Origin of the sequence: Microcoleus sp. S13_B4, assembly GCF_036700885.1 — a bacterium.
Lineage (GTDB): Bacteria > Cyanobacteriota > Cyanobacteriia > Cyanobacteriales > Microcoleaceae > Microcoleus.
In genome coordinates this window covers 1-45,173 of record NZ_JAUBPU010000050.1, presented here as the reverse complement: position 1 = coordinate 45,173, position 45,173 = coordinate 1, and the positions used below count along the sequence as shown (strand labels likewise).

Below are 45,173 nucleotides of genomic sequence, written 5' to 3'. Positions count from 1 at the left end.
TTTTTTGGCTAAAATCAAGTTCTTTCCACTCAGCACAAAGGCTGGTTTTTTTCCCTTGACATTTTTCTCGTTGTTTGCGATATTGAGTATTAGCTCTCGCCTTGACTCTCTATCTTAATTTTTTGACGAGGTTAATAGTGCTTTAAGCTTTCAAACTATTCTTTTTTCTAGGTTCAGTTTTTTGCCTTTAGTTCGCGGTTGTTTGAACCGCTTCTCTTCTGGCGCTTTATTAATGTATCAACTCTCCCCAGGGTTGTCAAGCGTTTTGCGAAAATTTTTTTGACTTTTTTTTGAACCTATACACACCAAGGCTTTTGGCTCTTTGTTTCCCATCCTGCCTCCGCTGGCTGACTCCTCTTTTAACTATGGGGTCTTTTTTTTTTGCAAGATGGGACTTTTGGGGGGAGTATCTACCGCGCATGGGTAGAAGAACTCCGTGGTTCAACATGATGGGGGTTACTTCGAGTATGGGTAAGGCACAGTTAGAATGTAAGGTGTAAGGTGTAAGGCTGCATCATGGGTTAGGATGGCAGAATCAGGCTAGTGCATGAGTCATATATATTAAGTGGTATCTGCATTTCTTGGACTTTACTGAGGGAAGTTCGGGTCTCAGATTGAGCCGATCGCCCTTAACAATTCCTCTGAGTCAAAATCCAGAAGTTGACACGACACGGTACTCTAACCCTGATTCAAACTCCCAGGAATCGATGCCAACAAATACAGTCTCCTGAATTACAGCAACCCCAAAATACCTTCAGTTACGCCAGTTATGACCCTTTGATGATCGAGCGCGAGTTGGTCTCCTCAACATCTACATCTAAAAAGTGCAAGTGACTCTCTTCCTCAGTATTGACAGCAATCACCAAACCTCTATTCCCCCAAGGAGCGATCGCCCGCGGTGAGGCGGGGCTGCTAAAACTGCCTACTTGAATCCCTTGACTGTTTAACACTTCTATCTGCCCCCCAACATCTGCCAACACCCATCCCCAATTAGCCACACAAGCAGACACGGGCAAACTTTCAAGGGGAATTCGCGCTACCTTGAGGGGCCACAATTTCATCAACAGCACCGCCGCTTTACCACCTTGGGGAATTCCCAGCAAAGTATAAGGCTCAGGTGTCAACAGCATCTGTCCGACGCTGGCAGACAACCGCACAGAACCCACCGGCGTGCCGCGGCGAGTGTAAACTCTAAAAATAGTTTGGGGATTTTTTGGTTCGTTGTCCGGCCAAACTGCTAAGACGTGTCGCCGATCCAAAAACATTAATTCTGGTAAATAGTGTTCTGGTAACGGCACAGTAGCGATCAGCTTCAGCGCTTTTTTCTGATCGCCCGCAGTGCTGTTCCCAGCTAAAGAATAAAAACGCAGTTCGCCGGGAACCGCTACTGTCAACCAGTTGGCGTGAGAGTCTACAGCAGCTTTAAAAGCATCTGGGCCTTGCCTCAAACCCATATCCAGCAAACATTGAGGCTCCCAAGAGCGCTCATTGAGCCAGTAAAGTGTTTGCGGAGTGAGAACGCAGCAGCCGTGGGAACTCGGTAAAATGCCACGCACAATTTCCGCCATTAATGAAATAGAAGTAGACATTTCTCCTGTAACTAGCTGTTTTCCCGGCTGAGACCAAACCTTGACCTCTGTACCTACAGCAGCATATAGATACGTTTCAGTGGCAATTAAAGCGGTCAACGGTGCAGGAAGTATCAGTGGCTTTGGCTGCGAAAGCGAATAGCGCACAGTCCCAAGTAAATTAATAGCCGACTGTGAAGCTTTTTCCTCTTCAACTTCCAGCAAAGAGTCAGTTTCCGACTCCAGACTTTTATCACCACTGGTTGTGGGGCTTTCCCACGGAATAATGCAGTCGCCCAATTGCCTAACAGCGGGGTCGTACATGATCAGTCGCAGAGCTTGAGCCATTTGGGAAGCACTGGCAAAACGCCGGGCTGGCAGCTTTTCTAAAGATTTTTTAACTATTGCTTGCAAAGGTTCGGGGATGGCGTCGGGAAATTGCAAACGTTGATTCAGGTGCGCCCACCTCAAGTCTCCGGGGGTTCCCCCGAAAGGGCGGTAGCCCATGAGCAATTCAAACAGCAGAATTCCTACTGCATATATATCTGACATCGGGGAAAAAAGACCGTAAAACCGCTCAGGGGCCATGTAAGCGGGGGAACCTACGGTAGCGTCGGGAGAAAGTTCTTGGTGGAGGCGAGTGGTACCAATTTCTGGCAGCCGACGCGCGATGCCAAAGTCAGACAGTCGGGGCGACCAACCTTTTGCCCCTAAAGTGAGGAGGATATTTTCGGGTTTGATGTCGCAGTGAACTACGCCTCGCCGGTGGGCGTAGTCTAAGCCGGCTAAAACTTCCATGACTAGCTGCAAACCTTCAAGCAGACGCAAGGGGCGGTCTTGTTTGAGCAGGTTGCGGAGGGTTCCTCCCTCGCAGTAGTCCATAACCAAGTACCTGCCTGTAGCTGTGTGTTCTAGAGCTCGGCAGGTAACAATATTCGGGTGCTGCAAGGTGATCAGAAACCACAGCTCTCGCAAGAATTCGCTAGTTGGGGCTTTTTGATGACTAAGTTCTTTGAGAGCAACCAGTTGGCTGGTGAGGCGGGAGTCCTGGGCGGGAGCTTCTCGAACGCTGGCACAAAAGACTCGACCAAATTGTCCTTGTCCGACTAGCCCTAAAATGCGGTACTTAGAATGTTGCATCGGTCTAATTATAGAAAAAGCTTGAGCTAGTATTAAAATATGTAAATAATTCTGACAATAATTCAAATTTTTGAATCGCTCGCCAGGTACAGCCTATGTTATCTCAGGTTCATTCTCCGCCTCCTTGAGAGCGATCGCACACTCGCACCTACTAAAATCCTTGAAATTAGGAATCACTATCAATCTTGCCGAATGCCGGTACCCGCTCGGGAACTACCCGTGGCTGCTATTTTAGTCGATCGCGACTATTACAGTTTTTTCAATGCCATCCAGAAAGTATCTAAGGTTTTAGCTTTTCAAGGCTAAGCTGGGGAATCGGGGCGAGCGAACAGCGATATGACCAAAACAGAAGTGTGGTTATGCCATAGGGGTTAGAGAGCCAGAAGCCCATGCTGTCGTCAAGGCATCTTAACCTTTTTGAGTGTTAGCCAAATTTTTTTGCGCTTTGAATAAGTTGATCGTAACTTGCTAAATAGTGAACTTGACAGGAGCAAACATCAATATGGTTAAAATTATTAAACTCGATCCAATTGCGGAGGAAATAGCAGTTGAAACCCGATCAAATATCCTGTCGGCCTTACTTTCCAAAGACTTAGACGTTCTCAAGGAATGCGGGGGGCGGGGAATGTGCGCTACCTGCCATGTTTACATTAAAGAAGGCATGGAAGGCTTGTCCCACATGAACCGCCGCGAGAAAAGGACGTTGGAAGTCATTACTACGGCTAAAGCCAATTCGCGACTTGCTTGTCAGGCTCAAATTATGGGCGAGGGTGTGGTTGTACAGTTGCCTGCGGGGATGTACATTAATGCTATTGAAAATGTCGAAGCTCTGATCGGCCGCCGGGCCCAGCAAGATTTATTACACCCCATTACGGGTCAAGTAGTTGTAGAATCAGGAAAGTTAATTACTCGTTCTATTGTTACACAGCTTAATGAAACCCGCTTTCAAGTAGGACAATATTTAGTTCGGACTAAAGAAGCTTAAAACTGATATGTTTGTATTTTAGTAGTAGAGAAAAATCTATGTTGAGCCAACTTGCGCGTTTGAGCACGGAAGCAGACGGACGCTACGCCAGTGCAGAAGAACTCCAATTTTTGAAAGACTACTTTCAGTCTTTGAATCACCGGATGAGTGCTTATAAAAAACTTCAAGCCTCTGAAACAGAAATTATGCGGCAAGTGGAAGCACAAATGCAGTCTCTAGATCCTAGTTTATTTCGGCGGGGGGCTAACGATGTGACTGAAAAGTGCCGTGGAGATATTGTGCGGGTGTTGAGGCATTCGGCGGCAGCACTATTGATTAATGATACGGAACGATTGCGCGATCGGCTACTACTTTGGTTGCAAACTATTTTAGGCGCTGTTCAAGTTAGAAATAGTGCAACTGTGACCTACGATGTGATGAAAAAGGTTCTCAAACAATATCTCACGGTGGAAGAAAGGAACCTATTTTTTCCGATTCTGGACATCAACCGCACTTTACTAGGCAAATAATCAAGGGGGTTGACAAGTTAACGCCGATAAACTGTGCCGTTAGGAAGAGTGGCTCCAATTAACTTGGCTCCCGTCAAATCTGCCTCAGTGAGAATGGCTCCCCGGAGGTTGGCTCCTGTCAAGTCAGCTTTCTGCAAGTTGGCTTTACTCAGGTTAGCTTTGCTCAAGTTAATTTCATGCAGGCAAGAATTAGAAAGGTCGGCATTGAGCAGGTAGGCTAGACTCAAGTTGGCTTTGCTGAGGTTGGCCCCGCTCAAGTTAGCTTCCATCAGATAAGCACCGCTCAAGTTGGCTTCGTTCAACAATGCCTCTGCCATATTAATTCCAGTTAAAAGTTTGCGGCTCAAGTCTACACCGCTGAGGTCTGCCCCGCTGAGGTTAATACCGCTTAAGTGGCTGCCATTCAAAGTAATGTTTCTCAGATAGGTTTTGCTGAGGTCTGCTTTGCACAAATTGGCTCTATCCAAGCAAGCTTCGCTAAGGTCTGATCCAATCAAGCACGCGCCGTTTAAATAGGCTTGAGTGAGGTTAGCTCGCCTGAGATTAGCTTTCAACAGGTTGGCTTTGCTGAGGTTAGCACGGGTTAAGTTGGCTCCGGCTAGGTTGGCTTTGGATAATTCGGCTCCGGTAAGCTGTGCTTCGGTCAAGTCTGCCTCTTTCAGACTCGCTAGACTTAAGTAAGCATCTTTGAAGTTTGCCCCGTTGAGATTGGCTTTAATCAGATAGGCTTTACTGAGATTGGCCTCGGTGAGAACGGCTTTGGTCAGATTAGCGGCGCTCATATCTGCACCTATGAGATTAGCATGGGGAAGATTTGCTCCGGTCAGGTTTGCCCAATTCAGATGAGAGCCTGCTAGGTTGGCGCCGGTGAGATTAGCACCGATGAGATTGGCGCCGCTCAGACTGGCTGCCATGAGGTTGGCGCCGGTGAGATTGGCTCCGCTGAGGTCAGCTTTACTGAGATTGGCTCGGCTCAGATGGGCTTTGGTGAGGTCGGCCCCGCTGAGGTTGGCACCGATTAAATAGGGTCGTTGCTGGTGTTGGTTGAGATTTGCCAAAATTAGAGTTGGGGCATCGCTGGAACGGTATAAATCGATCGGACTCAACACAATGCCGCGCAGATTGGCCAGTCTAAAATCTCTTTCGCCGGCTGCATATCGAGTTAGAAGTTCATTGGCGTCCATTAAGTTCTAGCAAAATGTTTTAGGTTTTGATTGCTTTTAAATTTTATGAGTTTCTAGAGTAAGTTATGAAGTTTATAGCTGCTAGTTATAATCTGGTTTTATGTGAATTGCTAAAACCAGATTTTTTAACTCAGGAGCTTTTTTATAATTTAACTCACAGTTTTGATGATACGGTCGATAATATGGGTGCGAAACAATCGATTTGACAGCTCTTAGCAACAAAGTAATAGCTGTCAAATCAGTCACTTTTGTTGAAAAAGTTGGCTGAGAATAGCTTCATGGTCTTTTCCTTCTTCGACCATAGAATCCCCCGGTTGTAGGCGATCGCGCAGCCCTAAAATAAATCGGTTGCAGTCCGAACCCAATGATTCGCAGGATGTTTGCAGACAGTGAAGTTCTCGACCCGTAAGCTGACTAAAGAACGCACTTAAAATACCTGCTTCTAAAAAACAGGCGGGTCGCTTAGACTTGGGTGCGGTTTTAGCAAAAAGAGAGTTAGCAATTTTTACTATTAAAAATCCATGTTCGGAATAGCTGGGGTCGAACTCAAATGTTCCCCATCCATGAGTTTTCCAACACTGCTGCAAGGACTGAAGAAATTCTACCATTTCCATTTCAGAAACTGGCTGACCGTAGTATTCGCTGACTTCTTCGCAAAAACGCACGTAGAAGTTTTTACCCCACCAGCGACCGCAGTTGAAAAGCACGAGGCGGGAGGCTTGGCCTGTTTCTTGTTCTAAGCCGATATAAATGGCTTGAATCAGTGTTTCTGGGAGTGCTAAGAGCCGATCGCCCCGGCGGTTTTCCAGGAGGCCGAGTTCGAGGTCGCCTCGGACGTAGGCATCGCTGGCAAAGTAGTTTCCAGGGAGTCGGGGCTGTTTGAGTAAGTCGGCAATATTAATCATCGGAAATTGGGAATGGGGAATCGGGAATTGGAAATTGGGAGGAAAGCTGATTATTTCTTACTTTGGTCAATAATAATTGACTGTGCTTGGTCGAAAAATGGTTGCAATATAGCCCGGGCTTGCTCGGAAAGCAATTCTTTTAAACGAGTTTGCAGCAGATTGCAAACAGTTGCTTCGATATTGTGAGTTTGGTGGGCTTCGACTATGCCGGAAAGCCAGTCTACAAGGCGCTGTTCGAGAAAATTTTGATCGTTCAGCAGCATAGCCATAGCGCAGTACCGCAAGACTAACACCCAGTGTTTGAGCGATCGTTCTAAGGTTTCTTGTTTTTCGTCGGGGAATGTTTCTTGTAGTTTGTTGGCTACTGGTTGGAAGATACTTGCTTCCTTCTCTCGCAAAAATTCGTAAATTTTTAAGCGCTGGACAAGGGTTACAGCTTGACGCTTAAAAGCTAGGAGTTCTTCGCCTTTTAAAAAGCGGTTTTCTGCCTGATCCAGCAGCGCCTCAATCTCTGGGTGCATGATTTTAATTAAGTGGTAATCGGTAATTGATAAAAGGAAGGAAGTTCGGGAACGAGCAATGTACGGGATTTAACAGATTTAACTAATGGATTTTGAAGGATGAGGAAAGAGGGGTGAGGGAAGATGGATGAGGGATTGCCCTATTTTTTATTTTCCATTCCCTACACAGATTAAAACAGGTCGAATAGGTCATCTATGGTGACTTCTGCTTGTTCAGAAATAGAAATTACTGGCAAGGGTGGGGGTAAGGGTAGGGCACCTACTTCCGGAATTCCTTCCCAAGAAATAGCTTGAAAAAAGTCTGCTACTGGCTGGGTTAAACTCAGAAGTTGACCGGGGGTCGAGCCATTTGGGGTTTCTAAAGATTTTCCCAGCCAATTATAGTGACCAAAGAATTCTTGGACAGATTGGTCCAACCATGAAGTTTGACTTTTCATCTTTCTTCCTGCCTGGAGAAATCCACCATCGCACTTTCGATCGCGAAATTGGTGGGAGGAAAGGCAGGGCAGGGGATGTGCCTTTCCAGGTTGTTTACCGCAATATTTCACCGTGTTGCAGTCGATTTTGAATATCGCGGGCGTTGGCACCTTCGTTGAGCCAGAATGCTGCTGCATCAATTTTATCTGGGTTGCCAAGCAGGAACTTGCAATAGGTTTCTCCCATTGAGTAACATTGGAGTTCTATGCAGCTCAGAGGCTTTTTGACTAAAGAGCCGAAGAAACCGGCGAACAAACCAGCGTATAGGTGACAAACGGGTTTGCCTACGTCCCCCAATGTGCGAGCAACTGCTGAGTCAAAGAGGTTGATGAAGATGCAGCCGTGTTTGCGATCGCTCATGTCCACTTCCCAGCGACCCCAACCTTGAGCCGTGAAAGGCCACCACCAAGTTTCTAGCAGAAACATGAGATTTGACTGGCGAATGTTCTGGCTGTATTCGGCACTAAACCATTTTTGAAAAAATTCGGAATCTTGGAGTCCCCACTGGCAACCAATAGTATACATGATGACAGAGGACGCGGGGCCGACTTCTTCTTCGAGCCCCTCCACCAAACCGATAATGAAGTCTTCGCTGGTAAAAATGTTGCGCGACTCATTCCAGTCGTCAATTGTACCCATCTGGCGATCGAAGGCAAAAAAATCCTGAAACCTATAGTGGCTGTGAGTTGTAGGATGCTTTTGCTTCAGTAGCGATTCGCTGTGAGGGGAGATTTCTTTTTTGGCGGTAGAGACCATTGGCGGGTTATTCCTTTTTGGTGTAGTTTGGTGAAAATGAGAGTCAAATAGACTGGCCTGTGTATCCAATTTAACTTTATTTTTCTAAAGGCAGGTACAGGGTATAATTTTTTACTGCAATATAAAAATTAAAAATTCTAGGATGCTAAATTTGGGGGCTTGTTGGGAGTTCTGCCTTCGGACAACTGCTCTCTGAGTGCTAGCAAAAGTGGGTATAACCTTAAACGGCTATGTGTTATCGTTTTGTGCAAGCTGTCCAGTATATATATAGGGCATATGGGGATGAAAAATCACGCTTGTATTGCAATAGGCATCAATCAATATCAGTTACTCCAGCCTTTGAGTTATGCCCAAGAGGATGCAGAGGCCCTGTACGGTTTTTTGACTGAGGAGGCGGGTTTTGCGCCGGATGGATGTCTGCTGATGACCGATAACTCGCCGTCGCTGTGGGGTCAATCTACATATCCAAATCGGGAAAATATTCTGAGATTGACCCAAAGCCTCTGTGCGGAACATGTGCAACAGGGAGATTTACTCTGGTGTTTTTTTAGTGGCTACGGTGTCAGCTATGAAGGTAAGGATTATTTGATGCCGGTTGACGGCAATCCGGCTGACATTCAGGGTACGGGGATTCCAGTAGAGTTGCTGTTGAATACTCTGAAAAACGCTCCTACGGAAACGGTATTGGTGCTGGTTGATATGAACCGCAGCCAGATTGTGAAAGCGGGGGAAACGATCGGCTCTCAAACGGTCGAGCTGGCGCGGGAACTGGAAATCCCGACGGTGCTTTCTTCCCGGCCGAATCAAGTTTCGCGGGAAACTTCGGCTTTGCGTCAGGGGTTTTTTACGACGGCGCTTTTGGAGGGGCTACGATCGGGACAGTGCATGACAATTAAGGGTTTAGACCGTTTTTTGAGCGATCGACTGCCGGAGCTGTGTGACCACCATTTGCGTCCGAAACAAGAACCTTTGATGGTGGTGAATCCTCCGGGAAAGGCTAATTTGGTGATTTTGCCGGATGCTTCAGGGGTACCAACTGCTGCGTTGGCCGGACGCAACGGCAATATGACGGTTGGTACGGGTGATGGTTTTGATCGCCCGCAAATGGCGACGGCTACGGGTCGAATGGATCTGCCTCCGGCAGTTCGCAACGCTCAGGATTCGTCGGTTGAGGTGGCACCTGTGTCGCAGCCAAATGCTGTGGCCCCTGCTGATCGGGGGGGCGATCAGCCGAACTTGCAAAAGCCGGAGGATGAGCATAACGGGGGCTCGGATAAGTCATTTTTGCAGCAGCTAGTTTTGTGGAGTTCAGCTACGGCTTTGGTGCTGCTGTTGGGTGTTTTTGTGACCAACAAATCAATTTTTATTGGTCAGCAGGAGGGAGATCCTCGATCGCCTGCGAAAAATGCCCAAAACTCTGGATCTCAAAAATTTACTGGTACTGGGGGGTCGCAGAACCAACCGCGGGCGGTGCAAGCAGGGGCTGGAACCAAGCAGCCACCATCCAGCCAGCAGGTGTGGGCTGAGGCGAAAACTTTCCTCAAGGATGGTTCGGCTTCTAGTTTTAATAAAGCAGTGGTTAAGGCTCGAACGATTCCGGCTAGCGATCCGCTCTACCCGCAGGCTCAGCAGGATATTGAGCGCTGGAGTTTGACAATTTTGGATATAGCTAACGGGCGGGCGGCTCGGGGCGATTTCCAGGGGGCGATCGGGGCGGCTAAATTGATGCCTGATGTCAATCAGCCTGTTTACAATCAGTCGAAACAGGCGATCGCTCAGTGGCAGGAGCTATCCAAAGACCAGGATGTAAATGCTGCTTTGCTATCGGCTGCTAAGGGTCAAATTAAGCGGGGGGTTGCCTCTTCTTACAGTAAAGGCATCCAGCAAGCTAATAAAATAGAAGCCGGTCAGCCTAAGTATGAAGAAGCTCAACAGTTAATGGGAGAGTGGAGCGAAAGTATTCTCAAAATTGCTCAGTTGCGCGGCTCTCAAGGAAAGCTGAAAGAGGCAGTTGAAGCTGCTTCGCTGGTGCCGTCGGGTACTAAGAGTTATCAGCGGGCTCAGAAGGAGATCGCCAATTGGAAAACTAAGCTGCAACGCCCGAAAAAAGGTTGATTTAGTTGATAATTTCTCGGTTTCCCACCGGGAAATTATCTTAGTGACTGACCAACAGGGGTCGTTCGCTCGATCGATACCTCTTGATACTGCAAAAAAAGACCTACATACCGATAATTTAAAACCAATAATTTTTTTTATTTACCATTTCCCCTCCCCAGCTTCTGCGCGAGGGGATTTTATATGCTCCTTGGTCGGTTTGTTTTTGTAGAGTGAAAGATATCGTATGAGCTGTTAATTCTGGTTGCATAATAGTGGCATAATTTGGATGTTCTTTTGTGGATGGAATCATGAGACCGAAGGCGTGTATTTTAGAATGCCTAACCCTACTCACCACAATAATTCTCACATTGTGCAACGCCTATCAATTAATATCTTTAATTAACGTCCAGAGTTCCCTTAACTACCGGGTCTACCGTCAAATATGAGTTTTTTTGACCATAAAAATGGCTGTAAATATATATATTTTAAATTATAAATAAGTTCTAACTAAGTTAATTATAAGGCAACTTAAAACAGTTAACTTTTCTATTTCATCACGTAGGCTTATCAGCTTAATCTAGAGTTGATTTTAACTGGAGTGACCAGCCAATAGGGATATATAGAATTGCTATCTAAGGCAAATGGCTAAGGCAAAATCGCCTTAAAAAATCGGGTAGGCAGAGTTAATTCTTTTTATCCCTCTTTGTGAGCTATTAGGGGCGCTCGACGGATGGAAGACTGTTTAAACTGGTTCGGTTTTAAAATTATTAGCAGTGACCGATCTGTTATGAATTATACAAAATAAGCCGTTACTGGGTATTCTCGCGTCGGAGCGATCGCCCCCAATGAATTCAGGAAACAGATTTACCCCCACACAGCACAAAATATCTGGATTCGCAAGCTACAAGTCTTCGTTGGCAAGGATCTCGCAAAGCTGCCTTAATTAACACAAATAAGGGGTTTGTAAGAAAATCCAAAAAATATTTCCTTGACAAACAAGAATAAAAACTTGCTCGCTTATTGTAGCCCCGGTAACAACACGTATGCCTGAAGTTATAGTCCACAGCCAAGTCTACGGGAGGATCTAAATCAATAGGGTGATGTGGCAGTGTCTGGGTGTTAAGAGGGGCGATCGAAGAGGAATGTTCCAGCGATCGCTTTCCAATCGGGGAGTCTAAAACCTAGGAAGGGAAGGAGTTGGAGACAATGCTGAACTTTTTGAGTTCAGGAAAGTAGCGTTAGCACTAAACTCTGCCGTATTGTGGAAATCGAGCCAAATTTGTAACAGTTCTTAACTATAAATAATTCTGCCAAAACTGCTAGCATAGTGACACTTTTGCTAGCAAAAACAGATAAAGTAAATAAAGTTGGCTAGCTCTAGAGGCCCCGATCCCCATCCTGGGGAAGTTGAATCAATTTGATTCATACCAAGTGGTTTTAGAGTTACAATCGGAACCAAAGCATCGCTATTTAACTGAGTTCTTTACTTACTTTTACTTTCAGCTATGAACGTGGATTTTATCAAAGCCCAAGTCAGGTTGCTACAGGGTGCAAGTTCATCGGAGCGAGAAACCCTTATTAAAAACATCGGCGTCTGTGCTGGCGTGATCCGACCCGGAGAGTACGTGACTCCGCAACGGAAGCACGCCATCACTCTTTGGCTCCAAACAAATGCGGTTCGCCTCAGGCTTCCCCAACTTCCTCTGGACTTATCCGGCCAAAAGCCTTAACAGGGAAGTAATCAAGAGGTAGCGACAGAATCAAAGAAATTAGTCAATCTTACCTAAAAGTGCTTTTTTATTGAGCTGTACAGGATCAATGAAACACGATTAAGATTGAAAAAATGTTTGTAGGGAAAGTTGGGCTCGAAAACACGCCTGTGGACAAGAAGCGGCCGACCGCCTTGGTAGAAGCAGGAAGTGAGCGTCAAACCTGCTCTAAAAGTAGATTTGACTAAGTTTCACAGAACGGATTATTGTGCACAACTATAACCTGGGTTATTTGCTTTTAGATTTGAGATTCACGATTTAGCTCGTATTGGATAAATAGGCTATTTGTGGATCGCCTGAAAAATTATCCTATTCAATAGGTATAACTAATTACAGGGGCAGTCATTGAGCTGCCCTTACTTTTGAACCCGAGGGAAAACGCTGCAAGTTACAATAAACGCATCTACTTAGAGATAGAGTTTAGGTAAACTCTCATGTAAGCTGCAGCGCCTCTATATTATCTGTTATGTTCGACACGGGGAGAGGGGGAGAGGATTTGACGAGCTTTAAAAGGGAACTAATATCATCAAACAGAACGAGTTATTACAATTAACTTGCTTTCTAATATATTTTTCCACAAAAATACCGTGAGCAAAAAACAAAAATTTCCTTATTTAGTGGGTTCCCGATGGACTTCACACCAAAAAACTTGGGGGTGGCGACACTTTCAAGTGGTAAACCGAAAAAACGAAGGTAAATGGGTATTTGCAGAAATGGTGGCGGCTTGCGATCCAAATGTTCGTTTTTGGCTCAACGCCGCACAACTCAAAGACCGATCGCTCTGGCAAGCTGGATGGCAGTCTACGCAAGAATTAGAGGAATTAGAAACAGCAGACTAAAAGACAGCGCTATGGGGTAGAGTGAGGTAGACAGGGGTAATGACTAATGGCAACAGGGTAAAATAATGAAAAAAAAGTTGTGTTATTGGTGTGTTTGCTAGTTAGTGCTGCATTGGGCGGTGGATTTTCCGAAGTGTCATCGCAACCAAGGCGATCGATCGCAGCAAAACTCTGTCTGCCGATATTCCAACTCCTGCAGCGGACTTGTCCGGCCTAGCCCTTACCTTACAAGACTTGCCCGCAGGTTTTACAGAGATGCCACCTGCCACAATCAAAAACATAGTCAGCCGTACCCCAAACTTTACACCACCAAGCGTGTTTGGTTATTAGAAGAACGATGAGCAGCAGTTTCAAGTAGTCACAGCATTTACAGCGCAACTGCCCAACCGGAGCGATCGAGCTAAATTTGATGCTGAAATCCGTGAAGGGAGTTTTGCACAACAGTTCTCCCAAGGTTTAAACAGTAGTAGTAACAAGGAATTTCAGTTTGCTAATCTTACCGCCTTAACCTTAGAAGACAAGATTGGCGAGGTATCGGCCGGGTGGACAACTCAAGGAAAAATACAAGGTGTAACCATGAATGTCGAACTCGCGCTGTTTCGGCGGGGAAAAATAGGAAGTTTTATGGCGATTATGTATCTCGACGGCAGCAAACCGAGTGTAACGATTAGCTCAGCCGCGCGCCAACTTGACAGCCGCATCATGGAATTGAAACCCGACTTAACTCAACCGCAATAAGTCGGGGCTGCAAGCTGTAAAAAAAATCAGTTTTCTACCTGCAGAAGAGACTTAGATTAGTTCAACTAAAAAAACTCGTGCACAAATAGCAGATAAACCAGGTTTTTATGGTATTAGTACCGATGAATATCACCAGCAATTTTAGTCGATAGAACCCGGCTTCTGCGTCCAGAAATGATATCATGTCTGTTGAATTGCTCGTTATAAAATTTGGTAGCCCGGTTGGGGCGGGTTTATAAATATTGTGGATGTGAATTACAGATTGTTGGTGAAACTCGCCCCAAGAAGTATTGTGGTTAATTAACCGGACATGATATGACTGAGAAGAAAGAGCTTTGTTGCCAGTAAATTATACCGAAATACCTATGTATGCCTCTGTTTCTCTGTAAAAAGCCTGCAAGATTTACAACAAAGTACCCGTTGTCAATGACCATTCGTTCACGATTGAAGCCGGAGAAATGTTCGGTTTCCTATGTCCCAACGGTGCAGGAAAATCGACACAATTCGGATGCTGACTACCCTGACTAAGCCCAGCAGCGGTTAAATCCAGGTAGCTGGATATGACGTGATGTGGCAAAGCTTGCAAGTGAAACAGTGCATTAGGGTCTTGCTCCAACAAATCAGTGTTGATAATTAGCTTTTAGTATGGGAAAATATTGAGTTTCACGGGTCGATGCACCACATTCCACACTAGATACGGCAACAGTTAATTAAACAGGGGTTGGAATATGTAGAATTAGCAGAAAAGCGAGATGATTTAGTAAAAAAAGTGGGGAGGGGGGAATGAACCAGAGGTTGCAAATTACCAGAGGACTTTTGCACGAGCCGCAAATCTTATTTTTGGAGGAAGCGACGTTACTGTTAGACGCGCAAAGGCGGTGATTGTGGGAAATTATTCGAGATTTGAACAAGCAGGGAATGAAAATGCTGTTGACAACGCATTATATGGATGAAGTGGAGTATTTGTGCGATCGCATCGGCATTATAGACGGCGGCAAGTTAATTCAACTGGGAACGTTGGCACAACTGCGACAGCAACACGGTCAAGGGTTAGTGATGAAAAAAATAGGCGTTCGCTGGAAATATAAGTTTTTTCCTACTCTGGAAGAAGCTAATTTATATCTGGATTGCAAAATGATAAAAATGGAATGAGCGTTCTTCCTTCTAATTGAGAGGATGTTTTTGTATAATAGCTGACTGGCAGACAGTTAGATTGATAAATAGCTAATGGCTAAGTTCGATACTTTAACGTGGAAAATTGGCGATTAACACTGCTATTTATTTAGCCAAAATATCGGAAGCCCGGGAAGCAAAAAAAGTTTAACGCTCTACTTCTAGGGGCTAGGTGCACTATTACGCACCCTATATATAAATTTTATGCGTTCCGGACTGAGAGAAAAAAAATAAAAATGAAAGAGTTAGGTTTTGTCCCTCAACCTAACCTACACTATTAATCATTTGTGTAAGGGGAAGGTTTATTACCAATTCTAATTATTCACGACACGCAAGTTAGTGAGATACGGAGAGCTGTTGTTTTCCTGATTACTTCTTCTTTCTTGCTTCCTCCTTCTTCTTTCAACGTCCCAATTTCTAATTACTAATTCCCAAATGACTCGCTTAGCCACAACAATAGAAGCCATACTTTACCTAAAAGGTCAGCCAGTGTCGATCGCAGAAATTGCCGAGATTGCCAAGTGCGATCGAGCGGAAGCCGAAGACGCCATCATCGAACTCATGTCTGACTCATCCCGCCGCGACAGTGCTTTAGAAGTCGTAGAAACCCCCACGGGATACAGCCTGCAACTCAGAGAAGAGTTTGCCAGTTTAATGCAAACTTTAATACCTCCAGAATTAGGTGTTGGAGCTTTGCGGACGCTGGCTGCGATCGCCCTCAAAGGCGGCATCGCTCAGCCAGATTTAGTTAACTTGCGAGGTTCAGGAGCTTACCAACAAGTGCAGGAACTTGTAGAGATGGGTTTCGTCCGCAAAAGGCGACCGAGTGAAGGGCGATCGTATTGGTTACAAGTTACCGATAAATTTCATCGGTACTTTCAAGTAGACCAACTGCCAAAACAATTGCAAATAGACTTTCAGGCAAATTTGTACCCAAGCAATGACGAGTAGTTTGAAGTAGAATGTAACCAGCCAGAAATTAAGAATCGCCAAATGGTTTTTCACCCTGACTTTGACAGTTCCAATGCCCAACAAACCGCAGTCAATCCACTGCTGAAGTACCTCCAACACCAATCCCCGGAGGTTCTAGCCCGCGTCGCCAAGTCCGTCAGCCCAGAAATCAGAGAAATTATCTCTCATAACGTTCAAGGACTTGTCGGCGTCTTGCCTTCAGAAAATTTTAACGTCGAAATTACCACGGACCGCGAAAACTTAGCAGGTTTGCTAGCTTCAGCGATGATGACAGGCTATTTTCTGCGACAAATGGAGCAGAGGATGCACCTAGAAGAAAATTTAGCAAGCACCAGCTCGATTCCACCAAACTCGCCCAAAGACAAGTAAAAAGATCAACGGGTTGGGGAAGTCAGAAAGATGAAAGTTGTTCAGAAAAATCCATAATCCTGAATCATGGAGGCACAGGGAATTAAGAAACCGGGCTGTTAACCGGATATCCCTGGCGCTACACCGACGATTTTGGTGAAAAAATCCGGTTACTGCTTTCAGGACAGGACTATAAAGCATCACATTTATCTTTCATCCTCCACCGTTTGCAAATACATACCAGTTTCACAAAAGAATGCAACTGTAAGCAAGCTCCAAATCCTTATCGAGTGAGTCATTCCCTATTCTTTAATCGAACCTCGAAAATTGTATTACCCGCCGGCCGGGCTACCCGATAGGGGAAAAGCACCCGGACGTACTTTAATTTTCTGAACTTGACCCAAACGGTTAATTTCCACTTCTAGTTCTTTGCCCACCACAGTGCTTTCCACCCGTTCTTGCACATCCCCGGGAGTGTTCACCGCAATTCCGTCAATTTTTTGAATGACATCTCCGGCGCGCAAGTCCGCTTTTTGAGCGGGGGAATTTTCCACGACTCGCGTCACGGCTACGCCTTGATCGAGGGTAATTTTATTATTATCGAGCTGTTTGTTGAGTTCTGCCTTGGTGGCAGCAGTTAAGCTGACCATTTGAATGCCGAGATAGGCGTGTTCGGCTTTACCATTGGCGAATAACTGATCGGAAACTCGTTTGGCGGTTTCGATCGGAATTGCAAATCCCAAGCCCTGAGCGTCGGCGCGAATGGCGGTATTGATGCCAATTACTTCGCCTTGGTCATTGAGTAGCGGCCCGCCAGAATTGCCGGGGTTGATGGCGGCGTCGGTTTGGATGAAGCGGACTCGCTTGTCGGGGATGCCGACTTGGGAACTCGATCGACCCGTAGCGCTGATAATGCCCACAGTCACGGTATTGTCTAGACCTAAAGGATTGCCGATCGCGATCGCCCACTGTCCCGGTACAATATTGTCCGATCGACCCAAAGCCACCTGCGGCAGTTCCTTAGCATTAATCTTAACAACAGCGACATCCGTCAGCGGATCGACTCCCTGCACCTTACCCTCAAACTCGCGGCCGTCTTTGAGTGTCACCTTGACAGTATCCGTCCCGGAGACAACGTGAGCATTAGTAACGATGCGACCGTCAGAAGTGAGAATAAACCCGGAACCAGTACCCCGCTTGATGCGTTCTTCAGGCTGCGGTAAATTGTCTCCAAAAAACCGACGAAACAAAGGATTTTTGAAAGCTTCCGGCACTTGATTCGCCACCTTGCTTGATGCGTCAATCCGCACTACAGCCGGGCCGACTTTTTCGGCTGCTTCAGCAATAAAATTGGGATTGCTGCGATCGATCGCCCGATTTTCCAGAACTGGAGGAGACGCATAGGGGGGAATTTGCTGGCGCACTACTGGCAAAACCAATCCGGTTTCCAGATTGTTTGAGCCTTGTAGATAGCGATTTCCCAACCATCCCATACCTCCGCCGATTGACAGCAAAGTCACATAAAGGGTCGTTTGCTTAAAAGATAAACTCATTTAATAACTCCTGCTAAATACCTCATCCCCGCAGACACGTTCCGAATCCACCATTTTTGTCTTGGCGACGGGAAGGAAGCGGGGCGGGGCGTACCGCTTCCTCAAGAACATAGCTGTTAACAGGCAGGCGCTGATAGGCATCACAGGCAAAAATTGCCGGATTTTCCATCAGCGATTAAAACTAATAATTCTCATCCTAACTTGGCTTAGCCTGGGATTTACAGTCTGGGGGGTGGCTAGAGTGTTCAAATATGCCGTTTCACTCGACTAGACAATTGTCAATTGTCCGAAATAAATACTTTTTTCTCTACATTATGAGGTTTAAACGCTTATTGCTGTTGATTTCTGCACTACTTTGGTCGATCGCACCCGTTGGGAAAACGGTGGCAAATACCCAGATCCCGCCTGCAAATCTTCCTTCAGGTACACCTGTAGAAAACCCTGACCCCGCCCGCGATTGCCCGAGTCCGGCTATGTCTCGGTTACGCCGCCACACTGTGGCCCAGGGCGAAACAATAGAAAGCATCGCGCGGCAATACAATGTGATTCCTGGGGCGCTGATCGGCATAAATCCGACGTTGCGGGGCGGTCGAGTATCTGCTGGAAGTGCGATCGTCATTCCTCCGTACAGTGGCATCGAGGTAGAAGTGCCTGCGGGCTGGAATTGGCAAAAACTGGCAGAAGCTTACAAAGTGCGCGCAGATTTGCTATTTGAGGCGAATGGGTGCAGGCCTTTGGGGAAAACGGTGTTTGTGCCAGCGGTGAATAGGTCGATCGGGCCTTCTATCAATCCCGATACAACGCCATCGGTGCAAGGATTTCCGCTGCCCGCCCCAGCAGTGGAAGCTTTGCGTTACGGGCGGCAATTGCATCCGGCGCGGCGCGAATTTTTTTTCCACAGTGGCGTAGATTTTTTGGCGTCGGAGGGTACGCAGGTTTTAGCAACGGGCGAGGGAACTGTCGCCTTTGCCGGGCCGCAGGGAGATTACGGGAATTTAGTTGTGCTGAACCATCAAGCAGGGAAGCAAACGCGCTACGCTCATTTGAAAGATATTGCCGTAAAAGTCGGTCAAAAAGTACAGTCGGGAGAAGTTTTGGGAACTGTCGGGATGACGGGAAAACGGGACATTCCGCAAGCTCATTTGCATTTTGAAGTTCGGTACAATTCGGGTTTGGGTTGGGTTGCTGAAGACCCGCTGCTTTATTTGCAAGCGACTATTAAAAAATAGGATAAAAAATAGGATTGGCGGTTGAAGAAGCAATTCAACCGCCCAGATTCTTTTGTGTTGCATGATTTAGTAAAAGCCCGTGGCGAGATTTGAACTCGCGACTTCCTCCTTACCAAGGAGGTACTCTACCCCTGAGTTACACGGGCATAAAAGATTAAAAATCCTCAATTAAAATTTCAACTTTTAATTTTTAACTTTTAACTTTTATGTAAGTTGTGGTGGGCCGGGCTGGATTTGAACCAGCGTAGGCGTAGCCAGCGGATTTACAGTCCGCCCCCATTAACCGCTCGGGCACCGACCCATTTGTACCCACAGTTAAACATCCTAGCAGCTTCTTCTTTTTTTGCAACAATACATCAGAAACTCTAATCCAAAGTAGTGAAAATATAAGTTAAATCTGAGAATGGCATCGGGAAGAGGGCATGGGGAATGGGGAATTGGTAATTGGTAACTCATGACCACAGTCAACACTCAACACTCAACAGACAAGTGACTAATTCACTAATTCCCCGGTTTCTTGCAGGGAGTGCAGGCGGCGGTAAATACCTTGTTGGCTTAAAAGTTCTTCATGGCTGCCAACTTCGACGATTCTACCGCCGTCGAGTACGACGATCGCATCGGCTTCGCGAATTGTACTCAGTCTGTGGGCAATAATTATGGTGGTGCGCGTACCGAGGATATTCTGCATGGCTAGCTGGATCGATCGCTCGCTTTCATAATCCAAACTAGAAGTAGCCTCATCAAAAATTAACACATCCGGCTCCACCAACAGCGCCCTCGCAATCCCCAACCGCTGCCGCTGACCGCCGGACAACCGCATTCCTCGCTCCCCGACCACGGTATAGTAACCTTGGGGCAACAGTCGCACAAAATCGTCTACCTTGGCGATGCGACAAGCATCCTCAACTTGCTCGAAAGTTGCATTTCTGTTTCCGTAAGTCAAATTTTCCAGCAAAGTACCGTTAAAAACGTCTACTTCTTGGTGGACAATCGCTAAACGCTGCCGGTAGCGAGTCACGTCTAAGTTGCAAATGTCTTCGCCGTCGATCAGAATGCGGCCGGAGTTCGGTTCAAAGTAGCGAAACAGGAGTTTAACTAAAGTTGATTTCCCGGAACCCGATCGCCCGACTAATGCTACAGTCTGACGGGGATGAATCAATAGATTCACATCCTGCAAAACGGGTTTTTGACTGTCGTACCCGAAGGTCAAACCGCTGAGCTCAACTTTGCCGGTAAATTTATAAGGCGACGCCGATCGAGCATTTTCTGCTAAATTAACCGCATCAACACCGTCTGGCGTTTGCATAAACTCGTGGAACCGGATCATAGAAGAATAACGCCGCGCCAATAATTCGGCGATAATGCTAATCGGACGCAGTTGGGAATATGCCATGCTTGCCAGGGTGTAGACGGTAACAAAATATCCGAGGGAAATTTTGCCTGCAACCGTGGCGGCTAGGCTAAAACCAAGAACAGAAAACAAACACAACTGGACGATCGTCTGCTGGTATGTCCCCAGGGTGACGTATCCTTTGTGAATGCGGTTGATCACGACTTTTAATTCGCGATCGAGTCTGGTGGTTTGCCTTTTGAGTTCATCGCTTTCTGTCGCAAAAGCTTTGACTGTTTTGATGTTGGTGATAATTTCCGAGTTGCGGCTTTCGGTATCTTCGATGTATTCATCCAGAATTTCTTCCCGCGCAGTCACCTGTTGCAGGCCTTTGAGGGTGAAACTGAGGATAAATAGGAATGAAACCAAAATTAATAAGCCAATCCGCCACTCAATTAACCAGATAACGGCAAAAATGCCGATTAAGCGGACGACTTCGGGGATGAATTCGCCGGCAATTTCTGGGTAAGTCCAAGTATGGTTGGCAATGCCTTTGGCGATGCGGCTGGCAATCCGTCCAGCGTTGTTTTCGTCGTAGAATTCTAGGGGTAAGGTGAGGATTTTCCCGATCGCACTTCTCATTTGATCGCGCCTTGCCCTCAATGGTATCGCCCAGTGGAACCAATTTCCCACCCAAGGCTGTACCGGTGCCTTGGCGACTGTTACCAGAAAAATTATGCCCAGCAAGACGGATAGCGATAATATTTGGTTGGGTGAGTGCTGGGTAACAGAGGCGATCGCTGTTATGAGTTTTTGGGTTACGGTATCTGTAGGTTGACCCGACAATACGTTTAATATTTGACCGATCGCGTAGGGAACAAGCAAATCGGCTAGTGCCAAAACGCTGGATGCGCCTATGCTGTAAACTGCTATTTTCCAGTAGCGACTGTAGTATTGGAAAATGTCCTGAAAGCTTGCCATAAATTCTTGTTGAGATACAACCCTTGCAAATACTTGCATCTAAAATTGCGCTGTCGGCGCGCTTTGTTTACAAGTGTACTACAAAAGTAGTTGATCGGGGAGTCATCTCGGCTCATGCTAGCGACTGGCCCGATCGGGTGATTTATGGCAATCCTTCGATGATCAGCAATCGATCTGCATTCCTGGGCAATAAACTCAAGACTAAGGGTAAAAAAATGCAAAAGACAGAATTTTTCTTAAATTCTGCCTTCTGACCAAGCTTTCTAATTTTTACGTTTGAGTAGCCTGTTAGCTGAAGGTGTAGGCTGATTGCAGCGCCCACCAGATCAAGAAGCCGATTCCGCCGGCAATGACAATCGCCGACATGGCGATCGCAATTGGGCTGTCAGCTCCCTTGAACTTCATGATTCCGCGATTTAAATCTGACATGACAGTGTTCTCCCACAATTCCAGCTTGATTGTAGCTTTGCCGTCGGCGGATGGCTGTGACTCTTCACGGCAATTACTGATTTGGTTAATAATCTGGCTGCTGAAATTTCAGGTGGGGACTGGCTTTGGGGGTTTTTACGGGGTTTGTGAAAAAAACTTACTAAAAAGACTTGACAAATTCCGAGAATTGAGACAATATTGTTAATACCGCAGGAAATGCGGGTGTAGCTCAGTGGTAGAGCGTCACCTTGCCAAGGTGAATGTCGCGCGTTCGAATCGCGTCACCCGCTTTAGAAAATAAAAAAAGTAACAAAACCGGAAAGTAGATCAAGAAAGTTTTCGGTCTACTCCTAAGGATGGTTGAAAATACCTAAGTTAGTGGTAAGATTGAATGCAGAACTTGCAAGTCAAAATTGCCGATCGGACGATATCTCGGAATAGGCAGTTGAAAGCCTTGTGATGGCGGAATTGACAAGTTTGATAAAGTGGATAGGTTAACGATTATTTTTGTAAAAACGCTTTTTTTATCCGATCGCTAGTGCCATCTCAAAAAGCTCCAAAGATTGACTTAAACGATGAGTACCCCTGTCCTTGCCGACGCCGGGGTCGTCTAGTGCCTATAACGTTGACAGAAGCCTTTGGATGCAACCGCTGTCAACAAATATTTGTATTGGACGAAAGTGGATACGTGATTGAGCAACTATCAACGAACTATCCTTACAAGCAGGCTTGGCGGTGGACGGGCAACCAGTGGAACAGAGCGCATCCGGGTTTGAAGGCCCATTACTTGCCACTGGCTTTGGGTATGATATTGGTGCCGCTAGTGATTTGGTTGCCCTTGGCGCTGCACTCGCCGGGCCCGAATATTATTCTGTGGGCAATGGTCGCCGTGCTGCTAGCAATGTTGCCGGCGCTGATGGTATGGCTGGCTTATAGGCGTTAGCTAGATGATAATAGAGGATTTTACCCATTCGTCAGATGCCGCAAATGTGGCGCGTCGCGCTTACCAAGCTTCTTTGGAGTTGGCTACGACAAAGAGTGCTGATCGCGCTGCAGGTTTGCAGGCGATGGCGGGCGCGCTGAAACGGCGGCAAAATGACATTTTAGAAGCAAATACTCTGGATCTAGAAGCGAGTCGGGACATGGCGATTCCCGAGTTGATTGTGGAGTGGCTGAAGCTGACGCCGGAACGGATCAAGACAACTGTGCAAATTCTGGAACGGTTGGGGGAAATGCCAGATCCGATCGGCAGGGTGATCAATGCTTCTTATCAGGTCGATCGCTGTCAGGTTTACTGTCAGTCGCTACCACTGGGGGCGATCGCTCTTATTTACGAAGCGTTTCCCGAATTGGGGGCGATTGCAGCCGGTTTGTCTCTCAAAAGTGCTAACAGTTTGATTCTTAAAGGTGGCAGCGAAAGCTGGCAAACTAATACTGTAATTGGAGAAGCTTTGGTGTCGGCGATCGATGAGGTCGGTTTGCCCTCAGGATGTTTGCAGGTACTGCCGCCGGATCGGGGCGCTTCGATCCGAGAATTGGTCACTCAAGACCAGTATCTCAATTTAATTATTCCCTACGGCAGGCCAAGTTTGGTGCAGCAAGTAGTAAGGTTATGCACAGCACCAGTTTTGAGGTCGGCAATGGGAAATTGTTACCTTTATTGGTCACCTACTGGCAGTTTGGAGATGGCTAGGTGGATGATTTTGGACAGCCATCAAAGCGTTCCCGATCCTGTTAATGCGATCGAGAAAGTGCTGATTGATCGCAACCAAAAGCCTTCTTCCTTAGTCAGGCTGTGGAACAGTTTAAAAGAAAAAGGCTTTCAAATTAGCGCTGATGCGGATCTCGTCGCCGATTTCCCAGACTTGAAGCTGGCGGAACCATACGAGTGGACTCAACCGTATTTAAACAAAACCATCGCGTTTAAAGTTGTCGATAGTTTAGAGATTGCGATCGGCTGGATCAACCGCTACAGCAGCGGCCACGCTGACTGCATTGCCACTGAATCTTACTTAGAAAGTCGCCAATTTGCTCTGGATGTTAACAGCGCCTCAACTTTTATTAATGCCTCACCTCGGTTTTGGCGCTATCAAAATCGGGGAGATGCGATATTTTTGGGAATGTCCAACCAAAAAGGTTATCGTCGAGGATTGATCGGGTTAGATACGCTGACGACAATCAAAGAAATTGTTCAAGGAAACGGACTTTTTTAATTTTACAGGTTATTTAGGATTGGTTATTGAGATTAAACCCAATTGAAAAGTGGGAGAGTGTTATCGATAAGTAAGCCTTTAAGAGGTGTTCCCAAATTATTTTTATAGGATACAATAATATCTTGGTACAAAAATTAGGCAGCCTTGATCTAAAGCAATTTGATCACAAGCTCCCGGATAGCCACAGTGGAGACAGATAAAATATCCGCAGCCTGACAATAAGCCGCCGGATTTATGTGTGGGTTCCATCTAAAAGTGGGTAGGGGATCTAATTAAATTTAGAAACTTATTAAGTCAGATGAAAATACTCTTAGCTATAACATGAAATCCGAAAAATTACTCCATACTCTAGAGAAGACGGCAACGCCTACTTTAGCCGCAGAAACGCTAATTCATCACTCGGTATATACAAAAAAATTGCGTCCGCTGCTTCCCTCAGATGCCTTTGAACCCGATACCAGCAAGTTAGCAATACTATTCATCAACGCTGCTATTTTATTGCTGGGGTGGGGAATTGCTGCTAATCTCGATCGCTGGCCTGTCTATCTTTTATGGCTTTACTTACCTTTAGCCGCGATTATGGGCAATAGTATCATAGTTTTGCTATTTAGCTCCCACGATTTGATGCACGGTAGCGTTCAGAAAAAGTCGCGCCTCACTTATCCGATCGCCTTTTTGGGGCTAAATATGCTGTTCATGCCGCCTACTCAGTGGAAAAATCTGCACAACCTCGTACATCACAATAACACGAATTCTTTGGCAGACCCCGATCGCAACTATCTGTACCAGCAACCAGATACTTGGGGAAAATGGATTCAAAATTTGTTTGTACCGTCAGTTGAAGTCAATCCGCTGTGGTTAATTGTAGGGATGGCCGGTTCGTGGTTAGTGCATAATTTCCGCAATCTTACCTCGGTACTGTTATTTAATGATAAATCAGTGGATTATGTACCGGCTGCTTTTACAGTTAGTGCTAAAGATAGAGGGGCGATTGCCTTTGAATGTGTGGGAATTTTAGCCATTCATGCGAGCATTTTGTTCTACTTAGACTTTCATCCGCTAAAAATTGCTCTCAGCTACATTTTGCCGATCGCAATTGGTCATGCAGGAGCAATGTTTTACATCTATACCAATCATATGGGTTGTCGGATGACCGACATTAATGACCCGCTGATTAACAGTATGTCAGTGCGGGTTCCTAAAATATTTGACCTGCTGCATTTAAATTTTTCTTACCACACAGAGCATCATATTTTCCCCAGCATCAACTCAGATTATTATCCGATGGTGCAAGAGTTGTTGCAAATTCACTATCCCAATCGCATGAATTTAATCGATGCTGGTAAAGCTTGGCGGTTGCTGATGCAAACACCGCGACATTATCAAGATGAGGTCACCTTCACAGATTCGTCTGGTACAATGTGCGTGAATTGCTCGATCGCTGAAGACTACAAAAGCTGAGAATGGGCAAAGGAATTTTATTTTGGGGTGGGTGTCTCGCCCACTCCAAAAATACACTCCTACATACTGATGCTATTGAGTACCAACGAAGGCTTGAGAGCAATGTAAGGAATTACTCGTTTTTGATTGTTGGCATCAATCTTTTGTTCTGCCATATTCAAATTTTGCTGGAACTGTCTCACTAGCAGTTCGATGGGCGTTCCCGCAAAAACTTCGTCGAAACTCATCCCGTAGAGTTCTCGGAAAGATTTATCGTAATAACCCAAACGGTCATATCGATAAGCTGACAAAATAAACATAATTTGCAGTTGGTCAGCCGCTCGTTTGTACGGAGGAAGCAACCGTAAAATGTCCTTTTCCGTAATCAGTTCTAGATTACCCGAATCGGTAATTCTAGGAATGTCCCGGTAGGCGGCCAAGGGCATATTGGCAGCAAAACTCATGTATTCATACTGGGGAAAATTGACTGCTGAATGCTGCGGGCCGCAGGTAAAAATTATAGTTGTGACAATTTTAATTAATTCTTCAACTGTGTTGATTTTGGTTGGCATTCCTTTGACTTTACCGCCCTTAGCCGAAGCTAATTCTTTGGCCCAAGCTTGCAATTCCACATCTTGGGCGATCGCGCTCTCCGTCGGGTAAAAGAAGTTGAGATAGCCCGATACAAAGGTTTCAATCGCATTCCACAGCAGCAATCCATCATCTCGGTAAGGGTAGTGAGGCAGTTGATTTGTGTCATCCATTCCCCGATTTTTCAGTTCTGCGGGCAAGGCAAATTGATCGAGACTCCACGTACTGCACGCCTCTCTACTTATTTCTATTGTCTCTGCCAAGGTGCCGGCTAGCAATTCATCGACGGGCCCGCCGGGAGCGATTAAGTGAGAACGCGCCAGATCGTTATTGGTCAACATAAAGCGAAAGTGCGGTTTCAGCAGCAGACTAAGCGGGTGATTTTTACCCAACTGTCGGGCGGTGACGATCGCGATTGGTTCCATGACAAGATGAGTTCGACCTAAATGGGAACTCATTTCATGGTGATTAGCATCTGCCACTTGTACACAGAGTTTCGCATACAGCCAATCGATAGGAGGATCGAATGGGGTAGAGACATGGCTACCCGGCGTCGGATCTAGTTGAATGGCAATAGGTGTCATTTCGCCGCGATCGCGGATTCCCGTCCACCGCCAAGCGAAAAAAGCCCGGGGTTTTGGCAAGTATTTTCTGCCTTTTTCATAGGTTCCGCCTCCTATTTTCGCAGGTGCGCGATAGTGTTCGTCAGTACCCGTGTAATCGGCAATGTAAATGTTTTTTTGCTGCAACTCTTGGCCCAGATCGAATAATGGGTGCAAACTGGAAAGACCGGCCAGTGCTTGTGCCCGAGGATCGCTCGCATCTAAGAGGCGAAGCACCATCGGATTTGCTCCAGACAGGCGCTGTTCTGCAAAAGAGCGATCGGTTTGGTAAATGTTGGCAACTCCAGGTAGCGGCAGCAGAGTAAAGAAATCTTCATAGTCTTGGAGTTCGTCGAGAGGATCGAGAAAAGTTCTCGCATCGGCGGCCAGCATATTTGCGGGAAGTTCCGATGTTGCTAATATCCGTTCTGCAATATACTTACTCGAAAAATTCTCGACTGGTGGCACATCTTTCAATAATGCCAAAGGTGATAAACTGTCATAGTCAAACTGATAAGCTTTTTGCTGACGATTCAAGGAAGCGTGGCGCTGTTCTTGGTTCGGGTCGTCTTGAGGAAGAGAAGGTTTCATATTGTCTACCATTGTATAAATCTACTCTCTTTTTGTAGTAAAATATCGGACATCATCACTATTGATCGAGGATGGAATTTAAAAAGAATTGTCCACTCTCACGCTTAATATAGGTCTTATTCACCGAGCAATAATCTTATTCCGGATTTTTTTAAACTCAGAAAAATTCCTCAAAAGAAGGCAACACTTCTCGATCTCTCTAAATCCACATAGAGCGGTTTGATTCTCCCGATAAGTAGCTCGCACTCAAGAACCCCGACTGCTCAAAGAAGTCGGGGCTCGTGGTGTTAGGTTTTTTGAGCTGGGTCTACTGATTAGCGATTAGGTATGAGTCAGTAAATATTGACCGTTGCCGTTATATTCGCCGTCGCAACTGGCGAAATTAGTCCCCAACCAAATTAAGTAAAACCGCCAGATGCGGCGAAATTTGGCATAGTCGATGTCGATGCCGTAGTTTAAATCTTTGACTATTGCCTGAGAATCGTCAAAGTTTTTCAGCCAGTTAGCAAATGTTTTGGAGTAATTAGAGCCGTTGATATACCATCTTTTAATGGTCTTGAGGTCTTTATTGTAGCTGGGAACTGCATCGTATTTCCAGTAACGGCCGTGGGGGAAAATGTATTTGTGGGTGAAAACGCTGGATATATTGTTGGGAGTGCGAACTGTGATGATGTGAATGAAAACTTTGCCGTTATCCTTCAGGAAAGAGGCCAGCTTTTGGAAAGCTTTCGTTAAATTACCCACATGACAAAAAACTCCAATGGAGAGAATTTTGTCAAATTTTGTCTCCAATTGGGCGTCGTTCAAATCGCCTTCATATAGGGTAAATCGACCGGAACTAAGGTAGCTTTCGGGGTCTTGCATCTTCTGACGCATATACTCGCATTGGTGGTGGCTCAAGTTAATCCCGGTAAAGGTGACATTGGGGAATTTGGAAAGAATGTAATTGGGAACACAACCCCAACCGCAACCAAAGTCTAAAATATTGTCGCCATCTTGAATCTCTAGCTTTTCAATCACATCATCAATCATCTGAATTTGCGATTGTTCAAGGTTTGCGGCTCCTTTTTCCCACAATCCCATGCTGTATTTAGGATAAATGAGTTTCCCCTCGCCTAGCATCGGATTCAGCATGGCTTGAGGCAAGTCGTACTGAATTTTCATTAAATCCCGCGGCCCTTCGGCTGTATGGTCTGTTTCTGTTAGTACCCATTCGTAGGGTGCAAGCAGGGACGGGAAATGCTTAAAAAAGACGGGCATCCAGGTATCAAAAAGCGATCGCAATACTGAATCTGGGACTTCTAATCCGTTGATGTAAGACTCTGCTACTGCCATTTGCACCGTGTTAACTGCACTGACTCCGAGGCGGGTTGCTCCGTAGGCGATCGGACTTTTGGTATGGATATTTCCTACGAATGGAATGTGGTTTTCGATGCTTTCTAGGGCTGTTGATGAAGTCATGGTTATACTCGTTTTAAAGATGCTGCTATTGTATCTCACAAAAATTGGCTGGTTGTTAGAGAGCAAAAAAGCTGAAACTCTTGCCAAGTAAGCGTTACATACCAAAACTCCCCAAAATCCGAAAAATCTATGGCGGTTGAAGGGGATTTGATAACGGATTTATAGGGGTTTGGGCCATCTTAATTTTATTAAGAATTATGTCAGTCCATTTGAGATTTTAGATTTGAGATTTTAGATTAACTCCACAGCTTGAATGGGGATATTTTCAGGGTGAGATGAAAATTGGAGTGTTCATTTATACCATTTTAGATTTTAGAATTGAAAATAAATGATGAGCTAAGAGTTGGACTCTTGCCTAGAGTTGCTTTCTTTTTTTAAGGTTGTGTCAGTTTGGCGGTTGAGCGGACGAAACGACAAGCAAATGCCGATCGCGACTTATAGTTAAGGAATCAGGGATACAGAAAAAATGCCCAGAAACCGGGTTTGCATACAGGTTCGCTGCAATAACAGATGTCCGCGAGATTCCTCGCTAATTAGCTAGACGCGCCACATATGCCACAGATTCACTATCTGCCGGACGATCGCACGATCGAGATAGACGACGACGATATAATTCTGGAAGCTTCCCTGCGTGCCGACATTCCCCACACCCACATCTGCGGCGGTAGCGCCCGATGTTCGACTTGCCGGGTATTGATATGTCGAAGGTTTAGAATTTTGCTCTCCGCGCACTTTGCCGGAAGAGGAACTCGCGAAAAAATTGCGTTTAGAACCGGAAATTAGGCTGGCTTGTCAGACGCAGGTTGCAGGTGGCAAGGTGATTTTGCGCCGACTGGCGATCGATTCTGAAGACTTGGAATCATTTACTGACGAAATGGCCGGAAAGTTGATTTCTTCTCCTGTGGGTCAAGAGAAGAAAATTGCTATTTTGTTTGCCGATATTCGAGGGTTTACAGCGTTTGCAGAATCGCTGTTGCCCTACGATGTAATTTATGTTTTAAATCGCTATTTCCAAAAAATGGGTTATGTTATTAACCGCAATGGCGGGATGATTAATAATTACATGGGAGATGGTTTTATGGCGCTGTTTGGGTTGGAAAATCCCGACAAGGCGGCGGAACAAGCGGTGAGGGCTGGGGTGGATATGCTGGAGGAACTAGAGAAACTCAATCCCTATTTTGAGACTTTATACCGTCACCGGTTGCGGATTGGGATTGGCATCCACTGCGGTTTGGTCGTTGTGGGGAATTTGGGGGCGTCGAAGAGTCAGACAGTTACGGCGATCGGAGATGCGGTGAATTTTGCCAGCCGGATCGAGGCTGCTAACAAGCAAGTAGGAACAAGTTTACTGATTTCCGAGGAGACTTATCAGGAAGTTAAGGAATTAGCGATCGTCAATCAGTGCGTATCAGTGCAAATTCCGGGGAAAAGTGGCGAATATCCGCTGTATGAAGTAGTCGGGATGCCGCCGCTGCCCGTGGGAATCGAAGAAGTTTCTGAGGTAAGGGAAGGTTCTATTTGGCAAATTTTTGTCAATAAATTGCGGGCTTTGTATGCTGCAGCGTACAATTGGATTAGGAAATTTTGGAGTCAAATTAGAAAACTATAGAGCCACTTTTTTGAGTTGAGTTATTTCCTAGATAAGATGAATATTCCTCAGTCAATAGTTCGCATTTTTCTCATACTCCCAACGGTAAAATAGGGGCACAACTGCGAGATAATATTCCCGGTATTGCCAGTCAAGGAATGCTTTCTACTTTTGGTGGTGGCGTGGACATTGGAGAAAGTCCACAGCAGGCAGCCCTGCGAGAAATGGAGGAAGAAACTTGCCTCACGACCAATGATTACAAAATGGATTTTATCACAACTTTTACTCACCAAAAGACCCAAAAGGATAGAAAGATTTTACAAAAAAACCACCTTTTTTTGGCTAGAGTTAGCAATTGTGATAAAATAGAAATCCAAGAAGGTGTGGGTTTGGTAGTTTTGAGAAAAGATGTAGATTTCGAGAAAGTCAACGCAGGGGAGGGTACTCAAATGGCTTGGAAATTGTTGCAAGAATATTTAAAATAAAAACTCCCACACTACGTTTTTCCCGCGAGGGGACGGAAACTTCAATACAGAACTTCTTTACAATGTTGTCAAATACGAATTCAGATTACGAATCATTACTACAACGAGCGATCGCGATCGCAGCCAAAGCTCATGAGGGGCAGGTTGACAAAGCAGGCAATCCCTATCTCGATCATCCCCTATTTGTGATGGAAAAAGTAAATTCTCTAGAGCAAAAAATCGTAGCGGTTCTACACGATGCGGTCGAAGATTCTGAACTTACACTTGAGCAACTTAGAAGCGAAGGTTTTCCTGAAGTTCTAGTCGGGGCGATCGCGGCGATTACCAAAATAGAAGGAGAAGCTTATGCAGCTTATTTAGAACGTGTGATTGCCAACCCGATCGCACTGCGAGTCAAGATCGCTGATGTTACTCATAACCTCGATCTTCGTCGCATCGCCAATCCGACAGAGGCAGATTTTCAACGGATTGCAAAATACAAAAAAGTCCTCAGTCAGTTGTGTGCCGCCTTAAAGTAATTATTAACCGCAAATATCCGCGTTCATCCGCGTGCATCTGCGGTTAAAAAAATCCCAAAATCCTAAGCCATCACCATCCCCCCATCCACATTAAAAACCTGCCCCGTTATATAAGCCGCCGCCGCATCCGCCGCCAAAAACTTCACCATTCCTGCCACTTCCTCAACTTCCCCATATCTCCCCAGGGGAATATACTTCAAAATCTCATCAGACTTGACATCCTTAGTCATATCTGTAGTAATAAAACCCGGTGCAACCGCATTCACAGTAATCCCGCGAGTCGCCAACTCTTTCGCCACAGTTTTAGTAAACCCAATTACCCCTGCTTTCGCCGCACTGTAATTAGCTTGTCCGGGATTGCCCATTTGCCCAGCAACCGAAGCAATATTAATAATTCGACCGCTTCGCTGCTTCAGCATGATTTTACTCGCAGCTTTCGCACACAAAAATACGCCCGTTAGATTCAAATCAATTACCGCTTGCCAATCTTCCAGCTTCATCCGCAGCAGCAAAGTATCGCGAGTAATGCCGGCATTGTTCACCAAAATGTCAATCCGTCCCCATTTTTCCATGACATTACTGGTGAGTAAATCTACTTGCTCAGTTTTCGAGACATCTGCTGCAAGTGCGACAGCTTCTCCTCCAGCAGCGACTATTTCTGCTACCACCTCATCAGCCGCAGCACTCGAACTCGCATAGTTTACGGCGACTTTAGCGCCCTCTGCTGCTAGGGTTAAAGCAACGGCGCGGCCGATTCCCCGCGACGCACCGGTCACGACAGCAACTTGACCCCGCAATCTCTGAAAAGTCTCTGGTAATAATTCCATAATTGTATCCTCGCAATCTACCAGAGAATTTTGCACTAAAATCGAGCCAGAACCCAAAAAATTATTTTGTCTTATGGCAGTTCAAAAACAGTTCAGCAGTTTTGAAGAGTTACTATCGGGCTCTGACTTGCCGGTGTTGGTAGATTTTTACGCTACTTGGTGCGGGCCTTGTCAGATGATGGCACCGATTTTGGAGCAAGTCAGCGGTCAGATGAAGGACAAGCTGATGGTTGTCAAAATTGACACGGATAAGTACGAACAGTTGGCGTCGCAGCATCACATTTATGCTTTGCCGACTTTGGTGCTGTTCAAAAATGGCGCTGAGGTCGATCGCATTGAGGGAGTGCTGCAAGCCGCGCAGTTGATCGATCGAGTGCAACCTCACTTGTAGCACGAGCCAATTATCTCACACCTAGGGTGCGTCAGCTAATATCTGATTAATTATAAATAAGATAATCCTAGTTGACGCACCCTACTTATGAAGACTCCCAGCCACGCTATTATCAATCTCGCAATTCTCGGCAAACCGCAACTGCCGCAAGCTAATCTAATTATTGTGATCGGCGGAATTTTGCCGGATATTCCGATATTTTTATTTTACTTTTGGGCGAAATACATTGCTCGCTTGCCCGCAGGTACAATTTGGTCAGAAGCATACTATGAGCCTTTTGTGCAAAATATTGTGGCTCTGTTTCATTCAATTCCCCTTGCGGTTATTGGTTTGCTAATTGCTTATTACTTTGGCTTGCAAAGTGTGCAAATTCTGTTTATGAGCATGATACTGCACTCTCTGGGAGATTTGCCTGTCCACAATGACGACGCTCACCGACACTTTTTTCCGTTCAGCAATTACCGTTTTATCAGTCCGATTTCTTATTGGGATAGGAAGCACTACGGGTCAATTGTTTCTTTGGTTGAAATGTTGTTAGTGCTGCTGTCAACTTACCGCGTTTTTGGTTTTGTTAATTCTTATGCTGGAAAAACGTTGTTAATTTTGGTGAATGGTTTTTACTGGGCTGGCGCGGTTTATTTTCAGGTGCGAGATTTATTTAAATTCACTTCTCAAAGATGAAACATGAACTCAAAATTACCAATTAGCAATTACCATCTTGTTAACTACGACGAATATTAAAACAGCACCAATCTTGGCGCTTCCACAGAGTAGCGACAATCCAGCCGTGCTGTTCGAGAGTGTCAGCAATTGGCTTAGCTTGTTCGAGCAAAATGCCGCTGAGCACGCCCCAAGTAGTGGGTTTGCTAATTGCAGTGAATTGCGGGATCAAATCAATGATTACTTCTGCTAGGATGTTGCATATCAAACCGTCGATCGGCTCATCGACCATTTCTTTCAAGCGATCGATACTTCCGAGCTCTGCAACTAACTGCTGAGAATTAACGCGGTTGAGTAGTCTGTTGCTAATGGTCGATCGCACTGCCAGAGGATCAGTATCCAAAGCATAAACTTTTGTAGCGCCCAACAACACTGCGCCGATCGACAAAATACCCGATCCGCAGCCGATATCCGCAACGATGCACTCTTTGTCATCAAAACCGAGCCGCATTTCCAGCGACTCCAGACAAAGTTGAGTAGTAGCGTGAGCACCGGTACCGAAAGCGACACCCGGATCTAAACGCAAAATGACGCGATCGGTATCAGTTGGTAGGGGCAGCCAGGCCGGATTAATTAAAAAGCGATCGCCCACTTCTTGAGGCTGCCAGTGTTCCTTCCAAGTGCTGCCCCAGTCCTCATCTTCAATCAAATCCCACTGCATCGCAGGTAGGGGCAAACCTGCACACAGAGCATCTTGACGCAGCCACAGAGACAGAGCGGCCAAATCCAGCAATCCTGCCTGTTCTTCGGGCAAATAAGCCGACATCAGACAGGAATTGCTTTTGATCTCAGTAGCACTTCCCCTACAGTTAAACCGTTCCAGACGCCAAAAGATGATATCTTCCAGCGCCGGATCGCAAAGAATTCTAATTTCCCACCAACTATGTGCCATAACAATTTTAGATTTTAGATTTTAGATTTTAGATTTGCCCAGGGGAACTGGAGACTGGGAACTGGGGAGTGAGGAAGGAGGATTGGCTAATAGAAAAATTCCCGCTTTCTGGCCAATTACCAACGATCAATTACCCATTACCAATTATCAGCCCTTGCATCCAAAATCTAAACTCCAAAATCCGTCAAAGATTTACCGTGTAAGCATCCCGAATTCCCGGAACTTTTAGGATCTCCGCCAGTATCCCCTCTGGTAGAGGGTCAACGATTTTAGATTTTAGATTTTAGATTTGCCCAGGGGAACTGGAGACTGGGAACTCAGGAGTGAGGGATGAGGATTGGCTAATAGAAAAATTCCCGCTTTCTGGCCAATGACCAATGACCACTTACTCATTACCAATTATCAGCCCTTGCATCCAAAATCTAAACTCCAAAATCCGTCAAAGATTTACTGTGTAAGCATCCCGAATTCCCGGAACTTTTAGGATCTCGGCCAGTATCCCCTCTGGTAGAGGGTCATCAAGGCTCAAAACCATCACCGCATCGCCTCGCACGATTTTACGGCCTACTTGCATACTGGCAATATTGACATTAAAACTCCCCAATTGGGAACCAATTTTGCCAATAATCCCCGGCATATCGCGGTGCAGGGTAAACAGCATATGGTGAGTGGGGGACACGTTGACCGGGAAATCGTCAACGCTGGTAATCCGAATTTCGCTTTCACCGAGCACTGCACCCGTGACTGTGTGTTCACCGAGGGTTCCCTTGGCCGAGAGGTGCAGGGAGCCGGTGTAGTCGCGAATTGAGGCGTCTCTGGTTTCGACGACGCGAATCCCGCGTTCTTTGGCTTCAATGCTGGCGTTGACGTAGTTAACACGCTCTCGCAGGGCTTGGGAGAGCAGGCCTTTGAGGGCGGCAACGACTACGGGTTGGCTTTGGTTACTAGCCAATTCCCCTTGAAGTTGCACATTGAGGTAATCGACTCGGCCTCCGGCTAGCTGGCTGACGAGGTTGCCGAGAGTTTCGGCGAGTTGCAGGTAGGGTTTGAGTTTTTCGATCGAATCTGGGTAAATTCCTGGTATGTTAACAGCCGATCGCGCGGGCAGCCCCAACAGTACATCACGAATTTGTTCAGCAACGTCGATCGCCACATTCACCTGAGCTTCCGCTGTGGATGCTCCCAAGTGGGGCGTTAGCACGATGTTCTGCCCGACACTCCGCAGCGGGGAATCGGCTTCGAGGGGTTCGTGTTCGTAAACGTCCAAAGCTGCGCCGGCGATCTTGCCTTCTTTGATGGCTTCTGCGAGGGCTGCTTCGTCGATGATGCCGCCTCTGGCGCAGTTTATGATGCGGGCCGTAGGCTTCATTTTCGACAGCACTTCAGCGTTAATTAAGTGCAGGGTTTCCGGCGTTTTGGGGATGTGCAGGGTGATGTAGTCGGATTCGCGCATCAGCAGTTCGAGTTCTACCAAGCGGCAACCCAACTGGTCGGCTCTTTCGGTGGAAATGAAGGGATCGTAGGCCAGCAGTTTCATGCCCATTGCTTTGGCTGCGGCCGCGAGGTGGGAGCCGATTTTGCCCAAACCGACGATGCCGAGAGTTTTTTTGTAAACTTCTACGCCGATAAAGCGGTTGCGTTCCCATTTACCACCTTTGACGGATGCGTTGGCTTCCGGGATGTGGCGGGACATTGAGAGCATCATGGCGAGCGCGTGTTCGGCTGCGGCGATCGTGTTGCCTTCGGGGGAATTGACGACTACAATTCCTTTGCGGGTAGCTGCGGGTACATCGACATTATCCACGCCGACGCCGGCTCTGCCGATGATTTTGAGTGAATTCCCGGCTTCAATGATTTCTTTGGTAACTTGGGTGCCAGAACGGATCATTAAAGCGTCGTAATCTGGAATAATTCGTACCAGTTCTTCGGCTGAGAGTCCTGTGTTTACGTCAACTTGCGCGACTTGGGACAGGATGTCAATTCCGGCTTGGTCGATCGGATCGGATACTAGAACTTTAGGCATAGCAAGCAATTGAGTGCAATAGTAAAAATAGACCGAGCGTTGGCGAGCTCAAAGTTGAGACTTATGACTTAGAGCAGTATCTAACAGCTCAGCTCAAGCTTGCCTTTGTGCAGTTTGAATTGTATCTGTATTCGGTCAAGGTCGGCCGTTTTTTGCATGAAATATTTTAGCTTGGGGGGCGATCGGACTCTCTGAATGTCTGAAAAACCCCCAAGTGCTTAGCTAGTATGTCTTTTCGGTCTATAATAGACTTTGGCTATTCAAGCCTAACTATCAGGAATTGTTTTCTAATGAATTATCTTATCGCCGTACTGCCCGATCGAATTCAAGCCGAAGCTGCCTACAATGCTCTGGAAAAAGAAGGCTTGCCCATGAAGCAAGTCAGCATTTTGGGCCGTGGCTACAAAACTGCTGATGAATTTGGCTTGATCGACCCCAACCAGCAAGCGGATAAACAAGCTAAACTCATGGCTGTTTGGCTGGTGCCGTTTGGCTTTATTGCTGGCGTTACTTTCAGTCTGATGACTCAGTTGAAGACTTTTGCGTGGGCGGGCGAAATTGGCGATCACGCGATCGGCGGAGTGCTAGGTGCGATCGCCGGCGGGATGGGCAGCTTTGTTGTTGGCGGAGCCGGGGGCATGGCTTTTGGCAGCGGCGATGCTTTGCCCTACCGCAACCGTTTGAATGCGGGTAAATTTTTGATTGCGGTTAAGGGTACTGATGATTTGACTGGGAAAGCTGCGAAGATTTTGCAGCAGTTTAAACCGGAAAATATCCAAGGTTATACAGAGACTTAAGTTATTTGTTTGTTAACAGTTGACGGTTGACTGTTGACTGTTGACTCGTGTAGTATTTGAAGGGAGTTATGGAATCACCAACTATCCCTCTACATTCTCCCCTAGAATTAACGCTCGAATTAACAGACGAGCAGTTTTTTCAGTTGTGCATTGTGAAACTTCATTAAGTTTGTAAGCATCAATAAACAATAATAGTATCCTTTAGTCAGAGAACTTAGAGAAATGTTGCGAGGAAGTTCTGAATGCAACTAGCAGAGCGGCACATCATTAAATCTACGGAGTACCGTTTCCCTGAGATTGATGACTTAGCTTTTAAATCCAAAAATCTCTACAATGCTGCTAACTACGTCATTCGTCAGAGTTTTGTTTATGGATGGAGTTACATCAATTACAACGAGATGAACAGTTTGATGAAGTCTCATCAAGCATACAAGGCAATGCCCGCAAAAGTCAGCCAACAAATCTTGATGATATTGGACAAGAATTGGAAATCGTTTTTTGAAGCGGTTAAAGCTTACAAAACTGATTCCTCTAAATTTACTGGTCGCCCAAAGCTGCCGAAGTACAAAGATAAGGTCAAAGGGCGAAACATTCTCGTCTACACGATCCAAGCAATTAGTAGCAAACAATTAAAAAAAGGGATCGTTAAGCTTTCGGGTACTCATCTCTCAATCAAAACCCAAGTAAATCCCGATCAAATCTGTCAAGTTAGAGTGGTTCCCAAATGCGATTCTTATGTAATTGAGGTAATATACGATGAACCGGAGTCCACCGCCAGCGACGATAAATTCGTAGCTAGTATTGATTTAGGACTGAATAACTTAGCGGCGTTAACTTCAAATCAGCCGGGCTTTACCCCTCTCCTGATTAACGGGCGACCATTAAAATCAATCAATCAGTTCTACAACAAACGTAAAGCACGGTTACAATCTCAATTGAAAGGAAGTCGCAAGAGTTCACCCCGCATTCAACGATTAACTCGCTGTCGCAACCAAAAAACTGACAATTACTTGCATCATACCAGTCGTTTAATTGTTGACCTTTTGGTCGCCCAACAAATTGGGACGTTAGTAATTGGCAAGAATGCACAATGGAAAACTGAGATTAATTTGGGAAAGCAAACTAATCAAAACTTTTTCAGTATTCCCCATGATCGACTAATTGAGATGTTGGAATATAAAACTCGCTTGGTGGGGATTAAGGTCGTTGTGCAAGAAGAATCTTATACTTCTCAATCAAATTTTCTCGGTTTAGATCCAATTCCTGTTTATGGAAAAACTGATAAGGATGATGTATTTACTGGCAAGCGGATCAAAAGAGGTTTGTACAAGACTTCAGCAGGTCAATTAATTAACTCCGATGTTAACGGGTCTTACAATATTCTGAGAAAAGCAATCCCAAATGCGTTTAGCAATGGGATAGAGAGCTGCGTAGTTCAGCCAAGGCGGGTCAATCCGCTCAAAGTACAAGCGAAAGGGGAGGGACTTGAGGCCTCTCATGTCATGTCATGTCATAAATGACTATACTTTTATTAGCTATGACCTATGAAAATCCTCCACGGGACTTGGATTCCTCAAACAGAAGAGAATTTTATTCAACCTGGAACGTTTTATATTTGGGTTGAAACTACTGAAAAGAAAAAACAGCCTGCTAAGGTTCATCCCCGACAATTGGGGACGGCACAGTTAAGAGAGTTTCTAACGAAAGAAGCCGGGATGCAACTGGCACCAGTCAGCAATACAAGTGCGATGGGGCGAGAATACGCGATCGTCCCTCGGTATTTTTTACTGCCCACTGCCGACAACCAGCCGTTGCCCTCTTTAGAACTAGCGCGATATTTAGAGACAGAGTTACCCGAAACATTTGAGTTGGAGTATTGGCAAGTTGATTGTGTTTCCATCGCCACCCACACTTTGACTAAAGTATTGAACGATCTGCATTTTTTTGCCCTCTACGATGTAGCAGAAGTTCAGTTTGGTTCAGACTTGCTATTTTGGTATCACTACACCCAAAATTTTAAGCAAATTGTTCTGAAAGATCATTATATTCCGGCGTTGCGCTATCGAGAAACTGCTCCGATCGCGATCGCACCCATCGAAACATCCGAACCCGCTGAGAAAGCCACGCGCGGGCGTAAGAAAGCGGGCGAGACAAAAACTAAAACAACTGCAAAAACTCCAAAAACACCTGCCAAAATTGCACCCAGCTTTGAGATTTATCCGGGATGGGAAATTGTTTCAACACAGTACGAAACTGATTTACAACGCTATGTTGAATGGATGCCTTTAGTTTGTGTGTCCGGTTTTCGGAAGATCCAGCTACAAGATACACCAAAGTTCTACGATCGCGAACGGTTGCTGCGGCATTTTTCGGAGTGTGCGATCGCGGAAATTGTCACTCAAACCCCCATCCCAGCATCGTTTGAAAATAAGATTGCGGATTCTTTACTCCAACTCTGCCTCAACCAAACACGAAAAATCGCGCGAGTAAGCCTTGAACAATATCGGCAATGGCAAACCTGGCGCGATCGCATTACGCGCAATCAATCTGCTGACTCATTCTCCCTCTGCTTTCAACTACAATCCCCCGAAAACCCCGAACAGCCTTGGCTTTTAGAGTTTCAGGTGGCTGCGAAAAAAGACCCATCTCTGCGGATGCCGTTGCAGGATTATTGGCGATCGCGATCGACTCAACAAAAACAGTTGCAAACACAATTCGGAGACAACTTTGAGCAACATTTGCTGACAAATCTCGGCTACGCTGCCCGCATTTATCCCCAACTTTGGCAAGGGCTAGAAACCGACAAACCCGTTAACATTTCCCTCAGCTTAGATGATGCCTTCACCTTCCTCAGCGAGTCCGCTTGGGTATTAGAAGATGCCGGATATAAAGTGATTGTCCCCGCTTGGTGGACGCCGAAGGGACGGCAGCGGGCGAAGATTCGCCTGCAAGTCAAAGGGAAGGGCAGCAAGAGCGCTGCAATCAAGGGCAAAGGATTGTTTTCGGCGGATTCCTTGGTGGAATATCAATATGAATTGGCGATCGGGGGTGAACGGGTTAGCGAACAAGAATGGCAGGCGTTAGTAAATAGCAAAACACCGCTGGTGCAGTTCCGAGGACAATGGATGGAACTGGACAAAGACAAGATGCAGGAGATGTTGGAGTTTTGGAAAAAACATCGCCAAGAAAACCCCGATTTAAGCCTGATTGACTTTATGAAGCTGACGGCGGAAGGAGAAGCGAGCGAACAGTTGGAAGTGGAGCGCGATCGGGCTTTATCGGATATGTTAGAGAAGCTGAACGATAAGAGTCGGTTAGAGTTAATTGCAGATCCAGCAAAGTTTCAGGGAAAGTTACGGGATTACCAAAAGCGCGGCGTTTCTTGGTTGAGTTATTTGGAAAGTTTGGGATTAAATGGCTGTCTTGCCGATGATATGGGTTTGGGTAAATCGGCGCAGGTAATTGCTCGATTATTGCAAGAGCGGGAAGTTTTATCTACTACAAAAGAGACCGAAAAAGCGGTCGCACCTTCGGTTCTACCCACGCTGCTAATTGCGCCAACATCCGTAGTTGGTAACTGGCAAAAGGAAATGGAAAAATTTGCTCCAGAATTGCGATCGCTCATACACCACGGCCCTCAACGTTTGCAAGATGCCAAAGCATTTAAAGCCGCCGTCCAAGATTGTGATATGTTGATCACTTCCTTTACCTTGGCGCGCAAAGACGAGAAACTGTTGAGCAGCGTAGCGTGGCATCGCTTAGTAATTGATGAAGCGCAGAATATTAAAAATCCGAAAGCGGCGCAAACAAAGGCGATCTTAAAGTTGCCTGCTACCCATCGGTTGGCGCTGACTGGAACACCCGTGGAAAATCGATTGCTGGATTTATGGTCAATTTTTAATTTCCTCAATCCGGGCTATCTGGGTAAAGAGGCGCAGTTTCGGAAGTTGTTTGAGATCCCCATTCAAAAAAATGGGAGTCGCACGCAATCGGCAGCGCTCAAAAAATTAGTGGAACCCTTTATTCTCCGGCGCCTGAAAACCGATAAGTCGATTATTCAGGATCTCCCCGACAAAGTTGAGCAAAAGCTCTACTGCAATCTCACCCGCGAGCAAGCTTCGCTTTATGAAGCGATCGTCAAAGAGGTAGAACAAGAAATTGACGCGGCGGAAGGGATGAAGCGCAAGGGGATGATTTTGGCGACACTGCTGAAGCTGAAGCAAATTTGTAACCATCCGCGGCAGTTTTTGCAAGATGAAAGTGAGTTTACACCAGAGCGATCGCACAAACTGGAACGGCTGATCGAGATGATTGAGGAAGTCAAAGCAGAAGGCGAAAGTTTATTGGTATTTACGCAGTTTACAGAACTGGGAAGCGCGTTGGAAAAATATATTAAACAAACGCTACATTACAACACTTACTACATCCACGGGGGAACCAGTCGCGAAAAACGGGAACGGATGATTTCAGAGTTTCAAGATCCAGAATCTGAACCTTCGGTATTTATTCTGTCACTGAAGGCGGGCGGCGTGGGAATTACGCTGACAAAAGCCAATCACGTGTTCCATTTCGATCGCTGGTGGAATCCGGCGGTGGAAGATCAGGCAACGGATCGGGCGTTTCGGATCGGACAGGAAAAAAATGTGTTTGTGCATAAGTTTGTGGCGATTGGCACTTTGGAAGAAAAGATTGACCAAATGATTGAGGACAAAAAGAAATTGGCAGGGTCAATTATTGGTGCGGATGAGTCGTGGTTGACTGAGTTGGATAATGAGGCATTTAAGAAATTAATTAGGCTCAATAAAAATGCGGTTCTAGATTAGGAGAAATCAAAAAAAATGTCACAATTTACTCGGACTTGGTGGGGCAATAAATTTATCGATGCGTTAGAAAGATTTACAGATTCTGGGCGACTCGGACGGGGACGTTCCTATGCACGGAATGACAAGGTAAAAAGCTTTAAGATTAATGATGGCTTAGTGATGGCAGAAGTAAGGGGGTCGGTAAATCCTTATTTTGGGGTTTATAAGGAGCCACTCTACAAAACTAAAATTGAGTTTCAGGCGATTAGTCAGGAAAAGTGGAAAGTGGCGATCGCCCAAATGGCATCAAAAGCCAGCTTCATTTCTCGGCTGCTAATAAACGAAATGCCTGACAACATTGAAAATGCTTTCTCACCCCTCGGATTGCACCTTTTACCCAACAGCCGTGAGGACTTTAAAACCACTTGCTCTTGCCCAGACTATAGCAATCCCTGCAAACATATTGCCGGAGTTTATTATTTGGTGGCGGCCGAATTGGACAAAGATCCATTTTTACTGTTTGAATTACGGGGGCTTTCTAAGGAAGTGCTGCACCGCGAATTAGCAAAAACGCCTTTGGGCTTGGCGCTGGCGGCGGAGTTGACGGCTGATGCAGCGGCCCCTGTGGCGGTGGATTCCTATTACACGCAGGCGATCACCAGTGAGGCGCAAACGGTTAGCCTGAAAGAGTTTTGGCATGGTGCGAAGCGATTACCGCAGACGATTGAGGTGGCAGCGCCAAGTGGGGTAAGTGCGATCGTGGTGAAGAAACAGGGAGATTTTCCACAGTTTTGGCACAAGGATGGTTCGTTTATTGAGGCGATGGAAGAGCTGTATTTGCGGGTGAAGAAGAATAAGTAGTTGGGTGGACAATTTTGCTGCCATACTCGATCGAGATCTTGCAAAAACTTTAACTCGAAGACTTCATAGATTTGGTACAATAATCGTGCTCATCATATCAGCTTTACCAGCAACTAAAATCATAAGATCGTTATTTGATGATCTTAGACTATAATTAAAGTAGTGCGACTGTTAAAAAAGTAGACTTTTGAGTTACAGCAAGCTTTGGCAATTTCAAATTAGAATCTAGCATTAACTGATGTTACAAAGAGAAGAACTGTTAAAAGGCATCGAAAACCGCGAATGTGTGGCGCGGGCGATCGACCAAGCAGAACAAGCAATTAAAACTTGGGAAGTTACTCAGACTGATTTTCTGTCGCCACCAGAATTGGCGGACACTCTGACGGTATTTAAGCGCTTAACAGACGTGGAATTAGTGGCTTGGGGCGGCTACCCGCAAGCTGAAAGACAAAGAATTGCGATCGCGCGATCGGAAATCCCGATCGACTCTGCTAGCGTTAACGTTGCTGCGGTAGAAATCGCTGGCAATTTCTTGTTCGATACAGCTTCTCACCGCGACTTTTTGGGGGCGATGTTGGGTACGGGAATTGTCCGCGAGAAAACTGGCGATGTGATTGTTTTGGGAGAACGCGGCGCGCAAGCCATTGTCATGCCGGAGATGGTAGAGTATTTGGAGATGAGTTTGCAGCAAGTGCGATCGGTTCCTGTGCAAACGCGGCGCATTGAGTTGAGCGAACTCAAAATTAGAGAACCCAAAAAGAAAGAAATGACAACCGTTGAAGCATCCATGAGATTGGATGCTGTCGCCTCGGCTGGGTTCGCAATGTCTCGCAGCAAAATGGCCGATTTGATTGATAGTGGCGACGTGCGAGTTAACTGGAAAGACGTTACTCAAGCTAGTTATAATGTCAAGTCGGGAGATTTAATTGCTGTTACGGGCAAGGGAAGATTGGAAATTGGGGAAGTTGCTGTTACTAAGAAGGAACGCTATCGAGTGCAGTTAACTCGATATTTGTAATTTATAGCCCAGAAAGCGGGGTTTTTTACCAGCAATTGAGGACACGGCAGTGCCGTTTCCCTACCCCAAAACATCGTAGCAAGGGCGATAACTCGCCCGCCATCGCCCTTGCGAGGATAAGTAGTTAAGCAAAATTAATTACATAATTATCTCCAAATTCTTTAAGAATTTTTTCTACAGATGAAACAAGAGATTGCCAGCTAGAGTAGGCATCTATTTCGGGAGCATAACAGTTATGTGCTCAGTATAAATACTGATGATAATTTACTGTAGTTTAGACTAACCAAAGATGAGAACGGTGGCAAAAGAAGAACTAGAGCCACCGCGCCAGGAGAGAATGAGGGTGAAAAATAAAACCTATCCACTCCTTAAATGAACAGTGAACGATTAAAGGACTTTCCTGGGAGCAGCATACGAGTTATTGGTGCTGGCCTCATATGCAACAAGAGAGCTGATGGATGCAATGATGACCACTCCGAATGCGTCATGTTTAGCGGAATTTTCACTCAATCCATTATTCAAGCGTCAATGGCCAAGCATCTATGAAGCGTTACAAGACTGTAGACCTGATCGGAAAAAACTGATGTTGCTGTATCTGAAGCAATTACAGAAAGAAGCACCCCCAACAGAACACATATTAGTGGCAATCGACCACACTGCATGGGGGAGACGAGATGCCAAAACGTTAAAAGACAGAACCCATGAATATCAGAGGGGCTCCATTGTTGGACAGGGATACAGTACAATTGCGTGGATACCTGAAGTACAAGGAAGTTGGGCATTACCCCTACTTCATGAAAGAATTAGTAGTGGGTCTTCACCCATACTTCAAGCAGCTTCCCAACTCAAACTTGTCTGTGAACAGAGTGTCAACAAGCGTTTTAGCAGTTTTGGATGCTGAATATGGAAATGCAAGTTGGGTGCTGGCGCTAACGCAAGCTTCCATCCTTGCTGATTGTTTAATGAGAGTCCGAAAAAATGCCTGCTTATGGTCAGCACCACCAGCTTATAGTGGTCGCGGTAGACCACGGAAACATGGGCAAAAAATGAGACTCAACGACGCAACCACATGGCTCGAAGCTGATACTACGATTGAAATTGATGAACATCCAGATTTGGGACAAGTCCGAGTCAGACAATGGATTAACTTACATTTTTATCGTGCCCCTAAACAAAAAGTCAATTTAATCCTGGTGGAAAGAATGAAGCCCATGTCAAACGGTCAGCCGTTTCCACCCTTATGGTTGGCTTGGGTTGGAGAACGAACTCTACCCAAGCGAAACAGTTTGGTTTAAGTATTTACAACGTTTTGGAGTGGATCATTGGTATCGATTTGCATTCGCAACGATTACATTGGACATTGCCTAACTTGAGAACTCCCGAACAATGTGAACGGTGGAGCGATTTAATGCCGTTGATGAGTTGGCAACTCTGGGACGGCTAGGGATTTAGTGGTTGAAAATATACTACGCGGGGCAATCTGCTAATATCAATGTAACTCCTGGACGTGTTGCCCAATCCATGTTGTCGCTTTTAGTTGACATTGGTACTCCTACTAAAATCCCTAAACATAGGGGAAAATCCCCCAGGGGGAACGCATCTTATTGAACACTGTTCATAAGTGGTGAGTATATTGTGAGATAAATTCACCATTCTTAGAAGCTACCGACAGGCTTTGTAATGACTTTTTAGATAAAATAGGAACTGATTAATGGTGGTTTTTACTTAATGCTAATTTTGAGACAATAAAAATATTACAACCACTGTTTATACCAGGGTAAACGCATCTTAATTTCAACCTAAAACATGATAAGATTAAGTATTTAGCTAAATCAAGTGCGTAATTCATA

Annotated in this window: 41 protein-coding genes and 3 tRNA genes; 27 read left to right on the top strand and 17 right to left on the bottom strand. The window is 45.8% G+C overall.

Annotated features, from left to right (window positions below; translation table 11 throughout):
- Positions 1-767: 767 nt before the first annotated feature.
- Positions 768-2,708, bottom strand: a complete 1,941-nt coding sequence (locus tag QT994_RS21240; RefSeq protein WP_333177856.1) for a serine/threonine-protein kinase — start codon at positions 2,706-2,708, stop codon at positions 768-770.
- Between the two features lie 502 nt (positions 2,709-3,210).
- Between QT994_RS21240 and QT994_RS21235 the strand changes: the two genes are divergently transcribed.
- Together QT994_RS21235 and QT994_RS21230 are read left to right on the top strand one after the other, a co-directional pair.
- Positions 3,211-3,693: a 2Fe-2S iron-sulfur cluster-binding protein gene (locus QT994_RS21235; RefSeq protein WP_333050499.1), complete on the top strand. Its 483-nt coding sequence runs from the start codon at positions 3,211-3,213 to the stop codon at positions 3,691-3,693.
- 38 nt (positions 3,694-3,731) lie between these two features.
- Entirely contained in the window at positions 3,732-4,202 is a 471-nt protein-coding gene (locus QT994_RS21230; RefSeq protein ID WP_333050500.1) for a phycobilisome protein, read from the top strand.
- A 17-nt stretch (positions 4,203-4,219) separates the two neighbouring features.
- On the opposite strand, the gene QT994_RS21225 is transcribed toward QT994_RS21230, so the two are convergent.
- The 5 genes from QT994_RS21225 to QT994_RS21205 form a co-directional block, all read right to left on the bottom strand.
- Positions 4,220-5,386 carry a pentapeptide repeat-containing protein gene (locus QT994_RS21225; protein WP_333177854.1) on the bottom strand — a complete coding sequence of 389 codons (1,167 nt, stop codon included), beginning with the start codon at positions 5,384-5,386 and terminating at the stop codon, positions 4,220-4,222.
- A 242-nt stretch (positions 5,387-5,628) separates the two neighbouring features.
- The gene (locus QT994_RS21220; RefSeq protein WP_333177851.1) at positions 5,629-6,291 is read right to left on the bottom strand and encodes a V4R domain-containing protein; all 663 of its coding nucleotides are present in this window, start codon (positions 6,289-6,291) and stop codon (positions 5,629-5,631) included.
- A 50-nt stretch (positions 6,292-6,341) separates the two neighbouring features.
- Positions 6,342-6,812 (bottom strand): phycobilisome protein, encoded by a 471-nt coding sequence (locus QT994_RS21215; RefSeq protein WP_333050503.1) that lies wholly within the window; start codon positions 6,810-6,812, stop codon positions 6,342-6,344.
- Between the two features lie 170 nt (positions 6,813-6,982).
- Positions 6,983-7,249, bottom strand: coding sequence for a hypothetical protein (locus QT994_RS21210; RefSeq protein WP_333042386.1), 267 nt, complete (start codon positions 7,247-7,249; stop codon positions 6,983-6,985).
- Between the two features lie 94 nt (positions 7,250-7,343).
- Positions 7,344-8,045 (bottom strand): V4R domain-containing protein, encoded by a 702-nt coding sequence (locus QT994_RS21205; protein ID WP_333050504.1) that lies wholly within the window; start codon positions 8,043-8,045, stop codon positions 7,344-7,346.
- Positions 8,046-8,327: 282 nt separating this feature from the next.
- On the opposite strand from QT994_RS21205, the gene QT994_RS21200 reads away from it, so the two are divergent.
- The 3 genes from QT994_RS21200 (at position 8,328) to QT994_RS21190 (ending at position 12,750) form a co-directional block, all read left to right on the top strand.
- Complete coding sequence (locus tag QT994_RS21200; protein ID WP_333177848.1) at positions 8,328-10,160, top strand: caspase family protein; 1,833 nt, start codon at positions 8,328-8,330, stop codon at positions 10,158-10,160.
- Between the two features lie 1,487 nt (positions 10,161-11,647).
- Complete coding sequence (locus QT994_RS21195; RefSeq protein WP_006635912.1) at positions 11,648-11,872, top strand: hypothetical protein; 225 nt, start codon at positions 11,648-11,650, stop codon at positions 11,870-11,872.
- 626 nt (positions 11,873-12,498) lie between these two features.
- A complete protein-coding gene (locus QT994_RS21190; protein ID WP_242725377.1) occupies positions 12,499-12,750 on the top strand; it encodes a TIGR02450 family Trp-rich protein in 252 nt (83 codons plus the stop codon).
- 101 nt (positions 12,751-12,851) lie between these two features.
- Here the strand turns inward: QT994_RS21190 and QT994_RS21185 are convergent, their stop codons facing one another.
- Entirely contained in the window at positions 12,852-13,031 is a 180-nt protein-coding gene (locus QT994_RS21185; RefSeq protein ID WP_333177847.1) for a hypothetical protein, read from the bottom strand.
- A gap of 295 nt (positions 13,032-13,326) precedes the next feature.
- Between QT994_RS21185 and QT994_RS21180 the strand changes: the two genes are divergently transcribed.
- From QT994_RS21180 to QT994_RS21165, 4 genes are all read left to right on the top strand, one after another.
- Positions 13,327-13,488, top strand: coding sequence for a hypothetical protein (locus tag QT994_RS21180; protein ID WP_333177846.1), 162 nt, complete (start codon positions 13,327-13,329; stop codon positions 13,486-13,488).
- A gap of 882 nt (positions 13,489-14,370) precedes the next feature.
- On the top strand, positions 14,371-14,640 hold the full coding sequence (locus tag QT994_RS21175) for a hypothetical protein (RefSeq protein WP_333177844.1): 270 nt from the start codon (positions 14,371-14,373) through the stop codon (positions 14,638-14,640).
- 456 nt (positions 14,641-15,096) lie between these two features.
- On the top strand, positions 15,097-15,612 hold the full coding sequence (gene scpB, locus QT994_RS21170) for an SMC-Scp complex subunit ScpB (RefSeq protein ID WP_333177842.1): 516 nt from the start codon (positions 15,097-15,099) through the stop codon (positions 15,610-15,612).
- 42 nt (positions 15,613-15,654) lie between these two features.
- A complete protein-coding gene (locus QT994_RS21165; RefSeq protein WP_333048940.1) occupies positions 15,655-16,002 on the top strand; it encodes a DUF760 domain-containing protein in 348 nt (115 codons plus the stop codon).
- Between the two features lie 311 nt (positions 16,003-16,313).
- Here the strand turns inward: QT994_RS21165 and QT994_RS21160 are convergent, their stop codons facing one another.
- A complete protein-coding gene (locus QT994_RS21160) occupies positions 16,314-17,534 on the bottom strand; it encodes an HhoA/HhoB/HtrA family serine endopeptidase (RefSeq protein ID WP_333177840.1) in 1,221 nt (406 codons plus the stop codon).
- A gap of 251 nt (positions 17,535-17,785) precedes the next feature.
- Between QT994_RS21160 and QT994_RS21155 the strand changes: the two genes are divergently transcribed.
- Positions 17,786-18,763 (top strand): M23 family metallopeptidase, encoded by a 978-nt coding sequence (locus tag QT994_RS21155; RefSeq protein WP_333177838.1) that lies wholly within the window; start codon positions 17,786-17,788, stop codon positions 18,761-18,763.
- Between the two features lie 74 nt (positions 18,764-18,837).
- Here the strand turns inward: QT994_RS21155 and QT994_RS21150 are convergent.
- The 4 genes from QT994_RS21150 to QT994_RS21135 form a co-directional block, all read right to left on the bottom strand.
- Positions 18,838-18,909: transfer RNA gene (locus QT994_RS21150), tRNA-Thr, on the bottom strand.
- 70 nt (positions 18,910-18,979) lie between these two features.
- Positions 18,980-19,064 (bottom strand) — tRNA-Tyr (locus tag QT994_RS21145).
- Between the two features lie 192 nt (positions 19,065-19,256).
- Positions 19,257-21,074, bottom strand: a complete 1,818-nt coding sequence (locus QT994_RS21140; RefSeq protein WP_333177835.1) for an ABC transporter ATP-binding protein — start codon at positions 21,072-21,074, stop codon at positions 19,257-19,259.
- A 288-nt stretch (positions 21,075-21,362) separates the two neighbouring features.
- Positions 21,363-21,503: a hypothetical protein gene (locus QT994_RS21135; RefSeq protein WP_333048933.1), complete on the bottom strand. Its 141-nt coding sequence runs from the start codon at positions 21,501-21,503 to the stop codon at positions 21,363-21,365.
- A gap of 218 nt (positions 21,504-21,721) precedes the next feature.
- On the opposite strand from QT994_RS21135, the gene QT994_RS21130 reads away from it, so the two are divergent.
- From QT994_RS21130 to QT994_RS21115, 4 genes are all read left to right on the top strand, one after another.
- Positions 21,722-21,793: transfer RNA gene (locus tag QT994_RS21130), tRNA-Gly, on the top strand.
- 248 nt (positions 21,794-22,041) lie between these two features.
- Entirely contained in the window at positions 22,042-22,446 is a 405-nt protein-coding gene (locus tag QT994_RS21125) for a hypothetical protein (RefSeq protein WP_039888086.1), read from the top strand.
- 4 nt (positions 22,447-22,450) lie between these two features.
- Positions 22,451-23,716, top strand: coding sequence for a glutamate-5-semialdehyde dehydrogenase (locus QT994_RS21120; RefSeq protein WP_333048932.1), 1,266 nt, complete (start codon positions 22,451-22,453; stop codon positions 23,714-23,716).
- A gap of 321 nt (positions 23,717-24,037) precedes the next feature.
- A complete protein-coding gene (locus tag QT994_RS21115) occupies positions 24,038-25,177 on the top strand; it encodes a fatty acid desaturase (protein WP_333177833.1) in 1,140 nt (379 codons plus the stop codon).
- A gap of 59 nt (positions 25,178-25,236) precedes the next feature.
- Here the strand turns inward: QT994_RS21115 and QT994_RS21110 are convergent, their stop codons facing one another.
- Positions 25,237-26,952 (bottom strand): lipoxygenase family protein, encoded by a 1,716-nt coding sequence (locus QT994_RS21110; RefSeq protein ID WP_333177831.1) that lies wholly within the window; start codon positions 26,950-26,952, stop codon positions 25,237-25,239.
- Between the two features lie 309 nt (positions 26,953-27,261).
- Positions 27,262-28,401, bottom strand: coding sequence for a class I SAM-dependent methyltransferase (locus QT994_RS21105; protein ID WP_333048929.1), 1,140 nt, complete (start codon positions 28,399-28,401; stop codon positions 27,262-27,264).
- Between the two features lie 552 nt (positions 28,402-28,953).
- On the opposite strand from QT994_RS21105, the gene QT994_RS21100 reads away from it, so the two are divergent.
- The 4 genes from QT994_RS21100 to QT994_RS21085 all read left to right on the top strand — a co-directional run bounded on the left by QT994_RS21100 (position 28,954) and on the right by QT994_RS21085 (position 30,992).
- Positions 28,954-29,184 carry a 2Fe-2S iron-sulfur cluster-binding protein gene (locus tag QT994_RS21100; RefSeq protein WP_333177829.1) on the top strand — a complete coding sequence of 77 codons (231 nt, stop codon included), beginning with the start codon at positions 28,954-28,956 and terminating at the stop codon, positions 29,182-29,184.
- Positions 29,162-30,010 carry an adenylate/guanylate cyclase domain-containing protein gene (locus QT994_RS21095; protein ID WP_333177827.1) on the top strand — a complete coding sequence of 283 codons (849 nt, stop codon included), beginning with the start codon at positions 29,162-29,164 and terminating at the stop codon, positions 30,008-30,010. Before QT994_RS21100 ends, QT994_RS21095 begins: the two co-directional genes overlap by 23 nt.
- Before the next feature lie 137 nt (positions 30,011-30,147).
- Complete coding sequence (locus QT994_RS21090) at positions 30,148-30,474, top strand: NUDIX domain-containing protein (RefSeq protein ID WP_333177825.1); 327 nt, start codon at positions 30,148-30,150, stop codon at positions 30,472-30,474.
- Between the two features lie 62 nt (positions 30,475-30,536).
- Entirely contained in the window at positions 30,537-30,992 is a 456-nt protein-coding gene (locus tag QT994_RS21085) for an HD domain-containing protein (protein WP_333177823.1), read from the top strand.
- 62 nt (positions 30,993-31,054) lie between these two features.
- Here QT994_RS21085 and fabG read toward each other — a convergent pair whose 3' ends face one another.
- Positions 31,055-31,819, bottom strand: coding sequence for a 3-oxoacyl-[acyl-carrier-protein] reductase (gene fabG / locus QT994_RS21080; protein ID WP_333152311.1), 765 nt, complete (start codon positions 31,817-31,819; stop codon positions 31,055-31,057).
- Positions 31,820-31,892: 73 nt separating this feature from the next.
- Between fabG and trxA the strand changes: the two genes are divergently transcribed.
- Together trxA and QT994_RS21070 are read left to right on the top strand one after the other, a co-directional pair.
- The gene (gene trxA / locus QT994_RS21075) at positions 31,893-32,210 is read left to right on the top strand and encodes a thioredoxin (protein WP_333048924.1); all 318 of its coding nucleotides are present in this window, start codon (positions 31,893-31,895) and stop codon (positions 32,208-32,210) included.
- Positions 32,211-32,297: 87 nt separating this feature from the next.
- Complete coding sequence (locus tag QT994_RS21070; protein WP_333177820.1) at positions 32,298-32,891, top strand: hypothetical protein; 594 nt, start codon at positions 32,298-32,300, stop codon at positions 32,889-32,891.
- A gap of 40 nt (positions 32,892-32,931) precedes the next feature.
- On the opposite strand, the gene prmA is transcribed toward QT994_RS21070, so the two are convergent.
- Both prmA and serA read right to left on the bottom strand, forming a co-directional pair.
- On the bottom strand, positions 32,932-33,822 hold the full coding sequence (prmA, locus tag QT994_RS21065; RefSeq protein ID WP_333177817.1) for a 50S ribosomal protein L11 methyltransferase: 891 nt from the start codon (positions 33,820-33,822) through the stop codon (positions 32,932-32,934).
- Positions 33,823-34,261: 439 nt separating this feature from the next.
- Positions 34,262-35,845: a phosphoglycerate dehydrogenase gene (gene serA, locus QT994_RS21060; RefSeq protein WP_333048921.1), complete on the bottom strand. Its 1,584-nt coding sequence runs from the start codon at positions 35,843-35,845 to the stop codon at positions 34,262-34,264.
- Positions 35,846-36,135: 290 nt separating this feature from the next.
- Here serA and QT994_RS21055 point away from each other — a divergent pair, with 290 nt between their 5' ends.
- The 7 genes from QT994_RS21055 to QT994_RS21025 all read left to right on the top strand — a co-directional run bounded on the left by QT994_RS21055 (position 36,136) and on the right by QT994_RS21025 (position 44,618).
- The gene (locus tag QT994_RS21055) at positions 36,136-36,642 is read left to right on the top strand and encodes a hypothetical protein (protein ID WP_333048920.1); all 507 of its coding nucleotides are present in this window, start codon (positions 36,136-36,138) and stop codon (positions 36,640-36,642) included.
- A gap of 242 nt (positions 36,643-36,884) precedes the next feature.
- A complete protein-coding gene (locus tag QT994_RS21050) occupies positions 36,885-38,162 on the top strand; it encodes a transposase (protein ID WP_333177814.1) in 1,278 nt (425 codons plus the stop codon).
- A gap of 24 nt (positions 38,163-38,186) precedes the next feature.
- The gene (locus QT994_RS21045; protein ID WP_333177812.1) at positions 38,187-41,465 is read left to right on the top strand and encodes a DEAD/DEAH box helicase; all 3,279 of its coding nucleotides are present in this window, start codon (positions 38,187-38,189) and stop codon (positions 41,463-41,465) included.
- A gap of 15 nt (positions 41,466-41,480) precedes the next feature.
- Complete coding sequence (locus QT994_RS21040; protein ID WP_333177809.1) at positions 41,481-42,305, top strand: SWIM zinc finger family protein; 825 nt, start codon at positions 41,481-41,483, stop codon at positions 42,303-42,305.
- A 238-nt stretch (positions 42,306-42,543) separates the two neighbouring features.
- The gene (locus QT994_RS21035; protein ID WP_333177805.1) at positions 42,544-43,323 is read left to right on the top strand and encodes a photosystem II S4 domain protein; all 780 of its coding nucleotides are present in this window, start codon (positions 42,544-42,546) and stop codon (positions 43,321-43,323) included.
- A gap of 583 nt (positions 43,324-43,906) precedes the next feature.
- On the top strand, positions 43,907-44,224 hold the full coding sequence (locus QT994_RS21030; RefSeq protein ID WP_333177802.1) for a hypothetical protein: 318 nt from the start codon (positions 43,907-43,909) through the stop codon (positions 44,222-44,224).
- A complete protein-coding gene (locus QT994_RS21025; RefSeq protein ID WP_333177799.1) occupies positions 44,190-44,618 on the top strand; it encodes a transposase in 429 nt (142 codons plus the stop codon). Before QT994_RS21030 ends, QT994_RS21025 begins: the two co-directional genes overlap by 35 nt.
- The last annotated feature ends 555 nt before the right edge of the window (positions 44,619-45,173 follow it).

Excerpts from the sequence above, each read along its gene's own strand:
- QT994_RS21240 (WP_333177856.1), bottom strand. The coding sequence starts at position 2,708 with ATGCAACATTCTAAGTACCGCATTTTAGGGCTAGTCGGACAAGGACAA.
- QT994_RS21235 (WP_333050499.1), top strand. The coding sequence starts at position 3,211 with ATGGTTAAAATTATTAAACTCGATCCAATTGCGGAGGAAATAGCAGTT.
- QT994_RS21230 (WP_333050500.1), top strand. The coding sequence starts at position 3,732 with ATGTTGAGCCAACTTGCGCGTTTGAGCACGGAAGCAGACGGACGCTAC.
- QT994_RS21225 (WP_333177854.1), bottom strand. The coding sequence starts at position 5,386 with ATGGACGCCAATGAACTTCTAACTCGATATGCAGCCGGCGAAAGAGAT.
- QT994_RS21220 (WP_333177851.1), bottom strand. The coding sequence starts at position 6,291 with ATGATTAATATTGCCGACTTACTCAAACAGCCCCGACTCCCTGGAAAC.
- QT994_RS21215 (WP_333050503.1), bottom strand. The coding sequence starts at position 6,812 with ATGCACCCAGAGATTGAGGCGCTGCTGGATCAGGCAGAAAACCGCTTT.
- QT994_RS21210 (WP_333042386.1), bottom strand. The coding sequence starts at position 7,249 with ATGAAAAGTCAAACTTCATGGTTGGACCAATCTGTCCAAGAATTCTTT.
- QT994_RS21205 (WP_333050504.1), bottom strand. The coding sequence starts at position 8,045 with ATGGTCTCTACCGCCAAAAAAGAAATCTCCCCTCACAGCGAATCGCTA.
- QT994_RS21200 (WP_333177848.1), top strand. The coding sequence starts at position 8,328 with ATGAAAAATCACGCTTGTATTGCAATAGGCATCAATCAATATCAGTTA.
- QT994_RS21195 (WP_006635912.1), top strand. The coding sequence starts at position 11,648 with ATGAACGTGGATTTTATCAAAGCCCAAGTCAGGTTGCTACAGGGTGCA.
- QT994_RS21185 (WP_333177847.1), bottom strand. The coding sequence starts at position 13,031 with ATGTTTTTGATTGTGGCAGGTGGCATCTCTGTAAAACCTGCGGGCAAG.
- QT994_RS21180 (WP_333177846.1), top strand. The coding sequence starts at position 13,327 with ATGAATGTCGAACTCGCGCTGTTTCGGCGGGGAAAAATAGGAAGTTTT.
- scpB (WP_333177842.1), top strand. The coding sequence starts at position 15,097 with ATGACTCGCTTAGCCACAACAATAGAAGCCATACTTTACCTAAAAGGT.
- QT994_RS21165 (WP_333048940.1), top strand. The coding sequence starts at position 15,655 with ATGGTTTTTCACCCTGACTTTGACAGTTCCAATGCCCAACAAACCGCA.
- QT994_RS21160 (WP_333177840.1), bottom strand. The coding sequence starts at position 17,534 with ATGAGTTTATCTTTTAAGCAAACGACCCTTTATGTGACTTTGCTGTCA.
- QT994_RS21155 (WP_333177838.1), top strand. The coding sequence starts at position 17,786 with ATGCCGTTTCACTCGACTAGACAATTGTCAATTGTCCGAAATAAATAC.
- QT994_RS21140 (WP_333177835.1), bottom strand. The coding sequence starts at position 21,074 with ATGGCAAGCTTTCAGGACATTTTCCAATACTACAGTCGCTACTGGAAA.
- QT994_RS21135 (WP_333048933.1), bottom strand. The coding sequence starts at position 21,503 with ATGTCAGATTTAAATCGCGGAATCATGAAGTTCAAGGGAGCTGACAGC.
- QT994_RS21120 (WP_333048932.1), top strand. The coding sequence starts at position 22,451 with ATGATAATAGAGGATTTTACCCATTCGTCAGATGCCGCAAATGTGGCG.
- QT994_RS21115 (WP_333177833.1), top strand. The coding sequence starts at position 24,038 with ATGAAATCCGAAAAATTACTCCATACTCTAGAGAAGACGGCAACGCCT.
- QT994_RS21110 (WP_333177831.1), bottom strand. The coding sequence starts at position 26,952 with ATGGTAGACAATATGAAACCTTCTCTTCCTCAAGACGACCCGAACCAA.
- QT994_RS21105 (WP_333048929.1), bottom strand. The coding sequence starts at position 28,401 with ATGACTTCATCAACAGCCCTAGAAAGCATCGAAAACCACATTCCATTC.
- QT994_RS21100 (WP_333177829.1), top strand. The coding sequence starts at position 28,954 with ATGCCACAGATTCACTATCTGCCGGACGATCGCACGATCGAGATAGAC.
- QT994_RS21090 (WP_333177825.1), top strand. The coding sequence starts at position 30,148 with ATGCTTTCTACTTTTGGTGGTGGCGTGGACATTGGAGAAAGTCCACAG.
- QT994_RS21085 (WP_333177823.1), top strand. The coding sequence starts at position 30,537 with ATGTTGTCAAATACGAATTCAGATTACGAATCATTACTACAACGAGCG.
- fabG (WP_333152311.1), bottom strand. The coding sequence starts at position 31,819 with ATGGAATTATTACCAGAGACTTTTCAGAGATTGCGGGGTCAAGTTGCT.
- trxA (WP_333048924.1), top strand. The coding sequence starts at position 31,893 with ATGGCAGTTCAAAAACAGTTCAGCAGTTTTGAAGAGTTACTATCGGGC.
- QT994_RS21070 (WP_333177820.1), top strand. The coding sequence starts at position 32,298 with ATGAAGACTCCCAGCCACGCTATTATCAATCTCGCAATTCTCGGCAAA.
- prmA (WP_333177817.1), bottom strand. The coding sequence starts at position 33,822 with ATGGCACATAGTTGGTGGGAAATTAGAATTCTTTGCGATCCGGCGCTG.
- serA (WP_333048921.1), bottom strand. The coding sequence starts at position 35,845 with ATGCCTAAAGTTCTAGTATCCGATCCGATCGACCAAGCCGGAATTGAC.
- QT994_RS21055 (WP_333048920.1), top strand. The coding sequence starts at position 36,136 with ATGAATTATCTTATCGCCGTACTGCCCGATCGAATTCAAGCCGAAGCT.
- QT994_RS21050 (WP_333177814.1), top strand. The coding sequence starts at position 36,885 with ATGCAACTAGCAGAGCGGCACATCATTAAATCTACGGAGTACCGTTTC.
- QT994_RS21045 (WP_333177812.1), top strand. The coding sequence starts at position 38,187 with ATGAAAATCCTCCACGGGACTTGGATTCCTCAAACAGAAGAGAATTTT.
- QT994_RS21040 (WP_333177809.1), top strand. The coding sequence starts at position 41,481 with ATGTCACAATTTACTCGGACTTGGTGGGGCAATAAATTTATCGATGCG.
- QT994_RS21035 (WP_333177805.1), top strand. The coding sequence starts at position 42,544 with ATGTTACAAAGAGAAGAACTGTTAAAAGGCATCGAAAACCGCGAATGT.
- QT994_RS21030 (WP_333177802.1), top strand. The coding sequence starts at position 43,907 with ATGTTGCTGTATCTGAAGCAATTACAGAAAGAAGCACCCCCAACAGAA.